We start from the raw sequence: 57,671 nt of genomic DNA on the forward strand, positions 1-57,671 counted from the left end.
GGCATCAATTACGACCACGAATTCGGCATCGACTACACCTTGCGCTGGGCGGGCGATGCAAAAGGCGAGGCGATCGGCAGCGGCAGCGTCGGGCCCTTCGAGGACAGCGGGCAGAACTGCTGCATCAGCCTGCCCAGGCAGTGGCATCCGGGGCTCAAGTTGAAGGTGGAATGGGTGGCATTGGACCTGTCCACCCGCAAGAGCGACGAATGGAAGACCGAGAACCTGCAAACGGAACTGGCGGTGCCGGAATACACGGTGCCGGGCGATCTCTACGTGTTGTTTTATCCGGGCAAGCAGGTGGAAATCCTGGTGTCGGCGCACGAGCCGGGAACGCCGGGTTGGCTGGGGCGGGAGAAGCTGGGGCCGTTGGAGGCTTGCGTGGCGAGGCATGGGGAAAAGGAATGTATGAAGAGCTTTCCGAAGTATCCAAGGGATTCATATGAGGCTCGTGCTCAACGATTTAGAGAGTCATGCACTGAGGAACGGCTTGCAGAGTCCTCTAACCCCGAAGGTAATAGGCTGGCCTGCCAGGAATTTGTAAAAATGTGCAAAGAAAAATGGGCAATAAAAGAAAAAAAAATGTGTGAATTGAACTTTAAGGAAGAGGAATGAGTGCGCGATTTTCCGAAAAGTGCAAGTCTAATCCTCTTTTGTTGGAAACAAATGAGAGATTGATCCTTGAAGCAAACCTTGATGAGCCCCCTTGCCACACCTGCGAAGAAGACATCTACCTAGGCTTCTTTTTCGACGGCACCAACAACAACAAGTATCGCGATACCGGTGGCAGCAGCCATTCCAACGTGGCGCGGCTGTATGAGGTCTATGCCGGCGAGCCGACGGTGCGGCAGCTCGGCATTGTCAGGGGCGCGCCCCAGCCCGACGAAAATCCTGCATGGCCGCGGGAACCGGCCAGTGATAGGAAAAATTATCGCAAGACCTACATCCCCGGCGTCGGCACGCCGTTCAGGGAGCTGGGCGATACAGGCATCAACGGTGTCGTGGCCGAAAACGGCCAGCAGCGCGACGTGTCGGATCGCAAATGGGGCCTTGCCGCCTCCAAGCATGGCGAGGCGCGGATCTGCTGGGCCTTGTTGCAGGTGATCAATCATCTGCACAGCATCCTCGGCACGCCCGACCCCAAGCGCTGGGAAAACGACGCCAGGCTGGTTCGGGACATCGCCGATTCCAACAATAGTCAAGAGGCCCGCAGGCAGGTACTGAGGCAGCGCGCCGCCGAACTGCTCCAGGCGATCAACCGGAAACAGCCGCTCAACCGCCGCACGCCGAAGATCCGCCGCATCCGGGTGTCGATCTTCGGCTTCTCGCGCGGCGCGGCCAAGGCACGGGTGTTCCTGAACTGGCTGCTCGAAGCCTACGGCGGCGGCATCGCCGGCATGCCGCTGAAGGTGGATTTCGTCGGGGTGTTCGATACCGTGGCGTCGGTCGGTGTGGCCAACTGGGGGCCGGCGCTGGGCATGGACGGCCACTACAGCTGGGCCACCATCCGGAACATGGCGATTCCCGACGGCATCCGTTGCGTGCATCTGGTGGCCGCGCACGAGGTACGCGGATCGTTCCCGCTGGATTCGATCGGCGGCGGCAGCCTGCGCAAGGAGGTGGTCTACCCCGGCGTGCACTCGGACGTGGGCGGCGGCTATCCGCCGAAGGACCAGGGGCGGGCGGTGGGGGGCGACCACGAGAAGCTGTCGCAGCTCACGCTGGCGCAGATGTACCGCGAGGCGCTGATCGCCGGGGTGCCGCTGCTGCTGCCCGACGAATTCAACACCGCCGCGCGGCGGAACAACTTCAAGGTCGCCCCTTCGACCATCGCCGCCGTCAACGCCTACATCGACGCCACGCCGCTCGATGCCCGGCAGTTTCCGCCGACCACGCCGCCGAGCAAGGTGGACCGCAATACGCTGTATCCGGTCGAGCGCCAGCCCCGTGCCTCGCTGGCCCAGCTCATGCATCACCATCAGGGGGTCTACCTGAGGTGGCGTTATGCGATGCTGGGCAGGATCCATCAACTGCCCAACCTGACCGGCACGGCCACGGTGTCGCGCGATCAGGATGTCGAGGATTTCCGGATGACCGATGCGCAATTGAGAAAGGAAGTCGAATTTCTCAATTCGAAGAAGACCTGGGCGGACTACGCATCGCTGGTCAGCGCCGGCGGGATGCTCCGGCAGGGCGGTGAAGCCGCACTCACCAACCAGAAGCGCACGGAATGGGCGCAGGGCATCAAGCAGCAATGGGAAGCCGGCGCCACGCAAAGAGCACCGGCCGCCGCCGATCACCTGTTCACCCACCTGATGCACGATTCGCGCTCCTGGTTCAAGCCGTTCAGCGTGGACGACGCGGACTGGTTTCCGCCCGGCGACGGACAGCGCAGGGAGCGCGACCGGCGCATCGCCGCGCACCAGCGCGACCTGGAGCAATACCGGCGGCAGAAGGCGGCCGCCAGTGCGCCGCCGGTGCCGGGCATCAAGCCGGTGCCGGCGCCGCTGCCGGGCATCCCCAGGCCCGACTGGGATGCGGCGATCCGGCGCGAGCAGGCCGCCATCGAGGGCCTGAGGAACGGCAGCACGCCGGTGCTGATCCCGAAAGGCCAGAACCTCGACAAGGGCCTGGCGGTGGAAAGCGGGCACGAGCCCTGGTTCATGTTCGGCTACCTGCGGCGGCGGGCGGTGTTCTACGGCGAGGGCGCGATCAGGAACGTGACCGCCGAGGAAAGCCAGCAGGACCAGATCGCCGAGATCGAGGAGAACGGCAGGCAGGCGCGCGCGCGGATGCGCGAAAACGAGACCCGCCGCTACGAGCACATGCGCCAGCAGCAGGAGCAGGGCATGGCGCGGGTCAGGCAGCGCTATATGGATCGGCAGATATCCGATGTCGAATACGCCGACTACATGAAGGTATCGCAGTCGCGGATGCAGGAGGCGAAGGTGGACTATGAGCGCACCATGGAGGCCCTCAGCCGCTGATCCGGGCGGCCGCGCCGCACGCTGGCGGGCTCGATGTCGTTGGCGCTGTCGCGGTGGCGGGGAACACGAAAAAGGGAGGCATCCGCCTCCCTTTTTCATGCCGTCCGCGCCGGTGTCAGAAGCGGTACTTGCCGGTGACGGTGTAGCTGCGTTCCTCGCCCAGCTGGTAGTTGCCGTAGGTGCGGCTGGCGAAGTATTCCTTGTCGAACAGGTTGTTCACGTTGAAGGCCACGCTCCACGGGCCGCGCTGCCAGCGCACCGCCAGGTCGGCCAGGGTGTAGCCGCCTTCGCGCGAAGTGTTCTCGGCGTCGTCCCAGCGTTCGCCGACGTAGCGCAGGCCGCCGCCCAGGCCGACGGCGCCGATCCCGGTGGGCACGGTGTAGTCCAGCCACAGCGCGGCCTGCTGGCGCGGCACCTGCATGGGGGTCTTGCCCACTTCGTAGGAGTAGCTGCTTTCCAGCACTTCGGCGTCGGTGAAGGTGTACGAGACGATGCCCTTGAGCCGCGGCGTGAGCTGCGCCTTGCCTTCCAGCTCGACGCCGCGCGAGCGGATCTTGCCGGTCTGCTTGGCGGTCCAGCTGTCGGCGTCGTCGTAGGTGACCACGTCGCGCTTGGTCAGCGAGTACACCGCGCCGGTGACCATCCAGTTGGCGCCGTTGGGTTGGATCTTGACCCCGGCCTCGATCTGCTCGGCGCGCGACGGATCGAACAGCGTGCCGTATTCGTCGATGAAGTTGGGCAGGAACGACTGGGCGTAGCTGATGTAGGGCGCGACGCCGTTGGGCGCCAGATAGGTCAGGCCCAGGCGGCCGGTGAAGGCCGAATCGGACTGGCTGGCGGAGTTGTTGCCCAGGTGGTCGTCGTAGTCGAGCTTCACCTTGTCCCAGCGCCCGCCGGCGGTCAGCAGCCACTGCTCGTTGAAGCGGATCTGATCCTGGGCGTAGAAGCCCAGCTGGCGGATGGTGCGGGTGCCGTCGGCGGCCACCTGGTCGGGCTCGGGGATGGATTGGCGGTAGATCGGGTCGAGAATGTCCAGGCTGGGCGTGTTGTTGCTGTAGCTGGACACGGCGTCGCCGGACATGTGATCCCAGTCGAAGCCGAACAGCAGGGTGTGGATCACCGGGCCGGTCTGCACGTGGCCCTGCACGTTGGTGTCGATGGTCCACTGGTCGAGGTCTTCGTCCTCGTGCCAGGCGGTGCGCAGCAGGGTGCGGCCGTCGCTGTCCAGGCTGGACTTGATGTGGTGCTTGTCGGCGTCGCGGTTGGCGTAGCGCAGGTTCTGGCGGAACTGCCACGCCTCGTTGAAGTCGTGCTCGAACTGGTAGCCGAAGGTGGCCGAGTTGATCTTGATTTGGCTGTAGTCCGGATCGCCTTCCTTGACGTGGGTGAGGCCGCCGTCCGGGCCGGTGATGTAGTTGATGTCGTCCGACGCATCGTTGCGCAGCACTTCGGCCAGCAGCGTGATCGAGGTGTCGGGCGAGACATCCCAGCGCAGCGACGGCGCCAGGTACAGGCGCTTCTGATAGGTGTCGTCGCCGTTCGGGTATTCCTCCTGGCTGTTGCTGTCCAGGCCCAGGGCGACGATGCGGTAGAGCACGCTGTTGTCGGCGGTCAGCGCGCCGCCGAAGTCCGCGGCGATCTGCCTGCGCTCGAAGCTGCCCAGCTGTACCTCCACCTCGCGCGGGGCGTCCAGGCTGGGGGTCTTGCTGACGCGGTTGACCACGCCGCCGGCGTCGCCGCGGCCGAACATCACCGACGCCGGGCCGCGCAGCACTTCGACGCGTTCCAGGCCGTACACCTCGGTGATCGGTTCCACGTAACCCAGGCCGGATTGGCGCAGGCCGTCGCGGAAGCTGCTGGTGGATTGCGCGTTGAAGCCGCGGATCAGCAGCCAGTCGTAGCCACGGATGTCGTAGCCCCAGTTGCTGACGGTGACGCCGGGGGTGTAGCGGATGGCTTCCAGCAGCGTGGTCGCGCCGCGGTCCTCGATCTCGTCGCGGCCCACCACCGAGATCGATTGCGGGGTTTCGATCAGCGGAGTGTCGGTCTTGGTGGCGGTGGCGCTGCGCCTGGCCACGTAGCCCTGCACCGGGCCGGTGGGCGATTCGGCCGGCGCGGTCACGGTGACGGTGGGCAGGGTGACCTCGGCGGTATCCGGCGCGGCGGTGGCCAGCGTCGGGGCGAGTACCAGCGGGGCCAGGCGTACCGCGCGGGCGAGCGGCTTCAGGCGGAGCAGTCGGAAGGGGCGAGCAGGATGGGTCATGGTCGGGTCAACGCGGGCTGGGAAAGATCGGTCGGTGCTGGCGCGGCCGGCAACACGACGCCCCGGGGTGCGCCGTGGCGCACGCTCCGGGGCGTGGAGGGCCACCGGCTGGCAAGCGGGAATCAGAATCGGTGCGGCTGACAAAACCCTTCTGGCGGTGTCGCGCGGGGGTATCGGGCCCCACTGGTCGCGTTACGCGTACGGCCTGCGTTCGCGCTTCTTGCCGGGGACCGCTTCGTCGGGCTTTATCAGGCTTATCTTGTTAATGGGAATTGTTCTCATTTTGAAGGAAAAATGCGCACTACGCCAGCATGTTGTACGGCCGCTCGTTGAAAGTCTGACTTTGCATTGACGCCGGCCCCAAAAGCGCATCGCAGATTTCGCCGCTGCGCACCGAGGTCAGCGACAGCAGGGTGTCGCTCAGGCCGTGGCTGGATTCGCACGCGCCTTGCAGGAACACCTTGGGCCTGAAGCCGTCGCGGGTCTTCAGCCGGTAGTCGCGCTTGATGTCGAAATCGCACAGGTGCGGCGCCAGCGCGCCGAGCAGGTCGCGGTGCCGGGTGCGCTCGTAGCCGGTGGCCAGCACCACCGCGTCGTAGCGCACGCTGTGCTCCAGCCCGCCGTTCAGGTCGAGCAGCGCCAGGTGCACGCCGTCGGCGCGGGCCTGCGCGTCGGCCACCTGGTGGCGGCGCAGGAAGCGGTGGCGCGGGCGGCCGCTGACGCGCTGGCGGTAGAACACCTGGAAGATCTGCTCGATCAGGTCCAGATCGGGGCACGCGTAGTTGGTGTGCCAGAACTCGCGCAGCAGCTCGTCGCGCTCGTGCTGGGCGCGGCCGTATACGTGGTCGACGAAATCGGCGTCGAAGATCTGGTTGGAGAACGGGCTGTCGTCGGCCGGCTTGATCGCCCGCGCGCGCATGATCAGGTCCACCTGGGTGTGCGGATTGCGGCCGTGCAGGTCCATGAAGATCTCGGCGGCGCTCTGGCCGGCGCCGATCACCGCGATGCGGCGGGCCTCGGCGTTGGCGGCGATGTCGCGCAGGTAGCCGCTGGAATGCAGCACCCGGCTGTCGCCGCGCAGCGGCAGGAAGGTGTCGGGAATGCGCGCGGTGCCGCCCAGCCCCAGCACCAGGTTGCGCGTCAGCCGTTCGCGCACCTCGCCGTGGCGCTCGCGCGAGCGCACCCGCAGCAGCGCCACCTCGCCGCCGCGCGTCTCCGGCAGCACCTCGATCACTTCCTCGCCATACGCGCATTGCTCGTCGAACTGCGCCGCGGCCCACGACAGGTAGTCGTTGAACTCGTGGCGGCTGGGGAAGAAGGTCTTCAGGTTGATGAAATCCGGCAGGCGCGACTTCTGGTGCAGGTAGTTGACGAAGGTGAAGCGGCTGGTGGGGTTGCGCAGCGTGACCAGGTCCTTGAGGAAGGAGATCTGCATGTGCGCGTGTTCCAGCAGCATGTCCTGGTGCCAGGCGAAGGCGGGCTGCTTTTCCAGGAACAACGCGTTGAGCGGCTGCCCGGCCTGGCGCCGCTCCTCCAGCGCGATGGCCAGCGCGAGGTTGGACGGGCCGAAGCCGATACCGATCAGGTCGTGGACGAACATCACATGCTCCTTGCGGAAGGAAGGGGGGCGTCGCGGCGGGGCCACCACAGCGCATCGGTGAAATAGCGTTCGCGCAGCAGCGTCACCAGCAGCGCGCGCTTGTGCGGGAAATCGAATTCCTTGACCTTGGCGTAGCCCGAGCGGTCCAGGTTGCGGATCTGCTGGGCATGGTCGTTGCGCGGCTCGCCGACGATGCGCTGGGTGCGCGCGTCGTCCAGGAACAGGTAATGCGAGATCGAGGTCAGCCACGCCACCGCCACGGCCTTGCCGCGATACGCCGGCTCGCCCACCAGCACGTGCCAGCCGCGGTCGTAGTCGGCGGCGTCGCAGAACGGCGCGATGCGGTTCTCCTTGGCCCAGTACGCCTCGAAGTAGGCGAACGGCTCGCCGTCCAGGCTGGCGATCATCGGATAGATGTGCGGATTGGCCGCCAGCTCCGCCAGATAGCGGCGGTGCTGGGCCAGGTCGCCTTGCTCCTGCCAGATCTGCGCCACCGCCGGGTCGTTCATCCAGCGGTTGAACATCGCCAGGTCGGCGTCGGGATCGAGCGCGCGGAAGGAAAAGGTGCGCCCCAGCCACGGGATGAAGCGCTGGTACAGCGCCCCGGCTGGCTTGGGACGGCGGCGCGGATGGCGCTGGCCGTGGCTGAGCACGTATTGCTGCGCCATCGCCGGCCGGGCCTGCGGCAGCCACAGCGCCGGCTGTTGCCACAGCAGCTCGCGCTGCGCCAGCCAGGTGCCCGGCGCGTCGTCGAGCAGCACACCGCTGTCGCGCAGCGCCGCCGGCGCGGTCAGGCCGGCCACGCGGCACGCGGCATGGCGCGGGTGGAAGCTGAACGCCGCCTCCAGCGCCGCCAGCAGCAGCGGCGCCAGCGCGGCGTCGTCGCGTGGCGGGCCTTGCCAGCGCAGCACCAGCCCGGCGCCGTCCTCGGCCAGCGCGCAGCGCCCCAGCTCGTCGCCGGCGGCGTCGCTCAGCCGCAGCGACGCGCCGTCGCGCAGCACCCTGACCGGCGTGCCGTGCGGATAGGCGGTGAAGGTATCCAGGTCGTGCCAGTCCAGCGGGTCATCGATCGGGGGGGCGTCGGCGGGGTGCATGCGGGTTCCTTGTCGCAGTGGACGAAGCGCCGGCCGGCCGGGGCGAAGAGGGCCAACGGACGGGGGCCGGCAGCGCCGGAGCGGCGCGTGTCGTTCATGTCCAGGCAAGACGGCGCGCCCGATGTTTTGTTTAGGCGCGGCCAGCAAAACCCTCCTGGCGGCGTCGCGCGGGGGCGCTGAGCCTTACTTGCCGTCCTACACGTACTGTCTGCGTTTCGAGCTTCTTGCCGGGACCGCTGCGCCGGGTTTTGTTGGCCGCTCCTGGGCGCGGCCGTGGCAACGGCCCGCCTTCGGGGACGGTGGGACAGGCGTGGGTAAACAATCCGGCGACCAATCCGTCTGGGAGGGGATGAGCGCCGCCCCGGCCGCCGTGCGCGGACGGTGGCGGCCATCCCCGCCCACCTGGATTTGCTTGGATATGTCGAAGACAAAACTCGTCTACATCTGGTCCTTGCGCAACGCCGCCGCCGACCAGGCCGGACGGCACATCGCGTACAAGGGCGAACAGCGCTACATGCAGTCGCCGCTGGAACACCTGGCCCATCTGCTGAACGACACCTGGCTTGGCGACGTGTACACCCTGGCCGGCGTGATCCACGACGACGACGAACACCTGCCGCGCGACCGCGAGCGTCTGGGCGATTACGGCTTCAGCCCCCGTCCCGGCGCGCCGTGGTTCTACCCGGCCGGGCTGACGGTGCAGGGGCGACCGCTGGAAACGCTGCGCCACGCCGTGCCGTCCAGCTATCGCCGCCACCCGCCGGGCGCGCCCGAGCGCGGGCCGGGCAAGCACGATTTCGAGCGCCGGCTGCACGACCGGCTGGTGGCGCTGGGCGCCGAGCTGGTGGTGCTGGACGGCCTGCTGATCATCCTCGACGAACTGGTGCGGCCGGGCGCCGACTTCGCCCGCCGCATCGTCAACATCCATCCCGGCATCACCCGGCCCGATTCGCCGTTCCAGCGTCGCGGCGCCTACGCCACGCTGGACGCACTGTACGGCGCGCGCGGCCTGCGGGTGGACGACTGGGCCACGCTGCGCACCGTGCCCGCGCCGCGCATCCCGATGACCGGCGCGTCGTTCCATTACGTGGACAACGGCATCGACTCCGGCGAAGTGATCGTCGACGTGCTCGACACCCATATCGACCCGGCCGACACCATCCTCGAACTGCGCTGGAACAACTTCAACCGCAGCCTGTTCCCCGCGCTGGCGCAGGGCCTGGCGCACCTGGTCGGCGCCGGCCTGACCCGCGCATCCGACACCCCGAACCCGCTCGAACCCGCCGAGTTGCTGCCATGACCCGACATCCCTTCGCCAGCGTCGCGCTGGCCGCGCTGACCATGGCCGGCGCGCTGCACGCCGCGCCCGCCGTCACCGCCCAGGCGGTGGAGATCCGCCGCACCACCGACGGCATTCCCCACCTGCGCGCCGCCAACTGGCACGCGCTGGGGCGCGGCGTCGGCTATGTGCAGGCCGAGGACGCGCTGTGCACCCTGGCCGAAGCCTTCGTCACCTACGAAGGCCGCCGCAGCTGGTTCTTCGGCGCCGACGGCCGCCCCGAGCGCCTGTCCACCTTCGGCCGCCCGACCAACCTGGAACTGGATTTCTTCTGGCGCGGCTTCGCCGACGACGCCGTGCTCCAGGCGTACCGCAGCACCCAGCCGGCGGAACTGAACCAGCTGATCGAAGGCTACGCCGCCGGCTACAACCGTTACCTGGCCGACGCGCGTCGCGCCGGCAACGGCCCGCGCGCCTGTCTGGACCAGCCGTGGGTGCGCGAGATCAGCGCCGCCGACATTTACCGCCGCATGTATTCGGCGCAACTGGCGGCCGGCCTGGCGCGCTTCATCCCCGAGATCGTCAACGCCCGCCCGGCCGCCGCGCCGGCGCAGGCCGACGGCGGCGACGCGCTGCGTCACAAGCTGTCGATGCGCGTGGGCGACGAACCGGGGCTGGGCAGCAACGCGCTGGCGCTGGGCGGCCAGGCCACCGCCGGCCACGGCGCGGTGCTGTTCGGCAACCCGCACTGGTACTGGGGCGGGCCGGACCGCTTCTACCAGATGCACCTCAGCATCCCCGGCAAGCTCAACGTCGCCGGCGTGGCGTTCCTCGGCATCCCGGTGGTGATGATCGGCTTCAACGAGCACGTCGCCTGGAGCCACACCGTGTCGGCGGCGCGCCGCTTCGGCCTGTTCGACCTGACCCTGGCCGACACGCCCGAGCGCTACCGGGTGGGCGACCGCGTCGAGCCGATGCGCGCCGTGCCGGTCAGCGTGCCGGTGCATCGGGCCGACGGCAGCGCCGGCAGCGAAACGCGGGTGCTGCATCGCACCCGCTACGGCCCGGTGATCGACCTGGGCGGCCACCACCCGGCCTTCGGCTGGAGCGCGCACAAGACGCTGGCGATCCGCGACGTGAACGCCGACAACTTCCGCATCTTCCGCAACTTCTTCTACTGGAACCAGGCGCGCTCGCTGGACGACTTCATCGCCATCCAGCGCCGCGAAGGCGCCGTGCCCTGGGTGAACACGGTGGCCATCGGCCGCAACGATGCCCGGGTGTGGTACGGCGACGTCGGCAACGCGCCCAACGTGCCGGACGCGCTGCGCGCGCGCTGCGGCACCGCGCTGGGCCAGGCATTCGCCACCGTGGACCCGCTGACCCCGGTGCTGGACGGCAGCCGCGCCGACTGCAACTGGCTGGACGAAGCGGGCGCCGCGCAAGCCGGCGCCATGCCCACCGCCCGCCTGCCCGGCCTGCTGCGCACCGACTACGTGGCCAACATGAACGACAGCTACTGGCTGGCCAACGCCGCCCAGCCGCTGGAGGGCTTTCCCGCCGTGCTCGGCGGCGAGCGCCAGCCGCTGTCGCTGCGCACCCGGCTCGGCCACGCCATCGCCCGATCCTTCGTCGCCAGGCCGGAAAGCGCCACCCCGGCGCTGCTGCGCCGGCTGGAACGGCAGGCGCTGGATGCGCAGGCGTATTCGGCGACGCTGTTCAAGGACGACGCGCTGCGCGGCGCCTGCACCCAGCCGGTGGTGACGCTGCGCGCCGAACCGGTGCGGGTGGCGGCGCAGGGCGACACGATCACGCCGCCCGCGCCGCACCAGGTCGAGGTCGCCCCGGCCTGCCGCGTGCTGCGCGCCTGGGACAACGCCGGCAGCGCCGACGCCCGCGGCGCGCTGCTGTGGGAGGCGTTCTGGGAGCGGGTGGAGCAGACCCCCGAGGCCGAGCGCTATCGCGTGCCGTTCGCCAGCGACACCCCGCTGACCACGCCCAGCGGCCTCAAGCTGAGCGAGGACGCGCTGCAACAGGCGTTGGCCGGCGCGGTCGAGGCGCTGGCGGCGCAGGGCATCGCGCCCGACGAAGCGCTGGGCGCGCGTCGCTTCGTCGCCAGCGGCGGCGACAGGCTGCCGCTGTACGGCGGCTGCCACGTCACCGGCTACTTCACCGTGACCTGCGGCCTGGCGGACGACGGCCACGTCGGCCCCGACGCGGTGGCCAACAGCTATCTGCAAGTGGTGCGTTTCGCCCGCGACGGCGTCGAGGCCCACACCCTGCTGGCGCACGGCCAGGACGAAGACGCCGTGCGCGGCGGCGCCGGCAGCGCCCCGGTGCGACGCTACGCCGCCAAGGACTGGCTGCGCTTCCCGTTCACCGAAGCGGCGATCCGGCGCGATGCCAACTTTAGCCGCAAGGTGCTGGCACCTTGAAATGAAGCCCGGCGAGTACCCCGACCGGGGCGCGGCCGGGTTCCCACCATGCCGCTCGCCAGGACCGCCAGGGCTCGCCACGAGCGTAGCGAGGCCCCCTCGCGGCGGCGAGGGCGGGGGGAGTGGGATCGATCAGGAAGGGCCGGTACCCGTGCGCCACCGCGATTGAGTCCCCGGCTTTGCCGGGGGCATGCGGGCGCTGGTTGATCGCAGCAGGTCAACGAGTCTGAAGGCCCGCCAAGGGACATGCTCCGCAGTAGCCCTCGCCGGGCAGCAGGTAATAGAGGCAGCACTGGCGATGCAGGGTGAACGGCGCGGGGCCGCCGTTGGGGCAGGGCACGCTGCGCTGGCGGGCGTGCATCGGGTTGCGGGCGCCGTCGGGCCACATCGGCTGCGCCAGCAGCAGCGCACGATCGGCCAGCAGCTGGGGCAGCGGCCCGATCTGCCCCAGCGCCTGGTCGAGGATGCCTTCCAGATAGCGCGCGGCGCTGCCCCAGGCGATCTTGCGCGGCAGGCGCGCCCGAGCGGCCAGCGCGTCGAACAGGGGGGCCAGGTGCCGGTGCAGCAGCGGGCCGTAGCGCGTCAGCGTCTCGCTGCCGGGCAGGGCGTGACCCTCATGCGGCAGATAGAACGTCAGCGGCGTGCCGTCGGCGTCGCAGCGCAGCGACACCTCGTCCGGCGCCAGCGGAAAACAGTGCTGCAACACGCTGGCGGCCGCCGCCGCGCCCGGCAGCAGCGCCCACAGGTAATCCATGGCCCAGGCCGACGCCACCGCGCGCCGATCCGGCCCGACGACGCCGCGCCGCCGGGCCTGGCGCGCCAGGATGTCGTCCAGCAGATCGCCGTCGTCCAGCAAGCGGGCCAGCGGGATCGCATCGGCGGGCGGCGGGGCGCAGACCAGCGGTTCGGCATAGGCGGCCCAGTCGCCGCGGAACAGCGGTTGCAGCAGCGGAATCATGCGTGGTGCCCGGCGGGGCGCGGGAGGGAGTCGGCCATGTCCTGCCAGACGGATTGGGGCACGTGGTGTTTAGGGCGCTGGAAGGGTTTTGTCCACCACGCAAAGAGCGGTCCTGGCAAGAAGCGCGAAACGCAGACAGTACGTGTAGTACGGCAAGTTTCAGCTCGGCGCCCCCGCGCGACGCCGCCAGGAGGGTTTTGTCAGCCGCGCTAAACGGCGCGGGCCGTTGCTCGTCTTCATCAGGGTCGCCCATCGTTCCAAGGTCCCGCCCGTGCTCGCCTACCTGCTTCGCCAAGCCCGTTCCTCCCTGATCGCCGCCACGCTGGCCAGCGTGGTCGCCGGGGTGTGCAGCGTGTTGCTCGTCACCCAGATCAACGCCGCGCTCACCGCGCCCGACCAGGCGGCGCGCGCGGCGCTGGCGTGGCGCTTTGCCGCCATCGCCGTGGCCGCCGCGCTGGCGCACACGATCTCCGCCGTGCTGTTCGAGCGGCTGAGCATCCAGGCGCATGCCCGCCTGCGGCGCTTCATCGCCGACAAGACCATCGCCGCCTCGTTCCGCCAGCTGGAGGAGATCGGCGGGCCGCGCGTGCATTCGGCGCTGTCGGAGCACAGCGCCAGCGTGGCGTCGTTCTTCGTCAACATCCCGGTGATCCTGGTCAACGCCATCATCGTGCTCGGCGGGCTGGCCTACCTGGCGTGGCTGTCGTGGCCGGTGTTCCTGGTGGCGGTGGGAGTGATCGGCCTGGGCTCGCTGGGCTACCACCTGGCGCACCTCAAGGCGATCCGCCACCTGGACGTGGCCGCCCGCGAGCAGGACCACCTGTTCGGGCACTTCCGCTCGCTGGTGGACGGCGCCAAGGAGCTGCGGCTGCACGCGGCCAAGCGCGCGCGCTTCGGCGACGAGGTGCTGGGCGCGTCGATCGACGTGGTGCGGCGCGAGCGCGAGCGCGGCATGTCGGTCTTCCTGGCCGCGTCGGGCTGGGGCAGCTTCCTGATCTACGCCTTCATCGGGCTGGTGCTGTTCTCGCTGGTGGGCGACGCGCCGGACAGCGCGCGGGTGATGACCGGCTTCGCGCTGATCTTCATCTACCTGATGGCGCCGCTGGAAGGGCTGCTGCTCAGCCTGCCGCGCGCCAACCTGGCGCGGGTGTCGGCGCGACGCATCGAGGAGATCACCCGCGCGCTGACCGCGGCCGAGGAGGCCCCCGCCGCCGGCGCCGCGCCGCGCTTCGAGCGCCTGGCGCTGCGCGGCGTGGCCCACCGCTACTTCCACGAAGGCATGGACGACCTGTTCACCCTGGGGCCGGTGGACCTGTCGTTCGCGCCGGGCGAACTGGTGTTCCTGGTGGGCGGCAACGGCAGCGGCAAGACCACGCTGGCCAAGCTGCTGGTGGGCCTGTACGCGCCGGAGCACGGCGAGATACTGCTCGACGGCGCACCGGTGGATGACCGCGACCGCTATCGCCAGAGCTTCTCCGCCATCTTCTCGGATTTCCACCTGTTCGACCGCCTGCTGGACGCGGCGTCGGCCGACCTGGACCAGCGCGGCAACCGCCTGCTGGAACGGCTGCACCTGCATCACAAGGTGCGGGTGCGCGACGGCGCCTTCACCACCCGCGCGCTGTCGCAGGGCCAGCGCAAGCGGCTGGCGCTGGTGGTGGCGTACCTGGAGGATCGCCCGTTCCTGGTGTTCGACGAATGGGCCGCCGACCAGGACCCGCTGTTCAAGGACGTGTTCTACCGCGAGCTGTTGCCGGCGCTGAAGGCGCAGGGCAAGACGGTGCTGGTGATCTCGCACGACGACCGCTACTTCGATCTGGCCGACCGGCTGATCCGCATGGAAAGCGGCCAGGTGACCGCGGTGGAACAGCGCGCGGCCGAAGCGGCGGTCGGGCGCGAGGCGGCGATCCCGCAATAGCCGAGGGTCGCGGAGCGGGGCCGGAAAGGCCCGGTCCATCCGCCGGCGCGCATGGCCCGCGCCGGCTCATCGAAATCGATTCAGTGCCAGAGCGCGGCGCCGAGCAGCGCCAGCGCCGCGCCGCCGCAGGCCAGCCAGCCCAGCGGCGCCACGCGGCGCGGGCGGTAGCTCAGCAGCAGCACCAGCGCCACCGCGCTGGCGGTCAGCATGCCCACCCACGTCACCACGCCCTGCGGGCCGCCGGTCACGGCCAGCGCGAACGAGGCGGCCAGCAGCAGCCAGCCCGCGCCGCGCAGCCATTGCGCGCGTCGCGGCGAGGGCGCGCGGCCGAACACCTCGCGATGGTGGCCGTCCATGCCCAGGCACAGCGCGCTGAACGCGGCATAGCTGGCGAAGAGCGCGGCCAGCGGCATCATGGGGTGTCCTCCAGCAGACGGGTGCCGGCGCGCGGCGTGTCGCGCGGGGCGATGGCGGGGCGACCGGCCGTGCGGCGGAACTTGTAGCCGGCCCAGCCCAGCGCGGCGGCGGCGGCCAGCGCGGTCAGCTCGAAACCGGCCTCGACCCAGCGGCCATGCAGCAGCGCGCCGGGCAACCAGTGGCCGGTGGTCAATGCGCTGACCAGCGGCAGCAGCGCGAACAGCGCCGCGCCCAGCCACAGCTGCACCGGCCAGGCGGCGCGCGCCGGACGCAGCGCGGCGTGCACGGCGGCCAGCGCCCACGCGCCGAAGAAGCACAGCACCTCGGCCTGCGCCCGTTGCGGCTGCGCCAGCGGCAGCAGCCGGTTGCCCCAGAAGAAGGCGGCGATGGCGAGCGGCAGGCCGGCGATGGCGGCCACGTTCAGCGCCTCGACCACGCGGGTGCCGACGCCGACGCGGCCGGCCTTGGCGTCGCGCTGGCGCCGCTTCACCGTCCACAGCACCAGCCCGCTGGCGATCATCAGACTGCCGGCGATCCCGCACAGGAAATACAGCCAGCGCAGCCCGCTGTCGGCAAAGCGCGCGGTGTGCAGGCCATACACCACGTCGTGGGTCAGCGCGGCGGCGCGCGGTGCGTCCATCACCTGCAACAGCCTGCCGTTGGTGCCGTCGAACACCGCCATGGCGCCGACAATGCGCAATTGCGCGGTGTCGGTCTGGAGCACGCTCACCCGCGCATTGGCGTCGCCCGGCGCACCGACCACCACCACCCCGATGTCGCCGTCGCCCCAGTGCCGGCGCGCGGCGTCGGCCAGCGGCCCCAGCGGCTGCAACGGCCGGGCGATGCCGGCCGGCGCCAGCACCGGGGGCTCGCCGCCGCGCTCGGCGTAGAAGGCGGCGCTGTCCTGACCGTAACGGGCGTCGAGCGCGGCCGGCATGGTCAGCGCCATCAGCGTGATTACGCCGCTGTAGGTGATCACCAGGTGGAACGGCAGCGCCAGCACGCCCAAGGCGTTGTGCGCATCCAGCCAGGCGCGCTGCGCGGCTTTTTTCGGGCGGAAGGTGAAGAAATCCTTGAAGAAGCGGCGATGGGTGACGATGCCGCTGACCAGCACCACCAGCATCGCCATCCCGGCCAGGCTGGCCAGCCAGCGGCCCCACGGGTACGGCATCTGCAATTCGAAATGGAAGCGGTAGAAGAACTCGCCGCCCAGCGTGTCGCGCTGCGCCACCGGCTGGCGGGTGTTGGGATCAAGCCGCGCATCGTGCCAGTTGCCATCGCGCCCGGCCCAGTACAGCGCCAGCGCGCCGTCGCGCGCGGTGGGCAGGCGGATGAACCAGCGCGCCGCGTCGGCCGCGTGGCCTCGCAGATACTGCTCGGCGGCGTCGAGCGCGCGGCCCTGATCCACCGGCGCGATCACGGCGTCCGGCCGCATCCACTGGGTGATCTCGGGCCGGAACACCGCCAGCGTGCCGGTGACGAATATGGCGAACAGCAGCCAGCCGGCGACCAGCCCGGCCCAGTTGTGCAGCCACGCCATACGCTGCCGGAAACCGCCTTTCACCGCACCGCCCCCAGCGCCGCCAGCCCGCCCAGCAGCGCCGTGCCCAGCACCAGCCCCACCCAGGCATGCCAGGCGCGCCGCACGCAGAACACCCACAGCGCCGCGCCGCCGTACACCAGGAACGACAGCAACGTCGCCGTCAGCACCGCCTCGCTGCGCGCCAGCGGCAACCAACGCCCGGCGCAGGCGGCGAAGGCATAGGCCAGCGCATAGCCGCCGACAATGGCGGCCACGGCGCGCGACGCCACGCCGAGACGATACGAATGCGCCACCGTGGAGGGCGCGGAGGTCGGACTTGGGCCGGGCATGGGGGATGGGAGGCAAGCTAAACAAGAATGATTCTTGATATTGCCGTGAGTTGGGGTGGGGAGGCAAGCGGGGGAGGGGGCGACAGTACCCCCGGCGTTGCGGCTGCTGAGCGAGCCGATGTTCCAGATGCATGCGCCGATGGCGGGGAGCCGCTGTGGCCAGACCTGGCGATGGGACGTAACCTTGCGGATGTCGGGCTTGCTGAACGCGGGAAGGCTGGATGCGAACCAGGAGAAGTGCCGGGCTGCGCGGATTGCCGGGCGATGAAGCGTTTGACGCAGGTCGATGCCCTACCCGCATCTGGGCACGACACGGATGAAGAGCTTGGCTGGGGACTGGGATTGATGGCGGGCCATTAAGGATAAATTTGGGCAACGGAGTTTCGAGCTGTCAATAACCGATATTTTCTATAAAACTCAAAGAAATAGGAGGTTTTAAAGGGTGATGATATAGCGTGAAACTCACACGTGCAGATTCGAGTGGAACGGGTTGTACGTGCCGAGGTCTTCCACCTAGCCTCGGCCGGGGCCAGGACTTCACCCACATTGAACACGTCGGCGCTAGAACGAACGCCTGCTTGAGCAATTAGCTACGAATTTTCCGCAGCGAAGCGAAGACAGCTGCATTAGCTGGATGCATTTGTTGGATTTACTCTTTTAGGATATGGACAATCCTGCAAGCTAGAATCCAGCAATCGATAGCCAGCTCTGGAAAATGTCTGGAGTTAATTTGTGCGCCCGTATCTGGATATCCTCTCTGGTGTAGAAAGATTCTTCAGTTCGGTTTTGCCATTCGATTGAACTGCCCGGCGAGCCTTCAAATACCACCCCAACCACACTTGGTGGCGCATCGGCAAAGTGACAGTAGACTGCACCGCCGCTCATTCCACTAAAGTAGTATGAGTTCTCCTGTTCTAATGACGAAGCCATTAGGAAGGACACATCGTTTGGTCCGATAGGTCTTGTCAACTCTGCTGTCACACTAATGAGAGGGGCTTGCACAAGACCCTCACTCTCAGTCTTGTGTTCGGTTGGATATCCAAAAGCCACCGGGCACTTAAGGTCAGCCCAAGTTGGTTCAATCCACGAGTCCAAATCAATTGCAATCTTCCCTTTTGCTTCCATGTTAATTGAAGCAAAAGCCGCATCGAGTCTTACTATTGCTATATCTGGCAGACTGGGGTCAGATAATCGGAGCGAGCGAAACAGGCTTTTGTAACCGGATTGGTCGAAAAAGCCAAATTGATAAATAACCCGCTGTAGGCCGTGAACAGTTAACCATTTTGGTGGATTCGAAGAGAACTGATAGTCATAAATATGCGCACACGTCACACCGTAAAGGCCACCTCTGTAGCTTATATAGGTAATCGTGCCATTCGCTTTTTCGATTGTGTGTCCACCGCTCATCCATGGCGGGGACAAAAATAATGGCTCTGAGTGCGTGCCTGCGATTTTATGCAACATTTCTAGGGAAAATGGTGTATCCATTGCGATTAAGGCACCAGAGCAAAGGCGGCATTTTCAAGTGTATCAAGAGCATGATGTAAAACAACCTTACCCGCCCATTGCTGTGTTACTAGAAACCTGCCTGGAGTAACGCCCTTTCTTTGATTTGTGGTAAGGGAGAATGGGGGGGCGGATATGAGCTTGATGAAGCTGTCCCAAGCCTTGTCGCTCTTGTGGGCAACAGAATTTCGCAGGCGCTTGAACATTGCCAACTCATTCACGACAGTAGATAGAAGGGCGGTGCTTTGTAGCGGAGCACCTGGTGGCAACGGGGGGGGGGGCGAGAACCGATGACCAGGTGCGAGAAAAGCATTCGCTCTCTGAGCAATACGGTTGAAATCAGACCAGTCGTAGAAACTATTAGGGTGGTCTATATGCGAAAGCATCGATTCGGCCAGCCGAAGAGGAGCATTTTTTGTGCGGAAGCTCTTCACGTCCTTTTTAAGCAAACTGCCCGTTTGGGTTGCCAAATCCGTAATCAGCAGAACTTGGCAAAGCTCTTCCCAATGAGTAACTGCGCTGAGGAATAACCCTTCGGCTATTTTATGGACATCAGGGGCAGACAGAGGCTTCGTTGGCCCAGAGTTAGCAATGACTTTTGATGCCGCTGAGCGGATATGAGCTATGGATTTTACAAATTCATCGCGATGGTCAATTGCGGATTTCATCGAAGGAAGCCTAAGTTTGTTTTAGGTGGACAAATTTGACGCACAACATCAGTTAGGCAGCGAAACATACCGGTGTGTACCAAGCTTTTAGGTCGATGCCTTCTTTCGTCTCGGTTTTGTTGGGCCACTGCGTGTGGTGTCGCTGCTATCGAAGGCCAAACTCTGTTGCTTAGGTGTGCTATCTCCTTCCAATAGGTGGCGAGCTCGGTTTGCAAGCACCACAAATTGAGACAGAGCAGCTTGCAAGTCCATTTCACGAACACGGTCGTTTGAACGCCCAGCTTCTAACTCTGGGGAAGAACCGGCGACTAAGCGAAATTGACATGCTGCACCGGGAATGACTTCGATTGAGATGACCCGGGGTAATAGCTTCGGGAGCGAATTGAAGGTAACTGTCCCGTCGAACATCTTAGCCATCCATGAATATTCAATCCAACACAGGTCAAAACCAGTAGATTCCGACCAATCGAAGCGCGGCCGCACCTGTCGCTCAATACCCTTGGCTGCCTTGGACCAGTTTGCGTCCCAAGTGGATGGGCCCGCTAGTCCGGCGATTAGTCCGTACCAAGCAAGCGAGGCGGGGAATCGCTTGCTAACGCGATGCAGCAGGAATTCATGCGATGTACTCCGCCCGACTAAAAATGCGGCGGCCGCAAGCAATACGGAAGGTAATCCGCTGTCGGCACCATGGGCTTCTGCATTTGTTAGTTCAGTCGAAAGGCGTTGAAACGCAAGAACTCGCTCCTCAATAGAATCGCTTGATAACCCTGGAATGTTCCGTAGCTTCAACGGAGTCGGGGAATGGGGTACGCTAAAGGAGTCGTGCATAAACCTCGACGCAGCGTCGAGAACCAAGTTAGCGGTTTCTTCGGCTGAGACTGATTTTCCAAATTGCCCGCTCGCCATTGCCCATATAGGCATCAAATCGCTTACGGTGACCGGGCGTCGCACGAAGCGTCTGTCCGCTTCGACTTGTCGTAGCCTGTCAGCACAAGTCTTGGTTGCCTCGTCCCGCCCATATGTAAATACAGCCCGCGCAATTGCCATTGAGAAACACGCGCCGGCACGCGATAACGGAAGGGAAGCTAGTTCGACGTCGGCTTCTCCCTGAGCCAAGGCCTCACCCAAAATGACCGAGGACCAAACGTCTTCGCGCGCATCGTACAAGAAGCCTTGCATCCTGCCTTGTATCCTGCTGAAACTCATCCAGTCTTGACTAGACACTACCCGAGTATATTGGCTCAGTGGTGCCGTCTCTGGAGCGTATGTTCTAAGCCAGGAAAGCGTTTCGATAGCTGATTCACTCTCTAGCACTAATAGCGCTGGGGGGTTGTATTCATCTCTCAATCTTGAATCAGAATATCCAACAGCGACAACAGAGCCTTTCAACTCGTAAGGCTCAAGAAAATATTTAGCCGGGCTGTCTAAAGGGTTGTATCTGCCCATAAGCGCCTCTGGAAGAATATCCCGTGGGAATATTTGCCAGCGAATATTGTTTTCATTCATTGCGCATCACCTGGCAGTAAATCTTCAAGGTCAAAATGCTTCGGCTCGGAGAATGCATTTTCTAGTGGTTTATTTGTATTACCAGAACGAAATGCGTTCAGTGCGGTTTTTGCTCGTGTTATGGCTGTGTAACTAAGTCGTCGACGATTAAAGGGAAAGTCGGCAAGTTCTTCGACAGCATACATATGAACCGCCCGGAACTCCGTGCCTTTGGCACCATGAATCGTTAAGATGTGAATTGGTTTATCACCCATAAAAGTCGAATCAGCGTCCACTCCGTGAACGGCTACCTTTTCTGCTAGGTCTGTCGCATTGAATCGTTCGCGCAATTCAATTCGAGTATTTGTTTTCCCGCAAAAAATCCCGATAGTATCACCTGCAAAAGCATCAAGCTGAATACGAATCATCTCAAGCATTTTCTCAAATTGTTCGTTCCTATCCGCTAGGATATGCATTTTTGCGCTAGATTCGCCTTGTTCTTTTGGGTTGTAGTTTGATGTTGCTTCAAGACTGTTAGTACCTTCTTCGGGCGGCATCAATCTGTCAGCGACACGAGCAATGCGCTGACCAATTCGGAAATGACGCTTTAGAACATGTTGCTGCAAACCTAATTTTTCAGCGACCAAAAGACCATCCCGACGGTATATCCCTTGTCGGCTATCACCACATATGCAAATGTTGTCGCTTAGAGTAAGGAGTGCCTCAAGTTCCTCAGAAGTTAAGTCTTGAGCTTCGTCTACAAATATCGCACTATAAAGTTTTGGAGCAGGGAGTTGTAGATTGGCTTCCTTTACCAATTCCAGCACTTCAGTGCGCGCTTGGTCGTCAAAATCATTATCCTTGTCCAATGCTGGTCGACCTAAATGCTGGAAAATATGGTCTAATGCCCAAGAGTGATAGGTTTTTACTTGAGTAGGTGATATTAGACCGGCGGCACTGATTCCTGTGCGAATGAAATCGGCGAGTGCACGAGTATAGGTAATGATAAGAACATTTTTCTCACCTGTACCTGCTAGAAACTCGGCACGAAGCAACAAGAGATTTGTCTTGCCCGAGCCAGGCGGTCCAATCAGAGAGTACTTTCCGTGCGGGGGAAGCTTGATGAATGTTTTTTGGTCTTCATCTAACTCTTTTACTGACCTAAACCAACCTTTTTTCATTTTTTGTCCTTTGGGGTTTAAGCAATCAAGTCGATGTCGTGAAGCATGCCCGCATCCTCAGCGCTCTCAAGTCGGTCAAGCGCGGACGCAACCGTTTGTGCGACGGCACCAGCAGTCACTGCGGCCCACTCCGCTTCATTTTCCCCGATGGATACTACGGCAACTGCATGCGTACCATCATGGGGCCTGTCCGAAGCTTGCCCGGTAAGAATGAGCTTCGCCCGAAGCGATACGCTCACGGTCCTATCATATAGCTGCTGCTGCCAGTCGAAATGTAGCTTACAATCAACTGTCCATTCGGCATTTACGGCCAGCAGTATCTGGGCTGCCTGAACCTCTCCTGGCGCAGATGGGCGAAGTGTGAGGGGCATATCTGTCCTGCATACCTGTAAGAGTTCGGTTCGAACCATTTCACAAAAGCGCCGAAAAAATTCGCTTCTGTCGAATTCAAGCCGGGACTCGCTGGCTGCACTCATTTGACCGCCGACATTTACCTTTCCCTTTGCAAGTCTGGCTCGCAAAGTCGAAAGGGGGTCCTTAGCATCTCCCAAGTTAAAGTCCTCCCAACCCACCAACTGGAGCCGGAGTTCTAAATCCTTTACAAGACAACGGGCAGCGAGCGACTTAAGGTTTGCCAAGCGGGATGGAGTACCGTCGGTAAATACGGGAACTTTTGTGAGAACAGCTCGCGCAACAAGCCATCTATTTTCCAAGCCCATTTCATATTGGAATATAGGCTGTTTTGCTATGAGGTCATGCAAGACCGCGCCAAGCTGATAGAAGTTCAAGCCCTTCCAGAGTTTCGGCGAAGGGGCATCGAGCCGAAATAAGTATTCCGGTGAACTGTATTGCGCAGTAGCAAGAAACGGCCGGCTACTTCCATGGTCAGTTATAGCCCCATCCGGTGCGTCGCTCTGCTCTACCTCTCGCACAACACCAAGGTCGAGCAACTTGAGCCTCGTGAAATCCGCAGAAACGTGTATGTTTTCAGGCTTAATGTCGCGGTGAACTATCCCGAGCGAGTCCAGAAACTTAACCGCATCGACAAGCTGGGTGAACAAAGGAACAACCGCTTCATCAGGTACTGCGCTGAGCACCTCAGTGAGCGGCGGCCAGTCCAGATACTCCATTTCGACAAAGGCGGTACCCTCGGCCTCTACAACTTCGAACGTCTGGACTAGCGAGGGGCAGGAGTGCCCTATCAGCTTGCGTTGCAAATCTAAACGTTTTTGCTCGGCGGCTCCTGTAGGGCCGTCAAAGAACTTCGGATTGAAGCCTTTAAGCACGCGCGCCCCTCCGGGCGCAGGAACCAAAAACACTGCTGCGGAACCGCCTGATGTCAAGTATTTCGCTGGCCCGAATCCCGACTTGCCTTTGAGGTGCCGGTCAAGCCGTTCGGCTACGTCGGCGACAATTTTCTCATCGAGTGCTGGCATAAAATTTCCCCCATGAAGTCGTCAGCTTCTTCTATCGCCATGCCGGCCCCAAAGGTTAACCGCCCTGGGTTGCGTGGAGGCCATTTGGTCTAAGTCAGGCCGGCTCAGCCGCCTGACTGGCGAGTTGTCGTTGGTAGTGTGCCTCAGCCTTCGCCGACGGGATAGCCTTGTGGGTACCACCCAAAAAACTCACGCTCAGAGCAATGATTCCATCCGGACGCACTGGCCGCTGAATTTTTAGCAGCTTAGGCAGGTTTCGGCCCCATTTCTTTCCGTATCTTCGTCCAGAATCGCCCTCCCGCCGGCTCATGGCGCACCTTGAGGGGGACCGAATGCCATGATGCCTGCCTCCTTCAACCAGTACAGGCGCTTCAGGTTGTAGGTCGAGACCTTCAATTGCAAATGAAAGGCCGCTCTCCCGACTACACCCATCCCTGCCGCAAGATTCTCGGCTCAACGTGCCGTCAAGTCTGTCAAGCCCCGCGTGTTCAATCAGAAAGGCTCTAATTCTGAATTGCCCATTTGAGGAGGTCTTATGGGCTAACGGGCTCTTACTGAAATTTGAGTGAAATATCGATGAATGGTTGAGTGCTCGTTTTTTCTGACAAACGGCATCTTAATTTTATTTTTAGCCGGAGAATGAGTTAAGTATATATTATACCGCGTTTCATTTGTTTTGATTTTAATGGCGTGCGAATTTTCCGATTTCCATGTTATATATATCAAGTGGAAACGGTGTTCGTGCAAGTATTAGTTAAGTCAAGGCGATGGAAAATCAAAATTTTCCTAGTGAACTGATATAGCATCAAATAATGTATTCGAAAAAATGAATATTCTTGACGTTTTTGTCTCCATTCGTAAAATCGATTTATGATTATTGTCGCTCGGGGCTTGGCGACATGGGGAGTTTCTCCCGGTCGCCAGGTCCTTGACGTGGAGGCTGCCATGAAAATTTCTGAAAATCAGAAGTTGCCATTTATAGACTCGCTGGAACGGGAGGTTGGTGACCACACGTTGGCATCTCTTGTTAAGCCTCATCATGCTTTGAGTGATGTGAGTAGTGAGCAGGAAGCAGGGCGTCGAGCCGAAAAATTTGATGTGCGATTGTTCCTCGACAGTGCCCTTTCTGTTAGGTGCGAGTGCTATTTAAATGGGAATGCTTGGCTTCCACTGGAAATCAATCCGGGCCTTTGTTTTATTGTTCGGAGCACGCTTGAATAAATCGTGGCTGGAATGAACAAAAATAGCGGAGGCTGCCATGTGTAGTTCTAAAATTGTCGGCATCCAGAGATTGGTGGTCTTATACGCCCGTGTCTCGACTGAAAGGCAAGCTGTCAAAGACCTTTCGATTTCTGACCGGCTGAATCGAATGCGTGCATATTGCGAGATGCATGATTTGGCAATCACCAACGAATTTGTTGATGAAGGGCGTAGCACGACGGATGACAACCGACCTGAGTTTCAAAAAATGATGCAGGCCGTGGTTGGAGGAGATGAAAGAATACATGGAATCGTTGTCCACTCTTTTTCTAGGGATTTTAGAAACGTCACGGATTTGGCGTTATATCTTCGTATGCTTCGTGAAGTAGGTGCCCGGCTTATTTCTGTCACTCAGGAGGTTGACGATAGTCCAATTGGGAAGTTTGTTACTCTTTTTTATGGCTTGGTTGATGAGATGAATTCAGCTGAAAATTCCAAGCATGTAAAAAGGGCTCTCGCAGAAAATGCTCGCCGAGGATTTTTTAACGGAAGCAAACCTCCTTATGGGTACAAGGCTGTGGTAACTAAAGTTATAGGACGAACTGGCTATCGAAAGATGTTGGAAATCGACGGCGAGGAGGCGGCAATTGTTCGTGAAATCTATGACCTCTATGAAGGTCTGCAAACCGGCAGGCCAATGGGAATTAAAAAGATAGTCGAATTCCTTAATGCCAAATGTCTTCGCAGAGGACAGTTGTGGAGTGTTCCAAAAGTTTACCGAATTCTCAGTGACTCGGTTTACACCGGTTCGTATAACTTTGGAGCCAGATGAAAGTTGAAGATAATGGGCTCTGCAGTTGAGGATGATGAGGAGTTGCCATGAATAATGACAACGATGATACGTTTGTAACTATCGTGGTGCCGGTCATTATTGAAGTGGAAAGATTTCAACGTGTCGCACTTAGACGGACCGCGCGTGCGCCACGCAATACTCCCCCTCTGCACGTAACTCCAAAAACACTGCTAACTGGACTTTGCCATTGTGGCTACTGTAAATCCGCAATGTGTATTACCACCGGGAAAAGTGGGCGCTATCGATATTTGAAATGCAATAAACGAATTAGCGTATCGGGCTCAAGTTGCCCTAGCCGCAATGTGCCATATGAACGGTTTGAGAAAGCGATTCTCATGGCGATTACAGAGCGCGTTCTAACGGACAAGAGGATTCGGGCGATACTCGCAGATTGCCGAAACCATGCTGACAAACTCTCGGCCCAACAGGAGACGGAGCGGCATCAGGTTGCCGAGGCAAAATCACAAGTTGAACGAAAGCTCAACAGCCTCTACAAGCTTGTCGAAGACGAGAAGGTGAAAATCGATAGCAGTCTTGGGGTGCGCATCCAGGCTGGCAGGACGAACTGAAAGAGTTAACGGTAAGGCTGAATAGCATCAAAACACCTATTTCGCTTCCTGCCAAAATCTTGGATGAAATTGACGTAGGGGCGTTCCGGTTTGCCGCGATGGCTCTACTGGAAGCGCTAGGCAGCGAGGAAGCGAAGATGTTTATGTACTTGGTGGTCGACGAGATTCGCATCTACGCCGGAGAGGTCACCGTCTCTGGGACAAACCTGGGTATCTTGGATGCTGCTCTGTCACATACGAAGGCAACCGTATCCACGGTGCCTTCATTTATGAGTAATTGGCGGAGGCGGTGAGATTCGAACTCACGAACGGTTGCCCGTTGCCGGTTTTCAAGACCGGTGCAATCGACCACTCTGCCACACCTCCGCGGCAGCGCTGCCGGGGCGGCGCCGAGTGACCGCCCGGGCGGGCGGAGCCGGCATTGTAGCGAAGCGCTTGCCGCGGGTCACGCCCGGGCTGGGCGGCGGGTGGGCGGGGTGGTGGTCGCCGGGCGGATGACCGGTCGGTCGGGCGGGCATCTGGTGTTGAGAATCCTTATCATTTAAACTGGCGCGATGTCGAATTCACGTTATGCCATCGTCGGTGCCGTGTGCGCCGCCCACCTGGTGTTGATCTACGCCACGCTGCGGGCCTCCGGCCTGATGGCGCGGCCCGAGCCGATCAGCGCGCCGGTGCTGACCTATGTCGAGTTGCCGGCCGCGCAGCCGGAACCGGCGCCGCAACCCAAGCCCGAGCCACCCAGGCCGCAGCCGCCGAAGCCCCAGCCGGTCAAGCCGGCGCCAGCGCCCAAGCCGGTGCAACGCAAGGTCGAATCCAGGCCGGTGCTCACCGAGCCTTCGGAGACGGCGATCACCGAACGGGCCGAACCGGCGCCCGCTCCGGCACCGGCACCGGCGCCAGCCCCCGCACCGGCTCCCGCGCCCGCCCCGGCGCCGGCACCCGGTCCGGCCACCGATCCGATCTTCGACGCGGCCTATCTCAACAACCCCAAGCCCAGTTATCCGCGCCAGTCGCAGATGCTGCGCGAGGAGGGCACGGTGCTGGTGAAGGTGCGGGTGAGCGAGGGTGGCCTGCCGCTGTCGGTCACGCTGGCGCAATCCAGCGGCTTCACCCGGCTGGACAACGCCGCGCTCGATTCAGTGAAGCGCTGGCGCTTCAAGCCGGCGATGCGCGGCAAGGAGCCGGTGGAGGCCAGCGTCAACGTGCCGGTGCGTTTCGAGTTGCCGCGTTGATCGCAGGGTCGTACCGCCAAGCCCCCGTCCATGGGGGCTTTTGCTTGTGCGGCCGGAACGTGTTGCTGCCGAGGATTTGCCTGCCGGCATGGAACTCATGAGAAAATGCGTGCAATTCTCATTTAGATGTCAACCGGGCCCACGGGACGCGCGTTGACTGCGCCCATCGCGGGGCTAGGTCGATTCGCTTTAGCGCCCCATCCGCCAACCGAGTTTTTCCACATGAACAAGAATCCGGATCGACAAAACCGGGCGTTCTGGCTGAAGCACCTGCATCGCTGGCACTGGATCAGTTCCGCGCTCTGCCTGATCGGCATGCTGCTGTTCGCCGTCACCGGCATCACGCTCAACCACGCCGGGCAGATCGAGGCGCATCCCACCGTCACCCAGCGCGACGCGCGTCTGCCGCAGCAACTGCTGCCGTTGCTGGCGCGCGCGCCGCAATCGGACAAGGCGCCGCTGCCGCGCACCGTGGCCGACTGGATCGACGGGCGGCTGGCGCTGGATCTGGCCGGGCGTGAGGCCGAATGGTCGGATGACGAAGTCTACGTGTCGCTGCCGCGGCCGGGCGGCGATGCGTGGCTGTCGCTGGACCGCGCCAGCGGCGACATCGCCTACGAGCTGACCGAACGCGGCTGGGTGTCGTACCTCAACGACCTGCACAAGGGGCGCAACACCGGCGCCGCCTGGAGCTGGTTCCTCGACATCTTTGCCGGCGCCGCGCTGCTGTTCTGCATCACCGGCCTGTTCCTGCTGCACCTGCATGCCGGCAACCGGCCGGCGACCTGGCCGCTGGTGGGGCTGGGCCTGGTGGCGCCGCTGCTGCTGGCGCTGCTGTTTATCCATTGAGGGCCGACCATGCGCAACGCGATCATCCCGGGTGCCCGCCGCGCGAGCGGCTCCTGTCGAACCTGAGCAACACCGCGCGGCGGCCCGGCCGCTGCGCGCAGACGAAGTCAAAACAAGGAAAACCACATGCGTAACTGGATACACGTGGCCAGCGTGCCCGCCCTGCTGGGCGGCGCAGTCGGGAGCCAGGCCATGGCCGCCGACCTGGCGGTGAAGCTGGAGATCCCGCGGCTGAACGTCGCCGAATACCACCGCCCCTACGTGGCTGTGTGGCTGGAACGCGCCGACCAGAGCGTCGCGGCCAATCTCGCGGTCTGGTACGACCAGAAGAGCAAGGGCGCGGAAGGCGCGGGCAGCAAATGGCTGAAGGACCTGCGCCAGTGGTGGCGCAAGAGCGGGCGCGAGTTGCAGATGCCGCTGGACGGCGTGTCGGGCGCCACCCGGCCGGCCGGCGAGCACCAGCTCGGCTTCAGCGACGGCAAGGCGCCGCTGGGCAGGCTGGCGCCGGGCGACTACACGCTGATGATCGAGGCCGCGCGCGAAGTGGGCGGGCGCGAGCTGGTGAAGGTGCCGCTGACCTGGCCGCCCAAGGCCGCGCAGACCCTCAAGGCCGCCGGCCAGCACGAGCTGGGCGCCATCAGCGTCGAACTCAAGCCCTGATCCTTTCCATTCACCAGGACTCACCATGAACCGTATCGCTCGACTGCTGGCGTGCGTCGCCGCCGCCACCCTGCCGCTGGCCGCCCAGGCCCACCACTACTGGCTGCTGCCGTCGTCCACCGTGTTGTCCGCGCCGCAGTGGATCACCGTGGACGCCGCCGTCTCCAACGACATGTTCCAGTTCAACCACAACGCGCTCAATGTCGACGCGCTGGCCATCGTGGCGCCGGACGGCTCGCGCCTGGCCCCCGAGAACCTCGGCAAGGGCAAGCTGCGCAGCACCTTCGACGTCAACCTGGCCAAGCCGGGCACCTACCGCCTGGAAGTGGTGCGCGGCGGCGTGCGCGCCACCTGGAAGGCCGACGGCCAGCCCAAGCGCTGGATGGGCAACGCCGAGGCGTTCGCCAAGGAAGTGCCGGCCGACGCCGAGGGCCTGGATGTCTCGGAAAGCGCCAGCCGCCTGGAGACCTTCGTCACCGTCGGCGCGCCCAGCGCGCTCAAGACCACCGGCCGCGGCCTGGAGCTGGCGCCGGTCACCCATCCCAACGATCTGTTCGCCGGCGAGACCGCCACCTTCCAGTTCCTGGCCGACGGCAAGCCCGCCGCCGGGGTCGAAGTGACGCTGGTGCGCGGCGAAAGCCGCTACCGCAACCAGCTCGACGAGCTGAAGTTCACCACCGACAAGGACGGCCGCGTCGCGGTGAAATGGCCGCAGGCCGGCATGTACTGGCTGGACGCCGATCTGGAGGACGACAAGGTCACGGTCAAGGCCGCGAAGCGGCGCACATTGTCGTATACCGCCACGCTGGAAGTCCTGCCGCAGTGACCGTCGCGGCGGCGCCTGCGCGACGCGTGCTGATCCCGCCGCGGCTGGCGCCGTTCCGGCTCGATCCGCTGCTCAGCCACGTGCACGCACTGACGGGGCGGACCATGGGCACCAGCTGGTCGGTGCGGCTGGCCGGCCCGGAACGCATGCCGCTGGACGCGCTGCGGGCTGGCATCCAGCGCGAGCTGGACGGCGTGGTGGCCAGCATGAGCCACTGGCGCGCCGATTCGGCCGTCGGCCGTTTCAACGACGCGCCGGCTGGCGGCTGGCAGGCGCTGCCGGTCGATTGCTTCGAAGTGCTGGTCTGCGCACAGACGGTCGCCGCGCAGAGCGACGGTGCATTCGATGCCACCGTCGGCGCGCTGGTCGACGCCTGGGGCTTCGGCCCGCCCGGCCGCCGCGCGGCGCTGCCGGATGCTGTGCAGGTCGCCGCGTTGCGCGAGCGCTGCGGCTGGCGGCGGCTGGCACTGGACCACGACGGCCGGCGCGCGTTGCAACCGGGCGGGCTGCGGCTGGATTTCTCCGGCATCGCCAAGGGCTACGGCGTCGATCGGGTGGCCGGCTTCCTGGCGCGTTGCGGCGTGCCGGGCTGGCTGGTCGAGGTGGGCGGCGAGCTGCGCGGTCACGGCATCAAACCCGATGCCCAGCCGTGGTGGACCGCGCTGGAAACGCCGCCCGACAGCGCGTTGACGGACACCGTGGTGGCGCTGCACGGTCTGGCCGTCGCCACCTCGGGCGATTATCGCCAGGCGTTCGAACATGAAGGCGTGCGTTATGCCCACACCCTCGACCCGCGCAGCGGCCGGCCGCTGCGCGATGCCCCGGCGTCGGTGACGGTGCTGCATCCGCAATGCATGCTGGCCGACGCTTACGCCACGGCGCTGACCGTGCTCGGCGTCGAGCAGGGGCTGGCCTTCGCCGAACGCCACCAGTTGGCCGCGCGCTTCCTGATCCGGGATGCTCGCGGCCTGCAGGAACACCACTCGCCGGCCTATGCCGCCATGCTCGAATGAAACGTTTCCTGTTGTTGCTGCTGCCGGCGATGCCGGCTCATGCCGCCACCGCGGCGCGGCCCGCCGCCGCGCTCGGAGTCGCAGCGCTTTATTTTCTGTTCTGCGTGGCGGTGGCCTGGCGTCATCGGCAAAAGCGGGCACGTCTGCGCGCCGCCGGCACGGCGGGCGAGGGCGCGTTGCTGGTGGCCTATGCCAGCCAGACCGGCTACGCCGAGCAACTGGCGGCGCAGACCGCGCAATCGCTGGAAGCGGCCGGCGTCGCGGTGGCGCTGCGGCCGCTGGGCGGGCTGGATGCCGCCGCGCTGGCTGGCCATCGCTGTGCGCTGTTCGTGGTCAGCACCACCGGCGAGGGCGACGCGCCCGACACGGTGGCCGGCTTCGCCCGTCGCACCATGGCGGCACCGCCGCGGCTGGACGGGCTGGAATATGGCGTGCTGGCGCTGGGCGATGCCAGCTATGCGCAGTTCTGCGCCTTCGGCCGCGCGCTCGACCAGTGGCTGCGCCATGCCGGCGCCGCGCCATTGTTCGACCGGGTGGAGGTGGACAACGGCGACGCCGCGGCGCTGCGGCACTGGCAGCAGCAGTTGTCGGCGCTGGCCGGGCACGCCGAGATCGCCGACTGGCGCGCGCCGGATTACCAGCCGTGGCGGCTGGTCGAGCGGCAGTTGCTCAATCCCGGCAGCGCGGGCGAGCCGGTATACCGTGTGGCGCTGGCGCCGCCGGCACCGGGCGTCGCCTGGCAGGCCGGCGACGTGGCCGAGATCGGCCCGCGCCATGCGCCGGCCGCGCTCGACGCCTGGTTGCGCGCCTGCGGCGTCGACGCCGATGCGGCGATGCGCGACGCGCTGGCCGACCGGTTGCTGCCGTCGCCGCAGCCGCTGGGGGCCGCGGCGCTGGCAACGCTGCGCGACAGCCTGCCGCCGCTGCCGCATCGCGAGTATTCGATCGCCTCGCTGCCCGGCGATGGCGTGCTGGAACTGGTGGTGCGCCAGCAACGGCGCAGCGACGGCACGCTGGGCCTGGGCTCGGGCTGGCTGACGCAGGATGCGCCGCTGGGCGAGGCCGTCGCGCTGCGCATCCGCGAGAACAAGGGTTTCCATCCGCCGGCCGACGACTGCCCGCTGATCCTGATCGGCAACGGCACCGGCATCGCCGGGTTGCGCGCGCAGCTGAAGGCATGGCGGGCGGCGGGACGGCGCGGTGCGTGGCTGCTGTTCGGCGAGCGCAACGCCGCGCACGACGCGCTGTTTGGCGACGAGATCGCCGGCTGGCTGGCCGACGGCCTGCTGGCGCGCGCCGACCTTGTCTATTCGCGCGACGGCGCCGCGCGCGAATACGTGCAGCATCGCCTGCGCGCCGAGCTGCCGCGGTTGCGGCAATGGCTGGCGCGCGGGGCGGCGCTGTACGTGTGCGGCAGTCGCGAGGGCATGGGGCAGGGCGTGGACGCGGTGCTGCGCGAGGCGCTGGGCGACGACGCGGTGGATGGTCTGACGCAGGATGGCCGCTACCGGCGCGACGTGTATTGACAGTGGGGCGTCACGGCCGGGCGTCGGTGGTCCGCATCGGCCGGCCCCTTGAATTCGTTGGGATTTCTCCCCAGGTCTGGCATGGGTATCCGCCGTTCCTGCGTGGCTGGGCGCCCGGCGAAGCCGGCGCGCGGGCGCACCCACGGCGGTTGCCAGCTTCGGTTATAATCGCGTGTTTTCCGTGGCTTAGAGCCACCGACAAAACCTCCTGACGGCCTCGCGTTCGCTTGTCGTACGCCTTGTTCGGTCTGCGTTTCGCGCTCCTTGCCAGGATCGCTTCGCTGGTTTTGTCAGCGGCTTTTGGGACGTCGGCAGATCCGCCGCCGCCCGCCGGACGGTGCGCCACCACCGGCTTTCCCGCGCCACGGGGCCCCATGCAATCCGCTTGAGAGACAGGTTTCACCCATGCCGATCTACGCCTATCGCTGCACCGCTTGCGGTTTCGAGGACGAGCATATCCAGAAGATGGCCGACTCGCCGCTGACCGAATGCCCGAGCTGCCACGCCGCCAGCTATGCCAAGAAACTGACTGCCGCCGGCTTCCAGCTCAAGGGCTCGGGCTGGTACGCCACCGACTTCAAGGGCGGCGCCTCGTCGGGCGCGTCGTCCGCTTCCGAATCCACTGGCGCCAGCTCGGCTGGCGGTGCCTGCGGCACGGGGACTTGTGGCTGCCACTGAACCCCGCGAAACCACGATGGATCGGGTCAAGCGCTACCTGCTGACCGGCCTGCTGATCTGGGTGCCGCTGGCCATCACCCTCTGGGTGTTGCAGCTGATCCTGGGCACCATGGACCAGATCGGCGCGCTGCTGCCGGTGCAGTTGCGTCCGGATTACTGGCTGCTGCGCCTGCTCGAACCGACCATGCCCTGGCTGGTGCACAAGAAGGCGATCCCCGGCTTCGGCGTGTTCCTGACCGTGTTCGTGGTGCTGCTCACCGGCGTGGTGGCCGCCAACGTGCTGGGCCGCCGCCTGCTGATCCTGGGCGAGAAGCTGCTCAACCGCATTCCCATCGTCCGTTCGATCTATTCCAGCGTGAAGCAGGTGTCGGACACGTTGTTCTCCGACTCCGGCCAGGCGTTCCGCCGCGCGCTGCTGGTGCAGTTCCCGCACCAGGGCGCCTGGACCATCGCCTTCCTCACCGGCTCGCCCGGCGGCGAAGTGGCCGACCGGCTGGGCGGCGAGTACGTCAGCGTCTACGTGCCGACCACGCCCAACCCCACCTCGGGCTACTTCATCATGGTGCGGGTGGAGGATGTGCGCGAACTGGACATGAGCGTGGACGACGCGCTCAAGTACGTGATCTCGATGGGCGTGGTCGCGCCCGCGCCGCGTCCGGCCGCCTTCCTCGAAGGCCGGCCCGATAATCTTCCGGGTTGAGCCCATGGCTCAACCCGCCCCGAATCCCCGATCCGAACTCTCGCCAATTTCAAAGAAAGAGCACCCATCATGCGTACCGATTACTGTGGCCTGATCGACAAGCGTTTCCTCGGCCAGACCGTCACCGTCCAGGGCTGGGCCCACCGTCGCCGCGATCACGGCGGCGTCATCTTCATCGACCTGCGCGACCGTGAAGGCATGGTCCAGGTGGTGATCGACCCCGATACCCCCGAAGCTTTCAAGACCGCCGACGCCTCGCGCGCCGAATTCGTGCTGGAGATCACCGGCATCGTGCGCGAGCGCCCGGCCGGCACCGCCAACAAGAACCTGATCTCCGGCGAGATCGAACTGCTGGCCAAGGACATCGTGGTGCTCAACAGCGCCGCCACGCCGCCGTTCCAGATCGACGACGAGAACCTCAGCGAGACCGTGCGCCTGCAGAACCGCGTGATCGACCTGCGCCGTCCGCAGATGCAGAAGAACCTGCGTCTGCGCTACAAGGTGGCGCTGCTGGTGCGCAACTTCCTGGACAGCCGCGGCTTCATCGACATCGAGACCCCGATGCTCACCCGCAGCACGCCGGAAGGCGCGCGCGACTACCTGGTGCCCTCGCGCGTGCACGACGGCCTGTTCTTCGCGCTGCCGCAATCGCCGCAGCTGTTCAAGCAGCTGCTGATGGTGGCCGGGTTCGACCGCTACTACCAGATCACCAAGTGCTTCCGCGACGAGGACCTGCGCGCCGACCGCCAGCCCGAATTCACCCAGATCGATATCGAGACCTCGTTCCTGAACGAGGACGAGATCATGGACATCACCGAATCGATGGCCCGGCACGTGTTCAAGGAAGCCATCGGCGTCGAGCTGGGCGACTTCCCGCGCATGCCGTTCGACGAAGCGATGCATCGCTACGGCTCGGACAAGCCCGACCTGCGCGTGTCGCTGGAATTCACCGAACTGACCGACGTGATGAAGAGCGTGCCGTTCAAGGTGTTCTCCGGCGCGGCCAACATGGAAGGCGGCCGCGTGGTCGGCCTGCGCGTGCCGGGCGGCGCGGCGTTCAGCCGTTCCGAAATCGACGCCTATACCCAGTTCGTCGGCATCTACGGCGCCAAGGGTCTGGCCTACATCAAGATCAACGACGTCGCCCAGCTGAACGAAACCGGCCTGCAATCGCCCATCGTCAAGAACCTGACGCCCGAATCGCTGGCCGCCATCGTCGAGCGCACCGGCGCGCAGAACGGCGACATCGTGTTCTTCGGCGCCGACAAGGCCAAGGTGGTGAACGAGGCCATCGGCGCGCTGCGCCTGAAGATCGGCCACGAGAAGGGCGAGGCCGGCGGCTACTTCGTCAAGGAATGGCGCCCGCTGTGGGTCGTCGATTTCCCGATGTTCGAGTACGACGAGGACGACAAGCGCTGGAACGCCTGCCACCACCCGTTCACCAGCCCCAAGGCCGAACACCTGGAGCTGCTCAAGACCGAACCGGGCAAGTGCCGCGCGCGTGCCTACGACATGGTGCTGAACGGCTGGGAGATCGGCGGCGGGTCGGTGCGTATCCACCGCGCCGACGTGCAGTCCACCGTGTTCGACGCGCTGGGCATCGGTGCCGAAGAGGCGCAGAACAAGTTCGGCTTCCTGCTGGACAACCTGCAATACGGCGCGCCCCCGCACGGCGGCCTGGCCTTCGGCCTGGATCGCTTGGTCACGCTGATGGCCGGCGCTGAAAGCATTCGCGACGTGATCGCCTTCCCCAAGACGCAACGCGCGCAGTGCTTGTTGACCAACGCCCCCAACGCCGTGGACGAAAAGCAGCTGCGCGAGCTGCATATCCGCTTGCGCAACCCCCAACCGGCCGCTTGAGCACGATGAACGGAAATTGACAAACGGTTGTTGTTTTCTAGAGAAGACGGCTTGTGCCGTCTTTTCTTTTTGCTGTCTAACAAAGTAAAATGAATCATCTGACAGCAGGAGTAATGGGACATGGATAGACTGACCAGCAGTTTCCTGACCCATCGTTGTGGCCATGCCTTGCAGGAGATGTCGCCGGTCTTCGACCAGCACGAGGCTTATCTGATACGCGTGGCTTTCCCGTGTCCGCACTGCATGGCCGAACTGGCCAAGCGCTGCGAACTGCCCACCCGCGTGTTCGCCAACATGCAGCAGGTCGCCCCCGGCATGGCCGCCTTCGTGGTGGAAGTATCGCGCCCGGCGGACGAGCTGGCCGACCTGCTGTCGGTGATCGGCTATGGCCGCCGTCGCCCGTCGCTGGACGAGCTGAATCCCGGCGGCATGGCCGAAGGCGGCCCGGACGAGGTGTGGCGCAAGGAGTTCTGGTTTGCCACCAACACCGACCCGCTGCACGTGGTGGCGCTGGTGGAGCACATCAAACTGGAAATGGGCTGGCTCGGCGAATACCTGCCGAACGGCATGGCGGGCGTGGAGTTCTGTAAGTTCCCCGAGTAAGCCCGCCCAAGCTCGGTTTCTTCCTCGACAAAACATCAGGCCCGCATCGACGGGCCTGTTTTTTTGCGAAGTGTCATTGGGTTAAACCCCAAATCTTGAACCACAGAGGGCACAGAGAACACAGAGCTTCACAGAGAAAACCAGAAGAAAAAGAGCGAGGCCGAATCGGCGTCGCGCGCGGTGGCAAACCTCGACAACGAGAGCGCGCACCATGCCCTCTTCTTCTCTTCCTTTGCCTTTCTCTGTGAAGCTCTGTGTTCTCTGTGCCCTCTGTGGTTCAAGATTTGGGGTTCAGGGGTTCAGGGGTTCAGGTGTTTCCGGGTTTCAAGATTCGCCCAGCAGCGTCTGCCACAGCGCGCGCACCGTGGCCATGCCTTCGGCCAGCGGCGCCAGCGCCTCGGGCGTCGGGTCGCGTCCGGCCAGGCGGCTGGCGTGTTGCAGGCGGCGCAGCGCGCGGTAGGTGGCGCGCGCGGTGTCGGCCGTGGTGGCGTCGATCAGGTTATGGGTGGCGGCGGTGGCCAGCAGCGCGATGTTGCCGCGGTTGGCGGTCAGGTCGGGGTAGAGCCAGGCGTAGCCCAGGATCAGGAACTGCACGATGAACTCGACGTCGACGATGCCGCCGCGGCAATGTTTCACCTCGCCCGGCCGCTCGGGGTGGGTTTCCAGCATGCGGTTGCGCATCTTCACCACCTCGGCGGTCAGCGCGGGCAGGTCGCGCTGGCGGCGCAGTACCGCGTCGCGCACCGCCTCGAAGCTGCGGCCGACGCGCACGTCGCCGGCAACGAAGCGGGCGCGGGTCAGCGCCTGGTGCTCCCAGACCCAGGCCGAGTCGCACTGGTACTGCTCGAAGGCCTCGACGGTGCTGACCAGCAGCCCGGACGAGCCGTTGGGCCGCAGCCGCAGGTCGATGTCGTAGAGGATGCCGGCCGGGGTGGGCGCGTTCAGCCAGTTGACGATCTTCTTGGCGAAGCGGGCGTAATTCTCCGCCGCGTCGGGGTGGTCGTCGTCGTAGACGAACACCAGGTCGAGGTCGGAGGCATAGCCCAGTTCCTTGCCGCCCAGCTTGCCGTAGCCGATGGCGGCGAATTGCGGCTCCTCGACGTGGCGGCGCGGCAGCTCGCGCCACGCTTCCTCCATCGTCACCGCCAGCACCAGGTCGGCCAGGTCGGACAGGTGATCGGACAGCTTTTCCAGCGGCAGCAGGCCGGCGATGTCCTGCGCCACCAGCCGGAACACCTGGGTGTGCTGGAAGTGCCGCAGCAGATCCATCTTGGCTTCGGTGTCGTCCTCCACCTGCGCCAATTCGTGGCGGATCGCCTCGCCGGCCGCGTTCCAGTCGGGCGCCTGGTACAGCAGGCGCTGGTCCAGCAGTTCGTCCAGCAGGATCGGATGGCGCGTCAGGTATTGCGAGACCCACGGGCTGGCGCTGTACAGGTCGGCCAGGCGCTTCAGCGTCTGCGGGTGTTCGGCCAGCAGCGCCAGGTACGATTCGCGGCGGCCGATGGCCTCCAGCAGGTCGAGGATGCGGGTGAAGGTGTCGTCCGGGTTGGGATAGCCGGCGGCGACCTCGATCAGCGGCGGCAGGATGGCGCCGATGCGGCGCTGGCTGCGCTCGCTCATCTGCTGGTAGCGGCCGCTGCCACGGAACATCGCCAGCCGGCGCTGGATCTCGGCGGCGTCGGCGTAACCTAGCCGGGCCAGTCCCTGCGCGGTGTCGTCGCCGTTCTCGGCGTTCTGCCACAGCGTGGCGTGCGGATGGATGCGGTCCTGGTCGGCCGGCAGCACGAACACCTGCTCGAAGTGGCGGGTGACGATGGCGCGGTGGCGCTCCAGCGCCGTGGAGAAGGCGGTCCAGTCCGGATGGCCCATGGCGCGCGCGATGCGGCCCTTGTCCTCGTCGTTGCCCGGCAGCATCTGGGTTTGCGCGTCGTCCAGGTACATCAGGCGGTGTTCCAGGTTGCGCAGGAATTCGTAGGCGGCCAGCAGTTCGTCCACGCTGTCGCCGGCCAGCAGGTTCAGCCGCGCCAGCTCGCGCAGGGTGGCGCGGGTGCTGCGCTCCTGCAGGGTCTTCACCCGGCCGCCGCGGATCAGCTGGAACACCTGGCCGATGAACTCGATCTCGCGGATGCCGCCCGGCCCCAGCTTGATGTTCTCGGCCATGTCGCGCCGCGCCACCTCGCGGCGGATCTGGCTGTGCAGCTCGCGCATCGAGGCGTAGGCGCCGTAGTCGAGGTACTTGCGGTAGACGAACGGCGAGATCAGCTGCATCAGGCCGCTGTCGTCGCCGCTGAGGGCGCGGCCCTTGATCCAGGCGTAGCGCTCCCACTCGCGTCCCTGGGTGAGCAGGTAGTTCTCCAGCGCGGCGAAGCTCGATACCAGCGCGCCGGAGTCGCCGAACGGCCGCAGCCGCATGTCCACGCGGAACACGAAGCCGTCCTCGGTGACGTCGGCCAGCAGGTTGATCAGCTTCTTGCCGATCAGGGTGAAGTACTCCTGGTTGCTGATGCGCCGCTCGCCGTCGGTTTCGCCGGCCTCGTCGTAGACGAAGATCAGGTCGATGTCGGACGACACGTTCAGCTCGTGGCCGCCCAGCTTGCCCATGCCGACCACGATCAGCTGCTGCGGCGCGCCGGTATCCTCGCCGATCGGCCGCCCGTAGCGGTCTTCGCGGGCGATGGCCCATTGCAGCGCCGCGCATACGGTCAGGTCCGCCAGGTCGCTGACGGTGCGCAGCGCTTCGTCCAGGTCCGACAGCCCGCCCAGCTCGCGGGCGATCAGCCGCGCCATCACCGCCTGGCGCAACTGGCGCAGCTGGCGCTTGAACGCGGCCTCGTCGGTCTCGGTCGGGGTCAGCATTGCCTGCATCGCCGCCAGGTCGAACGGCTGCGCCAGCTCGGCGGCGGTGCGTTCGGCCAGCGCGGGTGTGCGCTGGAACAGGCTGGCCAGGTAGCGGCTGTGGGCGAGGGCGGCGGCGAGCGTGGGGTGATTCACAGCGTCGTTCATGGCGGGCGGGCGATTGCAGTTAGAATGTGGAGTTCGTCCGCGCGTGGCGGGCAGTACGGTACCGGCGCCTGTCCGCGATCCTTTCGCGGCAGCGCGGCCCGGCAAGGGTCAGGACACGGCGACACAGGCAATGGTCGGTTGTTGCCAAGGAGGATAACGCAGTGGATGACCTTTTGCCGGCTTGGCCCTTCGGGCTCGGCGCCTTGCCGACGTGCCGCTGCGTTGCGGGCCGCTCGCGGTATTCATACCGTAGCGTGTCCCGCGCCTTGCCGCACACTGGCGCTGCCCCGAACGCTGTCGCGTAAAAACCGCAGACAGGCTCTTAGACGCTGACGCGCCATTGCGGTGCGCTTCCCTTTTTCATCGAGCATGCCGCGTTTCGTTCCCTCTTCCTGGTTGTCCCTGCTCGGCTCGCTATGGCGCGGCGGCGGCAAGGTGCTGGGCTGGCATTGGCGCTGGGCCTGTCGCCTGCTGCTGGCCGCCGTGCTGTTGCTGGCCGCGCTGGCGCTGGGCTGGCATGCCTACTTGGCGCCCCGGCTCGATGATTACCGTCCCACGGTCGAGCGCATGCTGTCCGACGCGGTGGGTAGTCAGGTGACGATCCGGGCGTTGTCCGGCGGCTGGCGCGGCCCGCGCCCGCGCATGGCGATCGACGGCCTGACGCTGCATGCCGCCGACGGCCGCCCCGCGCTGCGGTTCTCCCGGCTGGATGCCGACCTCTCCTGGTGGTCGCTGCTGGTGGGGCGCCTGCAATTCCGCCGGTTGGCGATCCAGGCGCCCGACATGCAGATCCGTCACGACGCGCAGGGCGTGTGGCATGTGGCGGGGGTACGGCTCGATCCCGACCGCCATCGCGGCGACGCGCGCTTCTTCGACTGGCTGCTCGACCAGGAAACGCTGGAGGTGCGCGGCGGCCGGCTGGAGTGGCTGGACGAGTTCCACCAGGTGCCGGCGCAGGCGCTGCGCGACGTGGTGATCACCATCGACCGCACCCTGACCGGGCACGAATTCAATCTGTCCTTCCTGCCGCCCGCCGGGCTGGCCGATCCGATCCGCGCCAGCGGCAGCTGGCGTGGCGGCACCCTGGCCGAATGGCGAGAGTGGCGCGGTGAGGCACGGCTGTCGCTGCCCCGGCTGACGCTGGACAACGCCGACGCGCAGTGGCCGGTGATCTCCCGCTTGTTCCAGAGCATGCGCGGCACCGTCGGCGGCGAAACGCAGGTGTCGTTCGCCGGCGGCCGGATCACCCGCGCCGAGGGCGACGTCACGATCAAGCGCCTGCGGCTGGTGCGCGAGAACCAGACGCTGGCGTTGCCGCGTTTCGAAGGCCGGTTCGACTGGCGCGACCAGGATCGCCATCGCAGCCTGCGCATCGACGCCAGCCGCATCGACGGTGCCACCGGCCCGCTGTGCACCGACTGCGAACTGAGTTTCTCGCGCCGCGCCGACGGCAGCGGCGCCATCCGCCTGACGCGGCTGCAACTGGATGCGCTGTCCAGCTACCGCCCGTGGCTGCCGCCCGAGGTGCGCGAACGCCTGCGCAACATCGAGGTGGCCGGCCGGCTGCGCGAAGGGCATTTCCAGTGGAGCGGCGATCGCAAGCGCTACCAGGGCGAAGTGGCGCTGGAGAACGCCCAGCTGTCGTGGGGCGAGGCGCTGCCGCAGTTGAGCGGCATCAGCCTGAGCGCGCGCTTCGACCAGGATGGCGGACGCCTCAACGCCAGCAGCCAGGGGCTGACCGTGTCCGTGCCGAAATGGATGCCGGAGCCGCTGGGTTTTTCCCGCTTCGACCTGGGCGGCAGCTGGCGGCGCGACGGCGCCGCCTGGGACGCCCAGCTGGACCGCCTGACGCTGCACAACGACGACCTCACGCTGTCGGCCAACGGCCGCTATCGCCGCGATGGTCCCGGCCCGGGCACGCTCAACCTGACCGCCGACCTGCCGCGCATCCAGGCCGGGCGCGTGCCGACCTACCTGCCGCTGGCCATCGGCCCGCACACCCGCGACTGGCTGCTGATGGCGTTGCGCGGCGGCAGCGCCGAAGGCGGGCGCATCGAAGTGTCGGGGCCGCTGGCGCAGTTCCCGTTCCCGGAGGACAAGGGCGGGCGCTTTCGCGTGTTCACCCGAGTGCGCGGCGGGCAACTGGCCTACGCCCCCGGCTGGCCCGAGATCACCGGCATCGACGGCACGCTGGAGTTCCACGGCGGCGCGATGGACATCCGCGCCAACCGCGCGCGCATCCTGGGCGCGGCGGTGGGCGAGACCCACGTATGGATTCCCGACCTGCTGCACCACCAGCAGCATCTGTACGTCGATGGCCGCACTGAATCGTCCACCGCCGACTTCCTGGACTTTCTGCGCCAGTCGCCGCTGCACAAAGTTTCTGCCGACTATATCGAGCACCTGAAGGCGCAGGGTCGCGGCGCCTTGGCGCTCAAGCTCGACATCCCGCTGCACGAGGCGCATGCCGCGCGGGTGGCCGGCGAATACCGCTTCAACGACAACACGCTGGATTTCGGCAGCGGCGTGCCGCAGTTCAGCGCCGCGGGCGGGCAGATCACCTTTACCGAGCACGGCCTGGCGATCCAGGAAGGCCGGGCGCAGGTGCTGGGCGGGCCGGTACGTTTTTCCGGCGCCAGCCAGAACGGCGACTTCATGCTGCAACTGGCCGGCAAGCTGCGGCTGCGCGATGCCGCCGCGCGCTACGAACTGCTGCAGGCCGACCGTTTCTCCGGCACGGCGGACTATCGCGCGCGCCTCACCGCCGGGCGCGGCAGCTACGAGTTCAAGCTGGATACGCCACTGGCCGGCGGCACCGTCGAATTGCCGGCGCCGCTGGGCAAGACGGCGGGCGAGAGCCGGCCGCTCGGCGTGGAGATCACCGGCCGCAATGGCGAAACCCGGCTGAACCTGAGCTACGGCCGGCTGCTCCAGGCCGCGTTGCTGCGCGCGCCGGGCCGGCCGCTGTCCGGCGCCGTCGCGCTGGGCGCGCAGGCGCCGCGGGTGATTCCGGCGGCCGGGCTGGCGTTCACCGGCGGCTGGCCTCGGCTCGACCTGGACGATTGGCTGGCGCTGGCCGATGGTGTCGGCGGCGGCGAACAGGGCGACAGCCCGTTGTCGATGCAGCTGACCTTCGACCAGATCAGCCTGCGCCGGCGTCTGCTGCACGATGTGCGCCTGCAGGCCAACCAGGGCGGCGACGGCTGGCGCGGGGCATTGCAGGCGCGCGAGGCCGAAGGGCGTTTCAACTGGCGTGGCGGCAAAGGCAATCCGGTCGAGGTGCGCCTGACGCGGCTGGCTCTGCCGTTGCAGGGGGGCGACGACGAGCCGGTGCTGGCGCAGGCGCCGACCGCGCCCGCCGCCACGGCGTCGGACGACCCCGACTATCCCGGCGTGAAGCTCACCGTGGACGACCTGAGCTACCGCGCGCGCGAACTGGGCAGGCTGCGGGTGCAGGCCACGCCGCAGGGCCGCAACTGGCGGCTGGACGAAGTGGTGCTGGAGAATGCCGAGACCCAGCTCACCATGAGCGGGCTGTGGCGCCGTCTGCCGGAGCGCTCGCGCACCTCCGGCAAGTTCACCGTCAAGACCTCCGACCTGGGCAAGCTGCTGGGGCGGATGGGCTACGCCGGCACCATGTCGCGCGCCGCGGGCGCGTTCTCCGGCGAGGTGTCGTGGGACGGCGCGCCGTTCCCGCCCGACTTCGACAGCATGCAGGGCTCGCTGTCGCTGGAGCTGGGCGCGGGGCAATTCCAGCGCATCGACCCGGGCGCGGCGCGACTGTTGTCGGTGCTCAGCCTGCAATCGTTGACGCGTCGGGTGAAGCTGGATTTCAGCGACGTGTTCTCAGAGGGCTTCGAGTTCGACAGCATCAAGGGCGACGCGCTGATCGAACGCGGCATCGCCCGCACCGACAACCTGGTCATCGCCGGGCCGTCGGCGCAGGTGCTGTTCCGCGGCGAGGCCAATTTCGTCGAGGGCACGCAGAACCTGCACGTGCGCATCGTGCCGCTGGTGGGCGATACCGTCGCCATCGCCGCCGGCATCGTCAACCCCCTGGCCGGTGTGGCGGCCTTCCTGCTGCAACGCGCGCTCAAGGACCCGCTCGGGCAACTGGTTGCCTATGAATACGATATCACCGGCAGCATGCGCGACCCGGTGATCCGCCGCGTCAACTGGCAGGAGCGCGTGCCAGACCTGTTGCAGCAGCCGCATCGCTAGGGCGAATCGACCTGGCGACGCCCGCCCAGGCCCGTGGACCGCTCGCCCAGCAAGGGAGAACATCATGCAGACCTTCGCCGCCGCCGCCATCCAGATGGTGTCCACCCCGGACGTGGCCACTAACCTCAAGACCGCATCCCGCCTGATCGGCCAGGCCGCCGCCGGCGGTGCCCGGCTGCTGGTGCTGCCCGAATACTTCGCCATCATGGGTGCGCGCGATACCGACAAGCTGGCGGTGCAGGAGCCGTTCGGCGCCGGCCCGCTCCAGGATTTCCTCGCGACCCAGGCATCGCAGCACGGCGTGTGGCTGGTGGGCGGCACCGTGCCGCTGGCCGGCACCGGGCGCGATCGGGTGCGCAACACCTGCCTGGTCTACGACCCGGACGGCCACTGCGTGGCGCGCTACGACAAGATCCACCTGTTCGGCTTCGACAACGGCGAGGAACGCTACGCCGAGGCCGACACCATCGAGCCGGGCGCCGACACCGTCGCCTTCGACACCCCGTTCGGCCGCGTCGGGCTGGCGGTGTGCTACGACCTGCGCTTCCCCGAGCTGTTCCGCCACGCCGAGGTCGACGTCTGGGCGCTGCCGGCCGCGTTCACCGCCACCACCGGCCGCGCCCACTGGGAAGTGCTGCTGCGCGCCCGCGCCATCGAGAACCAGTGCTTCGTGGTCGCCGCCGCCCAGGGCGGCCTGCATCCCACCGGCCGCGAAACCTTCGGCCACAGCCTGATCGCCGACCCCTGGGGCCAGGTGCTCGAATGCCTGCCCACCGGCGAAGGCGTGGCCCAGGCCGAACTCAAGGCCAGCCAGCTCGACCGAGTCCGACGCATCCTCCCCGCACTGCGGCACCGGCGACTGGCATTGAGCTGAACATGAACTGAAACCCCAAATCTTGAAACACAGAGAACACGGAGAGCACGGAGTTCCACAGAGAAAACCGGAGAAAAACAGAGAAAACAAAGAAAACTGGAGAGGGAAAGCGGTGAGGAATTTCACGGCGCGTTTCCCTTTTCCTGGCTTGTTTTCCACCGATCTTCGTTGCGAAAACTGGTTTCAGTGTTTCCCAGGGGCGCTCTGGCAAGCTAACGGCCCAGCCAGCACCCAGCCCGCGCAACCCAGCCAGCACCCAGCCCGCGCCACCCAGCCCGCGCCACCCAGCCCGCGCCACCCAGCCCGCGCAACCCAGCACATCGAGCGCAGCGAGGCCCCCTCGCGGCGGCGAGGGCGGGGGGAGGAGGGGTGGATCAAGCAAAGCTGTTGTGCTGGCATACCCCGAACGGTGCGCACCCGGCTTTGCCGGGGGCAGTAAGCCCCTTATTCCACCATCCAGGCATGCCAGTATCCCCAACAGCTTGCCAAAGCCCCATCTCAACTGGCAGTGTGAATCAATCCCGACTTCAACCATCCCGACAGCGCCACGCATGAACCCACTCGCGATTGCCGACCAGACCCTGCTTGCTCCATACGACCTCACCGAATCCGCGCTGGAGCGCGTGTTCGGCGAGCTGGCCCGCCACGACCTCGACGACGCCGACCTGTACTTCCAGTACAGCCGCTCCGAGGCGTGGAGCCTGGACGAAGGCATCGTGAAATCCGGCAGCTTCTCCATCGACCAGGGCGTCGGCGTGCGCGCGGTCTCGGGCGAGAAGACCGCTTTCGCCTATTCCGACGACATCCGGCTCAACCCCTTGCTGGAGGCCGCGCGCGCCACCCGCGCCATCGGTCGCCAGGGTGGCGAGGGCACGGCGGTGCTGCGCCGCGAGGTGAACGGCCACCAGTTGTACCGGCCGCTCGACCCGCTCGCCAGCCTGGACGAAGCCGGCAAGGTGGCGCTGCTGGGCCGGGTCGAGACCATCGCGCGCGGGCTGGATCGGCGCGTGGTGCAGGTGATGGCCAGCCTGGCGTCCGAATACGAAGTGATCTTCGTCGCGCGCCAGGACGGCCACCGCGCCGCCGACGTGCGCCCGCTGGTGCGGCTGTCGGTGCAGGTGATCGTCGAGGAACAGGGCCGGCGCGAGCAGGGTAGCGCCGGCGGCGGCGGTCGCTTCGACTACCGCTATTTCAGCGAGGAACTGGTGCACGACTACGCCAAGAAGGCGGTGGACCAGGCCCTGCTGAACCTGGGCGCGCGGCAGGCGCCGGCCGGCGAGATGACCGTGGTGCTGGGGTCCGGCTGGCCCGGCATCCTGCTGCACGAGGCCATCGGTCATGGCCTGGAGGGCGACTTCAACCGCAAGGGCAGCTCGGCGTTCTCCGGCCGCATCGGCGAGCGCGTCGCCGCGCCGGGCGTGACCGTGATCGACGACGGCACCATCCCCGACCGCCGTGGCTCGCTCAACATCGACGACGAAGGCAACCCCACCCAGCGCACCGTGCTGATCGAGGACGGCATCCTGCGTGGTTATATCCAGGACAACCTGAACGCGCGGCTGATGAAGATGCCGGTCACCGGCAACGGCCGGCGCGAATCGTATGCCCACCTGCCGATGCCGCGCATGACCAATACCATCATGCTGGGCGGCGAACGCGATCCGGCCGAGATCCTGGCTTCGGTGAAAAAGGGCCTGTACGCCGTCAACTTCGGCGGCGGCCAGGTGGACATCACCAGCGGCAAGTTCGTGTTCTCCGCCGCCGAGGCGTGGTGGGTGGAGGACGGCAAGCTGCAATACCCGGTGAAGGGCGCCACCCTGATCGGCAACGGCCCCGACGTGCTGACGCGGGTGTCGATGATCGGCAACGACCTCGCCCTCGATCCGGGCGTGGGCACCTGCGGCAAGGACGGCCAGAGCGTCCCGGTCGGCGTCGGCCAGCCCACGCTGCGCATCGACGGCGGGTTGACCGTGGGCGGCACGGGCTAGGTGCGCGGTACCGCAAACCCTAAATCTTGAACCACGGAGAACACAGAGAGCACAGAGTTACACGGAGAAAGCCCAGGCTGGAATGGAAGGCTGCTTATCCAAGGAGAATCGCGCCTCGCTTGGAAAACGCGTTCATAAGCCGCCCTGCTTTACCTCGGTTTTCTCTGTGAAGCTCTGTGTTCTCTGTGTTCTCTGTGTTTCAAGACGTGGGGTTTGCAGTGGTTTTACTGCGCGCAGCGCTCCCTCCGTGACATCCCCCATTTATCCCCCGCGCGGCAGCCGTTAGGCTGCCGTGGTCGTTTTCACGGATGTCCCCATGGTCCATTGCGAACTGCTGCCCACTGCCAACGGCCGCCAGCTCGGGGTGTTGCGCCTCGATTCCCCCTCCCGCCTCAATGCCCAGACGCTGGCGATGGTGCACGTGCTCGACGCCGCGCTGGCCGGTTGGCGCGAGCGCGACGACGTGGTGGCGGTGCTGGTGGTCGGCGAGGGCGAGCGCGGGTTGTGCGCCGGGGGCGATCTCAAGGCGCTGTACGAGGCGATGGGGTCGGTCGAGACGCTGGCCGACGGCGACGCTTTTTTCGCCGAGGAATACGCGCTGTGCCGCGACCTGCATTTCTATCCCAAGCCGGTCGTGGCCTGGGGGCACGGCATCGTCATGGGCGGTGGCTGGGGATTGTTTGCCGGCGCGCACCACCGCGTGGTCACCGAGTCGACGCGGCTGGCGATGCCGGAGATCGCCATCGGCCTGTTTCCCGACGTGGGCGCCAGCCGCTGGCTGCACCAGTTGCCGGGCCGCCTGGGGCGCTGGCTGGCGCTGACCGCCAGCGAACTGAACGCCGCCGACGCGTTGTGGTCGGGCGCGGCGCACCTGGCGCTGCCCGACGCGGCGCGCGACGACCTGATGCCGTGGCTGGCCGCCTTGCCGTGGTCCGGCTCGCCGCAGGCGGACGCCGTCATGCTGCGCGCGGCATTGCTGGCCTGGGCGGCGGCGCGGCCCTGCGCGTTGCCGGCGCCGCGCTGGGCGCCGCTGGCGGCGCGCCTCGACGCGCTGTGCGGTGGCGACACGCTGGGCGAGGTGGCGACGGCGCTCTCGGGCGCCGCCGACGATCCGGCGCTGGCCGACGCGGTGGCGCGCTTCCTGGCCGGTTCGCCCACCTCGGCCTGGCTGATCTGGGCGCTGGAACAACGCGCGCGCCAGTTGCCGTTCCACGAGGTGTTCGCGCTGGAGACCCAGGTGGCGTGGCACGTGCTGCGCAGCGGCGAGTTCCGCGAAGGCATCCGCGCCAGGCTGATCGACCGCCACGACGCGCCGCACTGGCGTGCACGCGAGTTTTCCGGCAATCTGCCCGACGAGATCGCAGCCTGGCTGTCGCGCGACAGTCGCACGGCTTGAAACTTTGGCCGCCGCCGACCATCTTATCCGGGCGGGCGATACGCCCCGATCATCCCTACGGAGAACCTGCACATGGAACTGAACACCGCCCGATACGGCGGCGCTTCGCTCGCCGTCGAGCGCAACCGGGTACTGCGCAACACCTACTATCTGTTGTCGCTGTCGATGATCCCGACCGCCATCGGCGCCATGCTCGGCATCGCCATCCAGTTCCAGGTCAGCCTGGGATTCGGTCTGCTGCTGTTCCTCGGCGTGAGCTTCGGGGCCTTCTACGCCATCGGTCGCACCAAGAACAGCCCCGTCGGCGTGCTGCTGCTGCTGGCCTGGACCGGCTTCATGGGCCTGTGGCTGTCGCAGATGCTGCAACGCGTGCTCACCTTCGCCAACGGCGCCGAGCTGATCGGCATGGCCGCCATCGGCACCGCCGCCATCTTCTTCACGCTGGCCACCATCGCCACCGTGACCAAGAAGGATTTCTCCTTCATGGGGAAATTCCTGTTCATCGGTCTGGTGGTGGTGTTGCTGGCCGTGGTGGCCAATCTGTTCCTGCAGATCCCGGCGCTGTCGCTGACGATCTCCGCCGTCTGCGTGCTGCTGTTCTCGGCCTACATCCTGTATGACGTGAGCAGCATCGTGAACGGTGGCGAGACCAACTACGTGACCGCCACGCTGTCGCTGTACCTGGATCTGTACAACCTGTTCGTCAGCCTGCTGAACATCCTGTCGATCTTCTCGGGCAACAGCCGCAACTGAGAGCAGCCGACAAACCCTCCTGGCTGCGCCGCGCTCGCTTGCCGTACGTCTTGTACTGTCTGCGTTCGCGCGGCTTGCCAGGACCGCTTCGCTGGGTTTGTTGGCAGCTCTCCAGGTTCGGTTTTTCCCCCATGCAACGCCGCCTTCGGGCGGCGTTGTCGTTGGTGCGCCGGGGGCAGGGATACTCTGCATAACACCTGGCTGTCGCCAGCGGCTATTCTTCGCGCATGCGCGTTCCCTCCTTCTACGTTCCCCCACACGGCCGCATGCCGTGGCTACTGGCGCACGGCGCCATCGGCCTGGTGCTGCTGATGCTGGTCGGCTACGCCTGGATCGATCACCGCCAGACCCACATTACCCAGCAGGCGGCGCTGGCGCAGGATCTGCTGTGGCAGCAGCAGGGCATCCGCCTGCACCTGCAGACCAACCAGAACGTGCTGGAGAATCTGGCCTACGGCCTGGCGGCGCGGGCCATCAAGCCGGGCGATTTCGTCGCCCGCGCCGATGCGCTGATGAAGATGAACCCGGAGATGCAGTCGCTGGAGTTCGTCGACGCCAAGGGCGCGCGCGAGGGCGGGCTGCCGATCTACAGCGACCGCCCCAACAGCCTGATCCCGCTGGACAACGATCAGCTGGTCGAGGCCATCGATGGCGCGGCCACGCTGGGCCACGCGGTGTATTCCAACGTGATCCTGCGCAACGAGCCGATGGTGGCGCTGGTGGTGCCGTACTTCACCGGCTCGGTCTATTCCGGCTCGGTGCTGGCGACCTATTCGCTGCCGCAACTGCTGCAACAGCGCATTCCCTGGTGGATCGTGCAGCGCTACGACCTGGTGCTGATCGACGGTCGCGGCGCGGTGATGGCGCCCAGCCGGGTGGAGGCGGTGCCCACCGGGATCACCCAGTCCATCGGCTTCGAGCCGCCGGGCCACGAGCTGAAGCTGGTGGCCAGCGTGCGCGAGGCGCCGCGCGCCGGCCGGCAGCTTTGGCTGCTGGGCGCGGTGATCGTGCTGCTGGCGGTGCTGTGGTGGGTGCTGCTGCTGCTGCGTCAGCGCATGGGCGAGCGCCATCGCGCCGAGGCGGCGTTGCAGGACGAGATGCGCTTCCGCTCGGCGATGGAGGATTCGCTGATGACCGGCCTGCGGGCGATGGACCTGGAAGGCCGCATCATCTACGTGAACCCCGCGTTTTGTCGCATGGTCGGCTGGCGCGCCGAGGAACTGCTCGGCCACGTGCCGCCGATGCCGTACTGGCCGCCCGAGGCGCTGGAAGAGTGCGCCGCCGCGCACCGCGCCATCCTCGACGGCCAGACTCCTCCCAACGGCTTCCCGCTGCGCTTCATGCGGCGCAACGGCGATCGCTTCGACGTGCGGTTGTATTCGTCGCGGCTGGTGGACGGACGCGGCGAGTATCGCGGCTGGATGGCGTCGATGTACGACGTCACCGAGATCAAGCGCGAGCGCGAGGCGCTGGCGGCGTCGCGCACCCAGTTGCTGACCGTGCTGGAAGGGCTGGAGGCCGCGGTATCGGTGACCGATGCCGAGACCGGCCGCCTGCTCTACCGCAACCGCCACCACGCCGACACCTTCATGCTCAACCCCGAGGCCGACTGCTGCCTGGTGCCGTTGCTGCCGGCCGGCTCGCTGGCCGCCGACTGCAACGACCCGGCCAGCGGCCGCTGGTACCACATGCAGCGGCGCAGCATCGACTGGGTGGACGGGCGCCGCGTCTGGCTCGACATCGTTTCGGACATCACCGAGCAGCGGGTGGCCGCCGAGGTCACGCGTATGCAGAGCGAAAAACTGCAACACACCGCGCGGCTGGTCAGCATGGGCGAACTGGCGTCCAGTCTGGCGCACGAACTGAACCAGCCGCTGGCCGCCATCGGCAGCTACGCCGCCGCCGGCGACGAGATGCTCGGCCTGCACCCGCCGCGGGTGCAGCGCGCCCGCGAAGTGATGGTCAAGATGGGCGAGCAGGCGCACCGCGCCGGGCAGATCATCCGCGGCATCCGCAACTTCGTCGCCAAGCGCGCGCCGCGCGCCGAACCGTGCCGGCTGGAGGAACTGCTGGCGGTGCCGCTGCAACTGCTCGAACCGCTCACCCGCCAGACGCGCGCCCGCATCCGGGTGGAACTGCCGCCGTCGCTGCCGGTGTTTCCCGGCGACCCGGTGATGCTGGAACAGGTGCTGTTCAACCTGTTGAAGAACGGGCTGGAGGCGATGTCCGGCATGGCCGAGAGCGCGCCGCGCGAAATCCGCGTGTCGGCCCAGGTGGCGGGCGACGGCCTTGAGATCGCCATCGCCGATCGCGGCCCCGGCATGCCGCAGCCCGACGGGCCGTTCCAGCCGTTCTTCAGCACCAAACCCGAAGGCCTGGGTGTGGGGCTCAATATCTGCCGCTCGGTGCTGGAACAGCATCGCGGCCATCTGCGTGTCGAGCCCAATCCGGGCGGCGGCACCCGATTCATCTGCCGCCTGCCGTTGGCCGGCGCACTGATCACCGAGGATCTTCCGCAAGCATGAAACCGATTGCCATCATCGACGACGACGTGGCGGTGCGCGACGCGCTGACGCTGCTGTTCGAAACCCGCGACTGGCACAGCGCCACGTTCGACAGCGCGGAGGATTTCCTGGCCCGCGCCGGCGTGGCCGACTACGGCTGCCTGATCGTCGACGTGCGCATGACCGGCGCCAGCGGGCTGGAGCTGTTCGACCGCCTGAAGAGCCAGCCCTATGTGCCGCCGGTGATCTTCCTGACCGGCCACGGCGACGTGCCGATGGCGGTGGCGGCGGTGAAGGAGGGCGCAACCGACTTCCTGGAAAAGCCGTTCGACCACCGGCAACTGGTGGCCAAGGTGGACGCGGCGCTGCAACAGGACGCCGCGCATCGCGGCAACTGGGAGGTGCGGCAGTCGCTGAACGCGCGCCTGTCGGAGCTGACGCCGCGCGAGCGCGAAGTGCTGCGCGAACTGCTGGCCGGGCGCCTCAACAAGCAGATCGCCGACGTGCTCGACATCAGCATCAAGACGGTGGAAGTGCACCGCGCCCGCATCTACACCAAACTGCGGGTGCGTTCCGCGGTGGAGCTGGCCGCGTTGCTGAAGGACGTGCCGCTCAACGAAATCGCCGGCTGAGCGCCGGCGATCGTCCTGCCTGCAACCGCGCCGACACGGCCCCCACCGCGTCGGCGCGGCGCGATCTACTTCTTGGCGGCAGGCTTGGCCGGCGCCGGCTTGATGGCCGACTTGCCGACGCTCACCTCGCCCTTCAGCCGCGCATAGGTGCCTTCCTTGATGCCCGGCACCCGGGTCAGGTCCTCCGTGCTCTTGAACGGACCGTTCTTGCTGCGGTAATCCACGATCGCCTTGGCCTTGGCCGCGCCGATTCCGGGCAGGGTTTCCAATTGCTGGGCGGTGGCGGTGTTAATATCCACCGCCGCCCAGGCCGCGGCGGACAACAGCAGCCCGGCCAGCAGGCTCACGCACTTTTGCATCATCTCGATACTCCCGTTCTGGTTGTGTGCTGAAAAATGCACGTATTGAAACTAGGCGGTGCTTTTCAGAAATTCCAGAATTATTTGTCAGGCTGAATTCAGATCATGAGCGGATTGAGCGCCCAGGCGTCGGTATCCCACTACGAGAACTTCCCGGTGGCGTCGTTGCTGATGCCGCGCCGCTATCGCAAGCCGGTGGCGGCGGTCTATCACTTCGCGCGCCACGCGGACGACCTCGCCGACGAGGGCGACGCCGCGCCGGCGCAGCGCCTCGCGGCGCTGGCCGGGTGCCATGAAGAGCTGGCGCGCATCGAGCGCGCCGAAACGCCGCAGACCGCGCGCTACCAGGCACTGGCGCAGGCGGTGCGCGAGTTCGGCATTCCGGTGTCGTTGTGCCACGACCTGCTGTCCGCGTTCGAGCAGGACGTGGTCAAGACCCGCTACGCCGATTTCGGCGAAGTGATCCAGTACTGCCGGCGTTCCGCCAACCCGGTCGGGCGCATCCTGCTGCATTGCTTCGGCCGCACCGACGAGCGCCTGCTGGCGATGTCGGACGGCATCTGCTCCGCGCTGCAACTGATCAATTTCTGGCAGGACGTGGCCGTCGACTGGCGCAAGGACCGGGTCTACCTGCCGCTGGAGGACATGGCGCGCTTCCGGGTGACCGAGGCGCAGATCGCCGCGGGCCGGGTCGATGCCAACTGGAAGCGCCTGATGGCGTTCCAGGTGGACCGCACCCGGCGCATGCTCCAGGCCGGCGCGCCGCTGGCGCTGGCGCTGCCGGGGCGGATCGGCCTGGAACTGCGGCTGACGGTGCTGGGCGGCGACGCCATCCTGACCAAATTGCAGCAGGTGGGCTACGACATGTTCCGGCAGCGCCCGGTGCTGACGCGCGGCGACTGGCCACGGCTGCTGTGGCGCGCGTTGCGCAAGCGATGAGGCGGCTGTTGTGGGCGCTGGCCGCGCTGCTGCTGGCCGGCTGCCTGGAACTGGAACTGCCGCGCGGCGCGGCGACCGGGGGCGAGACGCTGTCCGGGCGGGTGGTCGGCGTGGCCGACGGCGATACGTTGACGTTGCTGGACGACAGCCTGCACGAGCACAAGGTAAGGCTGGCCTACGTCGACGCGCCGGAGAAAGCGCAGGCCTATGGATCGGCGGCCAAGCTGCGCCTGTCGGCGCTGGTCTACGGCCGCGCGGTGCGCGCCGAGGTGATCGAGGTGGACCGCTACCAGCGGGCCGTGGCGCGGATCTGGCAGGATGGCCAGGACATCAACCTGATGATGCTGCGCGAGGGGTTCGCCTGGCATTACCGCCAGTACACCCGTACGCAGAGCGACGCCGAGTTCGCGCAATACCAGGATGCGGAGACCGCCGCGCGCGCCGAACACATGGGGTTGTGGCAGGGCCAGCGCCCGCAGGCGCCGTGGGATTACCGGCACAACCGGCGCAACAAGGGCTGAACCCGGCGCGGCCTCAGCCGGTCGTCGTGGGTTATTCGACGAAACTGGCCGTTGTCACGGCCGGCGCGGAAGCGGTTGGGGCGCCGGGCACCGGCGGCAGCTCGCCGACGGCGGGGGCCGAGGTGGCGCCTTCGATCGCGGCCGGGGAGGGCGCGGCGGGCTTGGGCTTGACGGCCTTGGCGTCCTGCGGCGGCAGATAGAGGGGGCCCTTGAAGCCGCAACCGGCAAAACCCAGGACGAACAGCAGGGGGAGAAGTGCGCGCATCGCCATGCTTTGGTGGCAAAATCGCGATGTTATCACGCCCTCCGTTGCCCTCATCCCATGACCGAATCCGAATTCCTCGCTCTGACCGACGCCGTGTTCGCCCGCATCGAAGCCGCCCTGGACGCCGCCGGCATCGACGTCGATCCATTGCTGGCGGGCAACGTGCTCGAACTGGAGTTCGACGACGGCAGCAAGATCATCGTCAACCGCCACGCCGCCAACCAGGAACTGTGGATCGCGGCGAAGAACGGCGGCTTCCATTACCGCCATGACGGCGACACCTGGCGCAGCACCCGCGCCGAAGGCGAGTTCTTCGCCGATCTGGCCGCGGCGGTGCGGTTGCATGCCGGCGAGGACTTCTCGTTCTGATGGCGTGGCTGCTGGACGCCTGGGTCGTCGGCCTGTTCGCGTCCGCCTTCCTTTCCGCCACGCTGCTGCCCGGGAACTCGGAAGCGGCGCTGGTTGCCTATCTTTTCGCGCATCCCCAGGCGTTCTGGCTGCCCCTGGCGCTGGCCACCGCGGGCAACAGCCTGGGCGGCATCGTCACCGTGTGGCTGGGCACCCGGCTGCCGGCGGGCTCGGTGCCCAGGCGGGCCGAGTGGCTGGCGCGGCACGGCGAACTGGCGTTGGCCCTGTCGTGGGTGCCGCTGCTGGGCGATGCGCTATGCCTGGCCGCCGGCTGGCTACGCTGGCCGTGGCGCCGCGTGCTGCCGTGGCTGATCCTGGGCAAGTTCGTGCGCTATCTTGCATTGGCCGTCTCGGTGCGTGGGTTGTGGGACTAGCCGCGCGGCAAGCGCAAAAGAGCGGCGTTTACAGGGGAATCCTCGATGTCTTTGCTTCGGCGCTGTTGCCTGATCGCCGTGCTGTGCTGGCAGGCCATCCTGCCGGTGCACGCCTACGACAGCCCGCTGCCCGACCTGGGCGACACGTCGCGCGAGGGGCTCTCGCCCAGCGAGGAGCGGCAGATCGGCGCGTCGGTGATGAATCAACTGCGGCGCAGCGGCCTGCTGCTGGACGACCCCGAGCTGACCGCCTATGTGAACCAGCTGGGCAACCGCCTGGTCGACGCCACCGACGACGCGCGGACCTCGTTCACCTTCCTGCCGATCCGCGACCCGACGGTCAACGCCTTCGCCGTGCCCGGCGGGGTGGTCGCGGTCCACAGCGGCCTGATCGTGATGGCGCAGCACGAATCCGAGCTGGCCAGCGTGCTGGCGCACGAAATCGCCCACGTCACCCAGCACCACATCGCGCGGCTGATCGAAAGCCAGCGCATCACGCCGTGGATGACGCTGGCCGCGCTGGGGCTGGCGATCCTGGCGGCGCACGCCGGCCAGGGCGATGCCGCGGCGGCCGCGGCCGCCGCGGGGCCGGCACTGGCGATCCAGCGCCAGCTCGATTTCACCTACAGCTTCGAGCAGGAGGCCGACCGCATCGGCATGCAGACGCTGACCCGCGCCGGCTTCGACCCCGGTGCCATGCCCACCTTCTTCGAGCGGCTGCAGAAGTACAACAGCCTGATCGACAACAACGCGCCGGAATTCCTGCGCACCCACCCGGTGACCTACAAGCGGATCGCCGATGCCCAGGCGCGGCTCAAGGAGATGCCGTACCGCCAGGTGGCCGATTCGCAGGAGTTCCTGTTCATGCGCGAGAAGGCGCGGGTGTTGCAGGGCGACCCGCGCACCGTGCTGGATTTCTATGCCAAGACCCTGGCCGAAGGGCGTTTTTCCAACCGCGCGGCGCACCTGTACGGTTATGCGTTCGCCCAGTTGCGCGGGCGCGATTTCGCGGGGGCGCAGAAGAGCCTGGACGCGGCGCGCGCCGCGTATGGTCGCCCGCATGCGGCGCTGGAATACCTGCAAGGGCAGTTGCTGATCGCCCAGGGCAAGCCGGCCGACGCTGCCACGCAACTGAAGCAGGCGGCGCTGCGCTTCCCCGGCAGCCGCGCGTTGCTGTATGGCGAGATCGACGCGCGCGTCGCGGCTCGACAGCTGGAGCCGGCGCTGAAGCTGACCCACGACGCGCAGGAGCTGTATCCGTCGGATGCCGAGCTGTACCAGCGCGAAGCGCGGATCTACGAAGGATTGGGCAACGGCCAGCGGCAGCATTTCGCCCAGGCCGAGTATTACGTGCGCCTGCTGGAATACACCGCGGCGATCGAGCAGCTGCAACTGGCGCAGCGCCAGCCGGGCGACGACTTCTACCTGCTGTCGCGGATCGAGGCGCGGCTGCGGGAGTTGCAGCAGGACGACGAGGCGTCGCGCAAGCCCGGCAAGTCGCGCGGCGGCTAGGGCGATCGTCCTTCGGCCCGCGTCCGGCCTTCGCCTTGGCGCGGCTGACAAAACCCAGCGTAGCGGTCCTGGCACGAAGCGCGAAACGCAGACAGTACAAGGCGTACGGCAAGTAAGCGCGACGCAGCCAGGAGGGTTTTGTCCGCCGCTCTTAGTTGTCCGAGGTCGGCGCGCCGACCAACTGGCGCAGCACGTCCAGGTAATGGTCGGGGTCGGGGGGCACGCCCCGGCGCTGGGCCTGCCAGATCATTTCCGCCAGCCCTTCGGTCATCGCGTGCAGCGCGGCGTGCTCGTCGCCCAGTTTCTCGCACAGTGCGCGATGCAGCGCACGTACGCCGGGCGGCTGGTCGATCGACAGCTGTTCCTCGATGGCCAGGTGCATCGATACGTGCAGGAACGGATTGGTCTCGCCGAATTCCGGCGGCCAGTCGCGGTCCAGGTAGTCCAGGCTGAGGAAGGGGTGGTATTCGGGGTGGCGCAACAGCACGCCCACCGTCATCCGCTCCAGGTCGGTCAGCGGGGCGGCGGCCTGGTGCTTTTGCCAGGATTCGATGAAGAAGCGACGGGCTTCGTCGCGGGTGGGATTGAACAGCATGGATCACTTGCAAGGCGATGATCGGCGGATTATCGCCCAGATTCGTGTCCATAATCCGCCAGGCAGGCGCAGGACACGAAGAGCGGCGGCCCGGCCCCAAGGGTTCGGGACATTGCCGGCGCGCTGCTGCGTTGCACGCCGCTCACAGTATTCATACCGCAGCGCGTTCTGCGCCTTGCCGCACACCGGCACTGCCCCGAACGCTGTCGTGAAAAGATTTTGAACAGGCTCTCAGAAAGGAGCAGAGCATGACCACGGTTTACGACTTCCAGGCACGCGACATCGACGGCAACGAGGTGGCGCTGTCCAGCTATCGCGGCCAGGTGCTGCTGATCGTCAATGTCGCCAGCCAGTGCGGCTTCACGCCGCAATACGAAGGACTGGAGACGCTGTACCGCAGCTACGCGGCGCGCGGGCTGAAGGTGCTGGCCTTCCCGTGCAACCAGTTCGGTGGGCAGGAGCCGGGCAGCGCCGAGGAGATCAAGTCGTTCTGCGCCACGCACTACGAGGTGACGTTCCCGGTGTTCGCCAAGATCGACGTCAACGGCGACGACGCCCATCCGCTGTACCAGTTCCTGAAGAAATCCGAGCCGGGCGTGCTGGGCACCGAGGGCATCAAGTGGAACTTCACCAAGTTCCTGGTGGATCGGGAAGGACACGTGGTGGAACGCTACGCGCCGACCACCAAGCCGGAGGAACTGCGCGGCGACATCGAAAAACTGCTGGGCTGAAGCCGGCGCGGGTCGGGGCCGCCGGGGTGGCCGGGCGTTGAAAGAAAAGGCGTTTTAAAGTAACATCCCGGCAATTTTGCACCGCAAACGGGATGGGGCCGACCTATCCCGTTTTTGTACGTGTACCCCCGGAAATTCGCATTGTTTGGGCGCAACGCCCAGGAGCCGCCAGTGTCCCAACCCGCCCTGCTCGCGCTAGCCGACGGCACTCTCTTCCACGGAACTTCGATCGGCGCCGATGGCGAGACCATCGGCGAAGTGGTGTTCAACACCGCGATCACCGGTTACCAGGAAATCCTGACCGACCCGTCGTACAACCGCCAGATTGTCACGCTGACCTATCCGCATATCGGCAATTACGGCGTCAATCACGAGGACGCGGAAAGCCGCACCGTGTTCGCCGCCGGCCTGATCATCCGCGATCTGCCGCTGCTGCATTCCAACTTCCGCTCGTCGATGAGCCTGGGCGACTACCTCAAGGCCAACAACGTCGTCGCCATCGCCGATATCGATACCCGCAAGCTCACCCGCATCCTGCGCGAAAAGGGTGCCCAGCCGGGCTGTATCGTCAGCGGCGCCCATATCGACGCCGCCGCGGCGGTGGAGAAGGCCAGGTCGTTCGGTTCGATGGCCGGCCAGGATCTGGCCAAGGTGGTGGCCAGCGACAAGCAGTACGACTGGAACACCGCCGAGTGGAAGCTGGGCGTGGGCTACACGGTGCAGAGCAACCCGCGTTTCCACGTGGTGGCCTACGACTTCGGCGTGAAGCACAACATCCTGCGCATGCTGGCCGAGCGCGGCTGCAAGCTGACGGTGGTGCCGGCGCAGACCCCGGCCGCCGAGGTGCTGGCGCTGAACCCGGACGGCGTGTTCCTCAGCAACGGTCCGGGCGACCCCGAGCCGTGCGACTACGCCATCGCCGCCACCC

48 protein-coding genes and 1 tRNA gene (1 of these 49 running past the window's edge) are annotated in these 57,671 nt (G+C 65.9%); 32 read left to right on the forward strand and 17 right to left on the reverse strand.

The features are described from left to right. On the forward strand, positions 1–615 hold a 615-nt coding region (locus C556_RS20355; protein WP_040431166.1), incomplete at its 5' end, for a DUF3304 domain-containing protein. Positions 616–674: 59 nt separating this feature from the next. Continuing rightward, positions 675–2,987 (forward strand): T6SS phospholipase effector Tle1-like catalytic domain-containing protein, encoded by a 2,313-nt coding sequence (locus C556_RS20360; protein ID WP_018748709.1) that lies wholly within the window; start codon positions 675–677, stop codon positions 2,985–2,987. Between the two features lie 115 nt (positions 2,988–3,102). Here the strand turns inward: C556_RS20360 and C556_RS0113090 are convergent, their stop codons facing one another. The 3 genes from C556_RS0113090 to C556_RS20365 form a co-directional block, all read right to left on the reverse strand. Beyond that, complete coding sequence (locus tag C556_RS0113090; RefSeq protein WP_018748710.1) at positions 3,103–5,250, reverse strand: TonB-dependent siderophore receptor; 2,148 nt, start codon at positions 5,248–5,250, stop codon at positions 3,103–3,105. A gap of 301 nt (positions 5,251–5,551) precedes the next feature. Next, positions 5,552–6,850: a lysine N(6)-hydroxylase/L-ornithine N(5)-oxygenase family protein gene (locus tag C556_RS0113095; protein ID WP_018748711.1), complete on the reverse strand. Its 1,299-nt coding sequence runs from the start codon at positions 6,848–6,850 to the stop codon at positions 5,552–5,554. Then, positions 6,850–7,944 carry a GNAT family N-acetyltransferase gene (locus C556_RS20365; protein ID WP_018748712.1) on the reverse strand — a complete coding sequence of 365 codons (1,095 nt, stop codon included), beginning with the start codon at positions 7,942–7,944 and terminating at the stop codon, positions 6,850–6,852. Before C556_RS20365 ends, C556_RS0113095 begins: the two co-directional genes overlap by 1 nt. A 418-nt stretch (positions 7,945–8,362) precedes the next feature. On the opposite strand from C556_RS20365, the gene C556_RS20370 reads away from it, so the two are divergent. Together C556_RS20370 and C556_RS0113110 are read left to right on the forward strand one after the other, a co-directional pair. Then, on the forward strand, positions 8,363–9,244 hold the full coding sequence (locus C556_RS20370; protein ID WP_018748713.1) for a formyl transferase: 882 nt from the start codon (positions 8,363–8,365) through the stop codon (positions 9,242–9,244). Continuing rightward, entirely contained in the window at positions 9,241–11,658 is a 2,418-nt protein-coding gene (locus C556_RS0113110; protein WP_018748714.1) for a penicillin acylase family protein, read from the forward strand. The genes C556_RS20370 and C556_RS0113110 overlap by 4 nt, the downstream gene beginning before the upstream one ends. Before the next feature lie 217 nt (positions 11,659–11,875). Here the strand turns inward: C556_RS0113110 and fhuF are convergent, their stop codons facing one another. Next, on the reverse strand, positions 11,876–12,616 hold the full coding sequence (gene fhuF, locus C556_RS0113115) for a siderophore-iron reductase FhuF (protein WP_018748715.1): 741 nt from the start codon (positions 12,614–12,616) through the stop codon (positions 11,876–11,878). A 271-nt stretch (positions 12,617–12,887) separates the two neighbouring features. Between fhuF and C556_RS0113120 the strand changes: the two genes are divergently transcribed. Then, complete coding sequence (locus C556_RS0113120) at positions 12,888–14,534, forward strand: cyclic peptide export ABC transporter (protein ID WP_040431174.1); 1,647 nt, start codon at positions 12,888–12,890, stop codon at positions 14,532–14,534. A gap of 80 nt (positions 14,535–14,614) precedes the next feature. Here C556_RS0113120 and C556_RS0113125 read toward each other — a convergent pair whose 3' ends face one another. From C556_RS0113125 to C556_RS20375, 8 genes are all read right to left on the reverse strand, one after another. Continuing rightward, complete coding sequence (locus tag C556_RS0113125) at positions 14,615–14,950, reverse strand: DUF3325 domain-containing protein (protein WP_018748717.1); 336 nt, start codon at positions 14,948–14,950, stop codon at positions 14,615–14,617. Further along, positions 14,947–16,491 (reverse strand): PepSY-associated TM helix domain-containing protein, encoded by a 1,545-nt coding sequence (locus C556_RS0113130; protein WP_018748718.1) that lies wholly within the window; start codon positions 16,489–16,491, stop codon positions 14,947–14,949. Before C556_RS0113130 ends, C556_RS0113125 begins: the two co-directional genes overlap by 4 nt. 20 nt (positions 16,492–16,511) lie before the next feature. Then, positions 16,512–16,823, reverse strand: a complete 312-nt coding sequence (locus tag C556_RS0113135; RefSeq protein ID WP_018748719.1) for a DUF3649 domain-containing protein — start codon at positions 16,821–16,823, stop codon at positions 16,512–16,514. Positions 16,824–17,504: 681 nt separating this feature from the next. Beyond that, positions 17,505–18,311, reverse strand: coding sequence for a hypothetical protein (locus C556_RS23065; RefSeq protein ID WP_157236168.1), 807 nt, complete (start codon positions 18,309–18,311; stop codon positions 17,505–17,507). Positions 18,312–18,316: 5 nt separating this feature from the next. Beyond that, positions 18,317–18,997: a hypothetical protein gene (locus C556_RS23070; protein WP_157236169.1), complete on the reverse strand. Its 681-nt coding sequence runs from the start codon at positions 18,995–18,997 to the stop codon at positions 18,317–18,319. An 87-nt stretch (positions 18,998–19,084) separates the two neighbouring features. Next, positions 19,085–20,503, reverse strand: coding sequence for a hypothetical protein (locus C556_RS23075; RefSeq protein WP_157236170.1), 1,419 nt, complete (start codon positions 20,501–20,503; stop codon positions 19,085–19,087). Beyond that, entirely contained in the window at positions 20,500–21,663 is a 1,164-nt protein-coding gene (locus tag C556_RS22335) for a UvrD-helicase domain-containing protein (RefSeq protein WP_083930588.1), read from the reverse strand. Before C556_RS22335 ends, C556_RS23075 begins: the two co-directional genes overlap by 4 nt. Before the next feature lie 17 nt (positions 21,664–21,680). Beyond that, a complete protein-coding gene (locus C556_RS20375) occupies positions 21,681–23,099 on the reverse strand; it encodes a protein kinase domain-containing protein (RefSeq protein WP_040431167.1) in 1,419 nt (472 codons plus the stop codon). A gap of 945 nt (positions 23,100–24,044) precedes the next feature. Here C556_RS20375 and C556_RS23080 point away from each other — a divergent pair. From C556_RS23080 to C556_RS22345, 3 genes are read left to right on the forward strand one after another with little or no spacing between them, the layout of a single operon-like run. Further along, complete coding sequence (locus C556_RS23080; RefSeq protein ID WP_157236171.1) at positions 24,045–24,320, forward strand: hypothetical protein; 276 nt, start codon at positions 24,045–24,047, stop codon at positions 24,318–24,320. A 37-nt stretch (positions 24,321–24,357) separates the two neighbouring features. Then, positions 24,358–25,131 carry a recombinase family protein gene (locus C556_RS22340; RefSeq protein WP_083930589.1) on the forward strand — a complete coding sequence of 258 codons (774 nt, stop codon included), beginning with the start codon at positions 24,358–24,360 and terminating at the stop codon, positions 25,129–25,131. A gap of 47 nt (positions 25,132–25,178) precedes the next feature. Beyond that, positions 25,179–25,721: a recombinase zinc ribbon domain-containing protein gene (locus C556_RS22345; protein WP_083930590.1), complete on the forward strand. Its 543-nt coding sequence runs from the start codon at positions 25,179–25,181 to the stop codon at positions 25,719–25,721. 278 nt (positions 25,722–25,999) lie between these two features. Here C556_RS22345 and C556_RS0113165 read toward each other — a convergent pair. After that, positions 26,000–26,087: transfer RNA gene (locus C556_RS0113165), tRNA-Ser, on the reverse strand. A gap of 188 nt (positions 26,088–26,275) precedes the next feature. Between C556_RS0113165 and C556_RS20380 the strand changes: the two genes are divergently transcribed. From C556_RS20380 to C556_RS0113215, 10 genes are all read left to right on the forward strand, one after another. Next, positions 26,276–26,953: an energy transducer TonB gene (locus tag C556_RS20380; protein ID WP_018748724.1), complete on the forward strand. Its 678-nt coding sequence runs from the start codon at positions 26,276–26,278 to the stop codon at positions 26,951–26,953. A 222-nt stretch (positions 26,954–27,175) separates the two neighbouring features. Beyond that, on the forward strand, positions 27,176–27,802 hold the full coding sequence (locus C556_RS0113175; RefSeq protein ID WP_018748725.1) for a PepSY-associated TM helix domain-containing protein: 627 nt from the start codon (positions 27,176–27,178) through the stop codon (positions 27,800–27,802). 126 nt (positions 27,803–27,928) lie between these two features. Further along, positions 27,929–28,462 carry a DUF2271 domain-containing protein gene (locus C556_RS0113180; protein WP_018748726.1) on the forward strand — a complete coding sequence of 178 codons (534 nt, stop codon included), beginning with the start codon at positions 27,929–27,931 and terminating at the stop codon, positions 28,460–28,462. Between the two features lie 25 nt (positions 28,463–28,487). After that, the gene (locus C556_RS0113185; protein WP_018748727.1) at positions 28,488–29,288 is read left to right on the forward strand and encodes a DUF4198 domain-containing protein; all 801 of its coding nucleotides are present in this window, start codon (positions 28,488–28,490) and stop codon (positions 29,286–29,288) included. After that, a complete protein-coding gene (locus C556_RS0113190) occupies positions 29,285–30,301 on the forward strand; it encodes an FAD:protein FMN transferase (RefSeq protein ID WP_018748728.1) in 1,017 nt (338 codons plus the stop codon). Before C556_RS0113185 ends, C556_RS0113190 begins: the two co-directional genes overlap by 4 nt. Beyond that, positions 30,298–31,827 (forward strand): sulfite reductase subunit alpha, encoded by a 1,530-nt coding sequence (locus C556_RS0113195; protein WP_018748729.1) that lies wholly within the window; start codon positions 30,298–30,300, stop codon positions 31,825–31,827. The genes C556_RS0113190 and C556_RS0113195 overlap by 4 nt, the downstream gene beginning before the upstream one ends. Before the next feature lie 405 nt (positions 31,828–32,232). Next, positions 32,233–32,505 carry an FmdB family zinc ribbon protein gene (locus C556_RS0113200; RefSeq protein WP_018748730.1) on the forward strand — a complete coding sequence of 91 codons (273 nt, stop codon included), beginning with the start codon at positions 32,233–32,235 and terminating at the stop codon, positions 32,503–32,505. Next, positions 32,465–33,205, forward strand: coding sequence for a DUF502 domain-containing protein (locus C556_RS0113205; RefSeq protein WP_373279212.1), 741 nt, complete (start codon positions 32,465–32,467; stop codon positions 33,203–33,205). The genes C556_RS0113200 and C556_RS0113205 overlap by 41 nt, the downstream gene beginning before the upstream one ends. 69 nt (positions 33,206–33,274) lie before the next feature. Further along, positions 33,275–35,065: an aspartate--tRNA ligase gene (aspS, locus tag C556_RS0113210; protein ID WP_018748732.1), complete on the forward strand. Its 1,791-nt coding sequence runs from the start codon at positions 33,275–33,277 to the stop codon at positions 35,063–35,065. A 120-nt stretch (positions 35,066–35,185) separates the two neighbouring features. Then, entirely contained in the window at positions 35,186–35,668 is a 483-nt protein-coding gene (locus C556_RS0113215) for a hypothetical protein (RefSeq protein WP_018748733.1), read from the forward strand. Between the two features lie 324 nt (positions 35,669–35,992). Here the strand turns inward: C556_RS0113215 and glnE are convergent, their stop codons facing one another. Continuing rightward, a complete protein-coding gene (gene glnE / locus C556_RS20385; RefSeq protein WP_018748734.1) occupies positions 35,993–38,671 on the reverse strand; it encodes a bifunctional [glutamate--ammonia ligase]-adenylyl-L-tyrosine phosphorylase/[glutamate--ammonia-ligase] adenylyltransferase in 2,679 nt (892 codons plus the stop codon). Between the two features lie 369 nt (positions 38,672–39,040). Between glnE and C556_RS0113225 the strand changes: the two genes are divergently transcribed. The 7 genes from C556_RS0113225 (at position 39,041) to C556_RS0113255 (ending at position 51,039) form a co-directional block, all read left to right on the forward strand. After that, entirely contained in the window at positions 39,041–42,892 is a 3,852-nt protein-coding gene (locus tag C556_RS0113225) for a YhdP family protein (RefSeq protein ID WP_083930591.1), read from the forward strand. Between the two features lie 64 nt (positions 42,893–42,956). Further along, entirely contained in the window at positions 42,957–43,766 is an 810-nt protein-coding gene (locus C556_RS0113230; protein ID WP_018748736.1) for a carbon-nitrogen hydrolase family protein, read from the forward strand. 551 nt (positions 43,767–44,317) lie between these two features. Then, positions 44,318–45,754 (forward strand): metalloprotease TldD, encoded by a 1,437-nt coding sequence (gene tldD, locus C556_RS0113235; RefSeq protein WP_018748737.1) that lies wholly within the window; start codon positions 44,318–44,320, stop codon positions 45,752–45,754. A 316-nt stretch (positions 45,755–46,070) separates the two neighbouring features. Further along, a complete protein-coding gene (locus C556_RS20390) occupies positions 46,071–47,150 on the forward strand; it encodes an enoyl-CoA hydratase/isomerase family protein (RefSeq protein ID WP_018748738.1) in 1,080 nt (359 codons plus the stop codon). A 72-nt stretch (positions 47,151–47,222) separates the two neighbouring features. Next, positions 47,223–47,903: a Bax inhibitor-1/YccA family protein gene (locus C556_RS0113245; RefSeq protein ID WP_018748739.1), complete on the forward strand. Its 681-nt coding sequence runs from the start codon at positions 47,223–47,225 to the stop codon at positions 47,901–47,903. 266 nt (positions 47,904–48,169) lie between these two features. Next, on the forward strand, positions 48,170–50,428 hold the full coding sequence (locus C556_RS0113250) for a PAS domain-containing sensor histidine kinase (protein ID WP_018748740.1): 2,259 nt from the start codon (positions 48,170–48,172) through the stop codon (positions 50,426–50,428). Beyond that, on the forward strand, positions 50,425–51,039 hold the full coding sequence (locus tag C556_RS0113255) for a response regulator transcription factor (protein ID WP_018748741.1): 615 nt from the start codon (positions 50,425–50,427) through the stop codon (positions 51,037–51,039). The genes C556_RS0113250 and C556_RS0113255 overlap by 4 nt, the downstream gene beginning before the upstream one ends. A 65-nt stretch (positions 51,040–51,104) precedes the next feature. Here C556_RS0113255 and C556_RS0113260 read toward each other — a convergent pair whose 3' ends face one another. Beyond that, on the reverse strand, positions 51,105–51,401 hold the full coding sequence (locus C556_RS0113260) for a ComEA family DNA-binding protein (protein ID WP_018748742.1): 297 nt from the start codon (positions 51,399–51,401) through the stop codon (positions 51,105–51,107). A 102-nt stretch (positions 51,402–51,503) separates the two neighbouring features. Between C556_RS0113260 and hpnC the strand changes: the two genes are divergently transcribed. Further along, positions 51,504–52,337, forward strand: a complete 834-nt coding sequence (hpnC, locus tag C556_RS0113265) for a squalene synthase HpnC (RefSeq protein ID WP_040431168.1) — start codon at positions 51,504–51,506, stop codon at positions 52,335–52,337. Continuing rightward, entirely contained in the window at positions 52,334–52,858 is a 525-nt protein-coding gene (locus C556_RS0113270; protein ID WP_157236173.1) for a thermonuclease family protein, read from the forward strand. The genes hpnC and C556_RS0113270 overlap by 4 nt, the downstream gene beginning before the upstream one ends. Positions 52,859–52,889: 31 nt before the next feature. On the opposite strand, the gene lptM is transcribed toward C556_RS0113270, so the two are convergent. Next, the gene (gene lptM, locus C556_RS20395) at positions 52,890–53,123 is read right to left on the reverse strand and encodes an LPS translocon maturation chaperone LptM (RefSeq protein ID WP_157236174.1); all 234 of its coding nucleotides are present in this window, start codon (positions 53,121–53,123) and stop codon (positions 52,890–52,892) included. Between the two features lie 57 nt (positions 53,124–53,180). Between lptM and cyaY the strand changes: the two genes are divergently transcribed. The 3 genes from cyaY to C556_RS20400 are packed head-to-tail and all read left to right on the forward strand — an operon-like array spanning position 53,181 to position 55,417. Beyond that, on the forward strand, positions 53,181–53,492 hold the full coding sequence (cyaY, locus tag C556_RS0113280; RefSeq protein ID WP_018748746.1) for an iron donor protein CyaY: 312 nt from the start codon (positions 53,181–53,183) through the stop codon (positions 53,490–53,492). Beyond that, the gene (locus tag C556_RS0113285) at positions 53,492–53,905 is read left to right on the forward strand and encodes a YqaA family protein (protein ID WP_018748747.1); all 414 of its coding nucleotides are present in this window, start codon (positions 53,492–53,494) and stop codon (positions 53,903–53,905) included. Before cyaY ends, C556_RS0113285 begins: the two co-directional genes overlap by 1 nt. Positions 53,906–53,950: 45 nt before the next feature. Further along, positions 53,951–55,417 carry a beta-barrel assembly-enhancing protease gene (locus C556_RS20400; protein WP_083930593.1) on the forward strand — a complete coding sequence of 489 codons (1,467 nt, stop codon included), beginning with the start codon at positions 53,951–53,953 and terminating at the stop codon, positions 55,415–55,417. 151 nt (positions 55,418–55,568) lie between these two features. Here the strand turns inward: C556_RS20400 and C556_RS0113295 are convergent, their stop codons facing one another. Next, positions 55,569–56,012 (reverse strand): DUF1841 family protein, encoded by a 444-nt coding sequence (locus C556_RS0113295; RefSeq protein WP_018748749.1) that lies wholly within the window; start codon positions 56,010–56,012, stop codon positions 55,569–55,571. Between the two features lie 248 nt (positions 56,013–56,260). On the opposite strand from C556_RS0113295, the gene C556_RS0113300 reads away from it, so the two are divergent. Both C556_RS0113300 and carA read left to right on the forward strand, forming a co-directional pair. Then, on the forward strand, positions 56,261–56,743 hold the full coding sequence (locus tag C556_RS0113300) for a glutathione peroxidase (protein WP_018748750.1): 483 nt from the start codon (positions 56,261–56,263) through the stop codon (positions 56,741–56,743). Positions 56,744–56,914: 171 nt separating this feature from the next. Beyond that, a protein-coding gene (gene carA / locus C556_RS0113305) for a glutamine-hydrolyzing carbamoyl-phosphate synthase small subunit (RefSeq protein ID WP_018748751.1) crosses the window boundary here: on the forward strand, positions 56,915–57,671 show its 5' portion. 374 nt of this gene lie beyond the right edge of the window; the window shows 757 of its 1,131 coding nt (coding positions 1–757); it begins with the start codon at positions 56,915–56,917; its stop codon lies off the right edge, out of view.

The sequence above is a fragment of the Chitiniphilus shinanonensis DSM 23277 genome (genome assembly GCF_000374805.1).
Classification (GTDB): domain Bacteria; phylum Pseudomonadota; class Gammaproteobacteria; order Burkholderiales; family Chitinibacteraceae; genus Chitiniphilus; species Chitiniphilus shinanonensis.

Coding starts and splice junctions, on each gene's coding strand:
- C556_RS0113090 (WP_018748710.1), bottom strand. CDS start 5,250: ATGACCCATCCTGCTCGCCCCTTCCGACTGCTCCGCCTGAAGCCGCTC.
- C556_RS0113095 (WP_018748711.1), bottom strand. CDS start 6,850: ATGTTCGTCCACGACCTGATCGGTATCGGCTTCGGCCCGTCCAACCTC.
- C556_RS20365 (WP_018748712.1), bottom strand. CDS start 7,944: ATGCACCCCGCCGACGCCCCCCCGATCGATGACCCGCTGGACTGGCAC.
- C556_RS20370 (WP_018748713.1), top strand. CDS start 8,363: ATGTCGAAGACAAAACTCGTCTACATCTGGTCCTTGCGCAACGCCGCC.
- C556_RS0113110 (WP_018748714.1), top strand. CDS start 9,241: ATGACCCGACATCCCTTCGCCAGCGTCGCGCTGGCCGCGCTGACCATG.
- fhuF (WP_018748715.1), bottom strand. CDS start 12,616: ATGATTCCGCTGCTGCAACCGCTGTTCCGCGGCGACTGGGCCGCCTAT.
- C556_RS0113125 (WP_018748717.1), bottom strand. CDS start 14,950: ATGATGCCGCTGGCCGCGCTCTTCGCCAGCTATGCCGCGTTCAGCGCG.
- C556_RS0113130 (WP_018748718.1), bottom strand. CDS start 16,491: ATGGCGTGGCTGCACAACTGGGCCGGGCTGGTCGCCGGCTGGCTGCTG.
- C556_RS0113135 (WP_018748719.1), bottom strand. CDS start 16,823: ATGCCCGGCCCAAGTCCGACCTCCGCGCCCTCCACGGTGGCGCATTCG.
- C556_RS23065 (WP_157236168.1), bottom strand. CDS start 18,311: ATGGATACACCATTTTCCCTAGAAATGTTGCATAAAATCGCAGGCACG.
- C556_RS23070 (WP_157236169.1), bottom strand. CDS start 18,997: ATGAAATCCGCAATTGACCATCGCGATGAATTTGTAAAATCCATAGCT.
- C556_RS23075 (WP_157236170.1), bottom strand. CDS start 20,503: ATGAATGAAAACAATATTCGCTGGCAAATATTCCCACGGGATATTCTT.
- C556_RS22335 (WP_083930588.1), bottom strand. CDS start 21,663: ATGAAAAAAGGTTGGTTTAGGTCAGTAAAAGAGTTAGATGAAGACCAA.
- C556_RS20375 (WP_040431167.1), bottom strand. CDS start 23,099: ATGCCAGCACTCGATGAGAAAATTGTCGCCGACGTAGCCGAACGGCTT.
- C556_RS23080 (WP_157236171.1), top strand. CDS start 24,045: ATGAAAATTTCTGAAAATCAGAAGTTGCCATTTATAGACTCGCTGGAA.
- C556_RS22340 (WP_083930589.1), top strand. CDS start 24,358: ATGTGTAGTTCTAAAATTGTCGGCATCCAGAGATTGGTGGTCTTATAC.
- C556_RS22345 (WP_083930590.1), top strand. CDS start 25,179: ATGAATAATGACAACGATGATACGTTTGTAACTATCGTGGTGCCGGTC.
- C556_RS20380 (WP_018748724.1), top strand. CDS start 26,276: ATGTCGAATTCACGTTATGCCATCGTCGGTGCCGTGTGCGCCGCCCAC.
- C556_RS0113175 (WP_018748725.1), top strand. CDS start 27,176: ATGAACAAGAATCCGGATCGACAAAACCGGGCGTTCTGGCTGAAGCAC.
- C556_RS0113180 (WP_018748726.1), top strand. CDS start 27,929: ATGCGTAACTGGATACACGTGGCCAGCGTGCCCGCCCTGCTGGGCGGC.
- C556_RS0113185 (WP_018748727.1), top strand. CDS start 28,488: ATGAACCGTATCGCTCGACTGCTGGCGTGCGTCGCCGCCGCCACCCTG.
- C556_RS0113195 (WP_018748729.1), top strand. CDS start 30,298: ATGAAACGTTTCCTGTTGTTGCTGCTGCCGGCGATGCCGGCTCATGCC.
- C556_RS0113200 (WP_018748730.1), top strand. CDS start 32,233: ATGCCGATCTACGCCTATCGCTGCACCGCTTGCGGTTTCGAGGACGAG.
- aspS (WP_018748732.1), top strand. CDS start 33,275: ATGCGTACCGATTACTGTGGCCTGATCGACAAGCGTTTCCTCGGCCAG.
- C556_RS0113215 (WP_018748733.1), top strand. CDS start 35,186: ATGGATAGACTGACCAGCAGTTTCCTGACCCATCGTTGTGGCCATGCC.
- glnE (WP_018748734.1), bottom strand. CDS start 38,671: ATGAACGACGCTGTGAATCACCCCACGCTCGCCGCCGCCCTCGCCCAC.
- C556_RS0113225 (WP_083930591.1), top strand. CDS start 39,041: ATGCCGCGTTTCGTTCCCTCTTCCTGGTTGTCCCTGCTCGGCTCGCTA.
- C556_RS0113230 (WP_018748736.1), top strand. CDS start 42,957: ATGCAGACCTTCGCCGCCGCCGCCATCCAGATGGTGTCCACCCCGGAC.
- tldD (WP_018748737.1), top strand. CDS start 44,318: ATGAACCCACTCGCGATTGCCGACCAGACCCTGCTTGCTCCATACGAC.
- C556_RS20390 (WP_018748738.1), top strand. CDS start 46,071: ATGGTCCATTGCGAACTGCTGCCCACTGCCAACGGCCGCCAGCTCGGG.
- C556_RS0113245 (WP_018748739.1), top strand. CDS start 47,223: ATGGAACTGAACACCGCCCGATACGGCGGCGCTTCGCTCGCCGTCGAG.
- C556_RS0113250 (WP_018748740.1), top strand. CDS start 48,170: ATGCCGTGGCTACTGGCGCACGGCGCCATCGGCCTGGTGCTGCTGATG.
- C556_RS0113255 (WP_018748741.1), top strand. CDS start 50,425: ATGAAACCGATTGCCATCATCGACGACGACGTGGCGGTGCGCGACGCG.
- C556_RS0113260 (WP_018748742.1), bottom strand. CDS start 51,401: ATGATGCAAAAGTGCGTGAGCCTGCTGGCCGGGCTGCTGTTGTCCGCC.
- hpnC (WP_040431168.1), top strand. CDS start 51,504: ATGAGCGGATTGAGCGCCCAGGCGTCGGTATCCCACTACGAGAACTTC.
- C556_RS0113270 (WP_157236173.1), top strand. CDS start 52,334: ATGAGGCGGCTGTTGTGGGCGCTGGCCGCGCTGCTGCTGGCCGGCTGC.
- lptM (WP_157236174.1), bottom strand. CDS start 53,123: ATGCGCGCACTTCTCCCCCTGCTGTTCGTCCTGGGTTTTGCCGGTTGC.
- cyaY (WP_018748746.1), top strand. CDS start 53,181: ATGACCGAATCCGAATTCCTCGCTCTGACCGACGCCGTGTTCGCCCGC.
- C556_RS0113285 (WP_018748747.1), top strand. CDS start 53,492: ATGGCGTGGCTGCTGGACGCCTGGGTCGTCGGCCTGTTCGCGTCCGCC.
- C556_RS20400 (WP_083930593.1), top strand. CDS start 53,951: ATGTCTTTGCTTCGGCGCTGTTGCCTGATCGCCGTGCTGTGCTGGCAG.
- C556_RS0113295 (WP_018748749.1), bottom strand. CDS start 56,012: ATGCTGTTCAATCCCACCCGCGACGAAGCCCGTCGCTTCTTCATCGAA.
- C556_RS0113300 (WP_018748750.1), top strand. CDS start 56,261: ATGACCACGGTTTACGACTTCCAGGCACGCGACATCGACGGCAACGAG.